Consider the following 57,671-nt stretch of genomic DNA (forward strand, 5'->3'; position numbering starts at 1 on the left):
GCCGGGAAGGCAAGCTGCAGGTGGAGATGGCCCAGTTGAAGTACATGCTGCCGCGCCTGTCGACCCGCGACGACGCCCTGTCGCGGCTGACCGGCGGCATCGGCGCGAGGGGGCCGGGCGAGACCCGACTGGAGATCGACCGCCGCCGCATCAGCGACCGCCTGGCCCGGCTCGGCGGGGAATTGAAGGCGATCGCCAGCGAGCGCTATCGCCGCCGCTCCAAACGGCGGAAGAAGGATCTGCCGGTGATTTCGCTCGTCGGCTACACCAACGCCGGCAAGTCGACCCTGCTCAACACCCTGACCCACAGCGATATCATCGCCGAGGACAAGCTGTTCGCCACCCTCGATCCCACCAGCCGCCGGCTGCGGTTTCCGACCGAGATGGAGGTCATCATCACCGATACGGTCGGTTTCATCCGCCACCTGCCGGACACCCTGCTGCAGGCCTTCAAGGCGACGCTCGAGGAACTGCAGGAGGCCGACCTGCTGGTCCATGTCATCGATCTGTCGAACCCCGTCTACCGGGAACAGATGGCGGTCGTCGACCGGCTGCTCGGCGAACTCGAGCTGGACGAAATCCCCTGCCTGCGGGTGTTCAACAAGATCGACAAGGCCCCGTATCCGGTGCAGGCGCGGGCCGAGGCGGAAAAGGAGGGGGTGGTGATCAGCGCCATCGATCCCGGGACCCTGCGGCCGTTTCTCGAGCGGGCGGAGCGGATGATGGGCAAGGCCCTTGAGCCGATGTGAGCGAAAATCAGGATGGAACCCGGGCCTTTTGCAGAGGCCCGGTCTGAGATGCAGGGGCGAGGGGAGTGGTCGTCAGTCGTAGATGATGGCGGTATACTTCTCCAGGATCTCCTCGGTCTCCCGGTCCAGTTCGCCGGCCACCTCATGGATCTGGTATTCCTGCCGGCAGCCGGTGCAGCGCATGCGGACCCGGCGGCACATCCGATGGACCTCCAGTTTGGCCGAACACTTCTTGCATTTCATTGTCATGGCGCCAACAGCTCCGTTCGGGTAAATATCGATTTCAGCCGGTAGCCGGCCCTGGCCAGCTCTTCCACGCCGCCTTCCTCGCGTTCGACCACGGTGGCGACCAGACCGACCTTGAAACCCTGGGCCTCGACCCGGTCGATGACCTTGAGCAGGGTGCCGCCGGTGGTGACCACGTCCTCGATCAGCGCGACGGTGCAGCCTGCCGCCATGTTCTTCAGCCCCTCGATATAGTTGCCGGTGCCATGCCCCTTCGCCTCCTTGCGGACGATGAAGGCGGGAATCGGCGCCTGCTCCAGATAACTGACGATCGACACGGCGGTAACCAGGGGATCGGCGCCCAGGGTCATCCCGCCGACGGCGGCGATCGGTGTTTGCTCCTCCCTGATCAGGCCGAACAGGAGCCTGCCGCAGAGATAGGCGCCCTCGGCCGACAGGGTGGTCTGCTTGCCGTCGATATAGAAGTCGGAGGTCTTGCCGGAGGTCAGGGTGAAGGTACCCTGACGGTAGGATTTTTCAAGCAGGATCGATTTCAGTCGCTGTCGTTCATTCATGGGAGTGTCAACCTGGAGAGAGGGATTGGTGTCGGTCGTGGGAAAAGCAACGGTTCCCGATTTTACTTAAATAGGACCGGGGAGAAAAGAAAAAACTCGCGTTGCCGGAAAATGGCGTGGTATTCTGTCTCCATTATCTGTCAGTCTGTGGTTGTTGACCGAGCGTCCCCTGTATGCATCGTTTCAAGCCTTTGGAGAGGAGAGTTGTATGTGCGGCATCGTAGGTTATACCGGTCCCCGTCGTGTGGTGCCGGTACTGCTGGAAGGGCTCAGGCGTCTTGAATACCGGGGGTATGATTCGGCCGGCGTGGTCTATCTCGAGAACGGGGCGCTGACCAAGTACCGCTGTCAGGGAAAACTCTCCAATCTCGAGAGGCTGATCGACGAGGCGGTCGTCACCCCCTCCCATATCGGTCTCGGCCACACCCGCTGGGCGACGCATGGGGCGCCAACGACCGCCAACGCCCATCCGCACAGCGATTGTACCGGTCGGCTGGTCGTGGTCCATAACGGCATCATCGAAAACTACCATTCTCTGCGCGAAGAACTGAAGGCCAAGGGCCATACGTTCTCCTCCGAAACCGATACCGAGGTCCTTGCCCACCTCATCGAGGACTGCCTGCGGGACGATCTGCCGACGGCGGTACGCGAGGCCCTGCGGCGGGTCGAGGGGTCGTTCGCCCTCGGGGTGCTGTGGGCCGACCAGCCGGAGCTGATCGTTGCCGCCCGCAACCAGAGTCCGCTGGTCCTCGGCGTCCATCCGGAGGAGGGGTCATTTCTGGCCTCGGATATCCCGGCGCTGCTGCCCTTCACCAACCAGGTCGTGTTCCTCGAGGACATGGAGATGGCCGTGCTCACCAGGGAGGGCCGGGAGATATCCTCGCTCGTCACGGGGCAGCCGATCACCCGCCAGCCCCAGACGATCCTGTGGAATGCGGCCATGGCCGAGAAGGCCGGCTTCAAGCATTTCATGCTCAAGGAGATCTTCGAACAGCCGCAGGCGATCACCAACACCGTCAGCGGCCGGGTCGACCCGAAGTCGGGGGAGATCAGCCTTGCCGAGATCAATCTGACGGCGGAGGAGTGCCGTAACATCGACCGCATCTTCCTTGTCGCCTGCGGTACCTCCTGGCACGCCGCCCTGGTCGCCAAGTACTGGATCGAGCGGTATGCCAGGATCCCGGTGGAGGTCGATATCGCCTCGGAATTCCGCTATCGCCACCTGCTCATCGACGAGCGGGTGCTGACGATCACCATCTCCCAGTCCGGCGAGACCGCCGACACGCTGGCCGGTCTGCGGATCGCCAGGAAGATGGGATCGAAGGCGATCACGATCTGCAATGTCGTCGGCTCGACAATGACCCGGGAGGCGGATGGGACCGTCTACACCCACGCCGGGCCTGAGATCGGGGTGGCCTCGACCAAGGCCTTCACCTCCCAGCTGGCGGCCCTGTTTCTGCTCACCATTTTTCTCGGCCGCCACTGCGGGACCATTGACCAGGCGAAACAGCAGGAACTGGCCCAGGCCCTGATCGGGATTCCGGCCATCATCGATCATCACCTGCCGAAGATCCAGCAGCAGGTCAGCGCCTTGATCGACGGCTTCTACGATTGCCGTGATTTTCTCTTTGTCGGCCGCGGTCTCTCGTACCCGATTGCCCTCGAAGGCGCCCTGAAACTGAAGGAAATCTCCTACATCCATGCCGAGGGGTATGCTTCCGGGGAGCTCAAGCACGGGCCGATCGCCCTGATCGACAAGGATATGCCGATCGTGGCGATGGTGCCGCAGGATGAGGTGTACCAGAAGACGATCTCCAACGTCGAGGAGATCAAGGCCCGCCAGGGGCGGCTGATCCTCATCGGCAGCGAAGGAAACAGCCACCTGCGGACAATTACCGACGATGTGATCTGGCTGCCGAAGATCCACGATGATATGAACCCGATCCTCTACACCATTCCGGCCCAGCTGCTGGCTTACGAGATCGCCACCCGCCGCGGCTGCGACGTCGATCAGCCCCGTAATCTGGCCAAGAGCGTGACGGTGGAGTAGGCTGACCGGGATTGCCGTGCCGGCCAAACGGGTAACGCCGGCGGCACGGCTTTTTCCCCGGCCATCTTCGGTCAACCTGCGGCAGCGGTCGTCCAGTTGCAGCGATCCCTTCGGCCACCCATTCACACCAGCCTTGTAATATCCTCAAAATGCTCTACCTTTTTCAGACCATCGTCCCGGTCAATCGTTGATCGATGACTGCCATCACCATAGCGCCGAGATCTTGCCATGAACAAGTCTGGATATTTGCAACATATTGTTTTCGTTATTTCTTTCATAGTCTCGACGGCTTTGTCGCCGTTGACCGGCTCTGCCGAGTCCGGCGCTGCCGCGAGCGATTGCATCTCAACGGACTGGCCGTCCTCGCGCAGCGATCTGCATCCCGATCCCAGCCTGGTTCGAGGGATCCTGCCCAACGGTCTGCGCTATGTGCTGAAGGAAAACAGGGAACCGCGTAACCGGGTCGCGGCCTATCTCAACATCCAGGCCGGATCGCTGCACGAAACGGATGAGCAGCGCGGCTATGCCCATTTCCTCGAGCACATGCTGTTCAATGGGTCGACCAATTTCAAGCCCGGTGAACTGGTGGAGTACTTTCAGTCGATCGGCATGAGTTTCGGCGGCGACATCAATGCCCGCACGTCCTTCGACGAAACGGTCTACCATGTCATCCTCCCCGACGCCGGTCGGTCGCAAGTGGAGAAGGGGTTCACCGTCCTTGCCGACTATGCCCGCGGGGCCTTGCTGCTGGAGAAGGAAATCGAGCGGGAGCGGGGAGTGATCCTGTCGGAGCGACGGGCCCGGGATTCGGCCGAATACCGCACCTATGTCGCCGGCAGCGAATTTGCCCTGCGCGGGACCAGGATGCCGCAGAGGATGCCGATCGGCGTCGAGGAGACGTTGAAGAAGGCCGATCGAACGCAGCTCAAGCGATTTTACGACCAGTGGTATCGGCCGGAAAACATGATCCTGGTGGTGGTCGGCGATTTCCGGAAGGCGGAGGTCGAACCGCTGGTGCACCGGATCTTCGGTCGTCTTGCCGCTGCCGAAGCCGTCGCCGAATGTCCTGATTTCGGTGATCTGCAGCATAAGGGGATCGAGGGCTTCTATCATTTCGAGGAAGAGCTGGGCAAGAGCGAGGTCTCGATCGAATCCCTGTGGGATACCGAAGAGAAAAACGATTCCCGTGCCCTTCAGGCAGCGGAACTGCGGAGGCATGCGGTATCGCTGATCCTCCGGCACCGGCTGCAGCGGCTGCAGGAGCGTTCGGAGACGCCGTTCTCCGGGGCCTTCTATGGTTCGGGCGAGATGTTTGACCGGATCGGCTATGCCGTCCTTTCAGCCGAGGTACGGCCGGGTAAATGGAAGGAGGCCCTGCGTCTGCTCGAGCAGACCCTGCGCCAGGCCCTGACCTATGGAGTGAGCCAGGCGGAGATCGATCGGGTGAAGAAGGAGATCAAGGCCAAGCTCGAAGAGGCGGTGTTGACTGCCGCCACCAAGGACTCCAAGGACATTGCCAATGACATCATCCGGCATCTCAATGAAAACAGAGTCTTCATGTCGCCGCAGCAGGAACTGGACCTCTATGGTCCGCTGCTGGCGGCACTGGATGTCGAGGCCGTCAATGCCGCCCTGCGGGCATCCTGGGCCAATGACAGCCGCTTGATCGCCTTGACCGGCGACACCAGACTGGACGACAAGACCGCCACCCAGGAGATCCTCGACGTCTTCCGGCAGGCGGCGCAGCAACCCGTCGATGCGGCCGGCAGTACTGCCGGCACTACCTTCCCCTACCTGGAGAAGCCGGCGGCGGGAGTCCTCAACGCGGTGGTCCCGTTCAAGGAGATCGAGGCCGAACGGCTGGTCTTCGCCAACGGGGTGACGGTCAACCTCAAGCCCACCGAATTCAAGAAGAACGAGGTGCTGGTCGAGATCCATACCGGCAGCGGTAAACTCGGCGAGCCGAAGCCGGGACTCGCCCTGTTGACCGCAGGCGTCGTCAACGGCTCCGGCAGCGGCACCCTGTCACGGACCGAGCTGGACGAGGTGCTGGCCGGCCGTACCGTCGGGGCGATGTTCAAGGTCGGCGAAGGGAGTTTCATCTGGTCCGGCAAGGCGATCAGGAGCGAAACCGAACTGCTGTTCCAACTGCTCCACACCATGACGGTTGATCCGGGGCTGCGGCCGGATATCTTTGAGCGCGTCAAGCGCGACCTGCGCCAGGCCTATCAGGGAATGGAACGCGACGTCGACGGGGCGATGCAGTTCCAGGTCCTGCCCTTTCTCGCCGGTGACAATCCAAAATTCGGCATGCCGCCCTGGGCCGTCGTCGACAAGGTCGGTCTCGAAGATATCAGACAATGGCTGCTGCCCGAGTTGACCGGAGGGCCGCTCGAGGTGTCGATCGTCGGCGACTTCGAGCGCGACGAGGTGGTGCGCCTGGCGTCGATCTATTTCGGCGGTCTGCCGCCGCGGCAGGGCAGGGGAGCGGTGGCCGAGCAAGTTCATTTCCCGGTCGGGAAGATGTTGACGGCCGAGGTGGATTCATCGATCGACAAGTCGATCCTGCTGATCGCCTGGCCGACTGACGATTTCTGGGATATCCACCGCAACCGCCGGCTGCACATGCTCGCCTCGGTCCTCGATGACCGGCTGCGCAAGGCGATCCGCGAGAAGCTCGGAGCGACGTATTCACCCGAAGTCGGCAGTTCCGCCAGCCGCGTCTACCCGCATTACGGCATGCTGATGGTTCAGATGGTCGTGCAACCCGGCCAGGAGAAGAAGGTCGGCGATGAGGTGTTGCGCATCGCCGATGATCTGCGCCGCGGCGGAGTGACGGAAGAGGAATTGGCACGGGCCAAGGCCCCGATGATGACCTCGCTCAGGGATGCGGTGCGCTCGAACACCTACTGGCTGTCATCGGTTCTTACCCAGTCGACCGCCCATCCGCAGCAGCTGGCCTGGCCGCTGTCGATCCTCAGCGATTTCGAGGCAGTAACAAAAGAGGAGATGGGGGCTCTGGCCGCTACCTACCTGATCAACGACAGGGCGGCCAAGGCCTGGGTCGTTCCGGTCGCCCGTCCCGACGGCCGTAAATAACGAGGCTGAATCAGGCGGAGAGGCCTGCGGCGGTACAATGGGCATCAGCCGATGATCCACAGTGCCATGTTCTGGGTCTGCATCACGGTCCGGCTCGAGATGCTGCCGAAAATGCCCTTCGCCATCCCTTCCCGCCTCCGGCCGATGACGATCGTGCCGCATTTATGTTTCCTGGCGTTGCCGATGATGCTGCTGCTTTCTTCCAGGGCCGTCGGTTCCGGCAGGGTGTGGATCATCTCCTTGTCGATGCCGGCATCGAGGAGCAGTTGGATCGGGCCGGTGAACAGGCAGTTTTTGCCCTGCAGGTGCGTGTCGCACCACTCCTTTCCCCAGCGGTCGTAAAAATCCTCGGGAACACACTGGACCCTCGATGAAAGGAGGCTGCGGGTGTGAAAGAACAGGAAGGCGATATCGTTTCTGCCGGCGAAGATGTGGGCCAGGTGATCGACGGCCATCAGGGAGTTGACCGATCCGTCGACGGGGACGAAAAACCGTTTGGTTGTGACCTCGCCATCGATGATCCATAACGGTATCTTGCGGCATTTCCGGAACAGCTCCGCCGATACCGAGCCGAGGAGCATCTCCCCGACCACCCCTATCCCCCGTCTGGCGACGACGATGCTGTCGACCAGATGTTTTTCCGCATACCCCTTCAGCGAAGCGGCGACGCCGGTGGCGTTGGGAATGGTCGAGGAGGTGATGCGGCTGGCAACGACCCCAAGGGCGGTCAGTTGGTTTTCGGCCTTTTTCAGATGAAGGAGGCCGATAGCCTGGTGGCGATCGAGCCTGTGGTCGGTCGGCAGCAGGCTGTTCTCCGGGTCCTCGGCCTCGGGGCGAACAGAGGAGCCGATGCTGGTGCAGTGCAGGACATGAAAGCTGACTTCAGGCTGGTCGGCAAAGAGCGCGGCGATATACTCGAGGGCCTGGGTGCTGCAGGGTGAGCCATCGACGGCGAGGAGGAGCTTTTTTTTCATGGAACCACCTTGTAATAACGCTATTTCATTAAAATAAATGAAGTATATCTTTGAACAGGCGGCGAAGTCAACGGCAAAACTGCGCACTCCGGGAGGATCGATGCGCGGAATTGCCGAAAATTCTGTTGAAGTTATGATATCATTTGCTTAACTACCGAAAAAGGGGCGGTCATTTAACAAAAACATCACGAAGGAAAGAGAGACGGCGCATGATCGGACAACAGCCTGACCAGTTCCACGAACGACGCAAGGGGATGCGAACGCGTTATGTCACCACTGTCTTTCTCTCTTTTCCGGATGGACAGGAACAATTGGAAGGCGGTCTTCAGGATATCAGTCTTTTCGGGATGTATGTCGGGACGGACCGGCAGGTGGCGATTGCAACCATCTGTTCCATTCGGATTGTCATCTCCGCCAGGCACAGTCGACTGATCCTGGACGACCTTCAAGGGAAGGTCGTCCGTCAGGATGCAAACGGATTGGGCATCCGCTTTGCCGCCAAACTCGAATGGTATGTCCTGTTCAATATCTATACCCATTTCAGCATAGAGCACAGGGATCAGGATGCCGTCCCCCCGAGCGAGCCACCTGATTCCGGGGGCCGCTGACTCATCGTAGCCGGGAACGCGGCCTCGTTTCCTACATGGCGGAAACGTCAGCAGGAATGGGGCCTGCCTGTTGCCTGTCCCGGGACCAAGGTGCCTGAAAACCGCCATTGCGGCGGATAATCATCGTGGAAAAATAGTGCGGGTTCTCGGGAATAGTGGAGAGATCGCGGATGATCCGTTCGCCTTCCATCCCCGCCCGCTCGATCAGCACCGCCTTGGCGAGGAGACCGGTTTCTTCGAGCAACCGGCAGATCCGGGGCAGAACCCGGTGCACCTTCATCAGGACGATGGTGTCGAACGCCTCGAGGGTCGAACGCAGGCGTTCGTCGCTGAAGGTCGCCGGCACCACCGCCAGCATCTCGTTGCCGAGGCAGATCGGCATCGCCGTTTCCGCCGAACAGCAGCTCATCGCCGGGATCCCGGCGTGGAATCTGACCCGGATATCCGGCCGCATCGACAGCAGGGTATCATAGAGATAGTAGCCGGTGGAGTAGATCGCCGGGTCGCCGAGCGTTGGGAAGGCGACATCGAGTCCCTGGTCGAGACAGGCGATGATCGTGGCCGCCGCCGCCCGCCAGGCCCGGCTGACCTCCTCTTCCGGCGCCTTCCCGGCCCTGATCTTCTTCATCGGAAAGTAGAGTTCGAAGACTGTCTTGCCGTCGAGGTCGACCGCCTGACTGATGATGGCGAGTGCAGTCGAACTGCCGCTCGGCGAGGCCTTGGGGGCGGCGATGACCGGGCAGGCGGTGAGGGTCTTCAGGGCCTTGAGGGTCAGGAGATCGGGATCCCCGGGGCCGGTACCGATGATATGGAGGGTCGCGTCACGCATGTTTTTGTCTCGGGTTGAAATGGGTGGGAGGATGCTCATTGGCGATGTCCGGTGGTTGGCGGCTGCGGGTAGAACAGCCGGTGCAGTTGTTCGATGCCGGTGAGGAGCCGCGGCGTCGGCCGGGACACCAGGGTCTCTTCGATCAGGTAGACCCTGTTGTCCTTGAAGGCCTTGATCAGCTCAAAGCCGGGCTCGGCCTTCAGGGTGTCGATATCGATGGCGTTCATCCGCCCGGTCTGGCTGAGAAAGATATCGATCTCGGCCGCCCGGGCGATGATGTGTTCCTTGCCGTATTCAGCGATATTGCTCCTGTTCCGTGGACGGGCATCGGTGGCGATGTTCCGGCCGCCGGCCGTTTCGACGGCGTAGATGGTGATCGAGGCGGGGGAAAAGGTCTTCATCTTGGCATGGATCGCCTCGACATAGACCCCGGGGCGCCGGCCGTGATCGGCGATGGGGATCTTCCGCTCGATCGCCGCAACCCCGGCGAGAAAACGGGTTCGCATCGATTGGGCGGCGGCGGCGCGGCCGGTCAGGTCGCCGAGGGTCTGCCAGTAGGCGAACATCCCCTTGACGTCGGTCGGCTGGAGCGAGACCACGGTGATGCCGCTGTCCCGCAGCCGGGCGAGCAGGGCCGGGTGGGAACGGGAGATCATCGGCCGGACGAGGACCAGATCCGGAGCCGCGGCGAGGAATTTCTCGGCGCTGTCGGCATCGCTGAAGATCTCCTTGCCACGGACGGCAGCGGGGTTGTCGCCGCGACTGACACCGATGATCTGCTCCGTCGCCCCGAGTTCCACCAGGTTCTCGGTGTGGGCGGGATAAAGGGAGATGATCCGGGAGAACGGCCGATCGAAAACGATCCGCGTCCCATCCTGGTCGATGAGTTCGGCCGCGGCCGGGACCTGCGGCAGGAGGAGGATAAAGAGCAGCAGACTCACTCCGCTTCGCAGGGTGAACCGGCAACAGCGGCGCGACGCCATGAGCGCGAGCAGGGGATGATGCGGAGGAATCAGTCTAGGCATAGCGGTATTGCACCCGTGGTTTGCCGAGCAGTTCGTCATTGAAGACCACCGCTTCGGCGGCGAAGACCTCGCGGATCAGCGGCGCGGTCATCACCGCGGCCACCGGCCCGTGGCAGTAGAGCGAGCCGGCGTGGAGGACGATCAACTCGTCGCAGAAGACCGAGGCCAGGTCGAGGTCGTGGATGGTGGCGATGACGGTGATGCCGGTCTCCGTCACCTTCCGCCGGAGGATTTTCATGATATCGAGGGTATGGCGGATATCGAGGCTTGCCGTCGGTTCGTCGAGCAGCAGGACGGGGGTGTTCTGGGCCAGGGCCCGGGCCACCAGGACCCGTTGGCGTTCGCCGCCGGACAGGTGCATGACCGAGCGGTGCTGCAGGGCGCTGATGTCCATCTCGGCCAGCGCCGCCTGCACCAGGTCGATGTCTGCCGTCGATGGCGGCGAGAATCGCGGGATGAAGGGGTGACGGCCCATCATCACCACATCGTAGACCGTGAAGTCGAAACTGATATGGAGGTCCTGGGGGACGACGGCCAGAAGCCGGGCGAGGGCGGCCTTGCCGTAGGTCCCGACCTCCCGCCCGTGGAAGGTGAGCCGTCCGGCCAGGGGGTGGGCGGCGCCGGTGAGCAGGTCGAGCAGGGTGGTCTTGCCGCTGCCGTTCGGCCCGAGGAGGCCGTAAAACCGGCCGGAATCGAGGTCCATGCTGATATCGACCAGGACCGGGGTCGCGGTGTAGCCGAAGCTGCAGCGGTCGAGGACGAATAGAGGGGCGGTGCCGGTCATCATCTTCCCCTCCCCAGTTGCCGCTTCCTGAAGATGTAACAGAAGAACGGGCCGCCGATCAGCGCGGTGAGGACCCCGATCGGGATCTCGTGCGGCAGCAGGGCCCGGGTGACGGTGTCGGCGGCGAGGAGCAGGATGGCGCCGGCAAGGAAACAGGCGGGCAGCAGCAGGCGGTTGTCGGCGCCGACCAGGAGGCGCAGCAGATGCGGCACGATCAGGCCGATGAAGCCGATGATCCCGGAGATGGCAACACAGCCGGCGGTCATCAGGGTGGCGACGGTCAGCAGCAGCTTTCTGACCTTGATGCTCTCGACCCCGAGGGAGTCGGCGGTCTTCTCCCCCAGCGCCATGATGTTGAGATCACGGGCAAAATAAAAAATAACGAGGAGGCAGGGCAGGGTGATGGTCAGCACCAGCAGCACCTCCTGCCAGGTCTTGCCGACCAGGCTGCCCATCAGCCAGAAGATGATGATGCTGACCTCCTCGTCGGCCATGTACTTGATGAAGCCGATGCCGGCGGAGAGGATGGCGGCGACGATGACCCCGGCCAGGATCAGGGTATTCGAGGAAAACCGGGAATCGGCCGACGCCAGGCTGAAGACGACGACCAGCGTGGCCAGCGCCCCGGCGAAGGCGAAGAAGGGCACGGTCCAACTCAGCGGCAGGGCGATGCCGAACAGCGACAGGATGATGGCCAGGGAGGCGCCGAAGGCGGCACCGGAGGAGACCCCGAGGGTGTAGGGGTCGGCCAGCGGGTTGAGGAGCAGGGCCTGGAAGACGCCGCCGGCCACGGCCAGGCCGCCGCCGACCAGGGTGGCGGCGATGATCCGCGGCAGGCGGATGTCGGTGACGATCACCGGGAACCGGCTGTCGATGTCCGCCGCCGGAGGAGTGCCGGTCAGGTGGGCCCAGCCGATCTCGAGCACCTGGCCGACCGGGATATGAAGGTATCCGAGGCCGGTGGCGACGGTGACGAGACCGGCGAGCAGCAGCAGGAGCAGGGACAGGATGGTGAGTTGCCGGGTCATGTCAGTGCAGCACGATACCGTTGTCGCTGGCGGTCTGCTGCAGATGGTGGAGGTAGACGTCGGCGAAGGCATCGTTCTCGCCCAGTCCCCGTGGGACGGTCATGACCTCGTACCCCTTGGCGGCGAGGATCGATTTCCATGATTCCGGCTCATCCCCGGCCATGTCGTTGAGGGTATGGTCGCCGGCGACGGTCATGAACGGTTTGAGCAGCACCTTCCCGACCCCGGCCTGTTCGAGCAGCGGCAGGGTGTCGTCGAGCGAGGGGTAGCCCTCGACCAGTGCGATGTAGATCTTGACCCGCGGATAGAGGCGGTTCATGATCGCGGCGAATTCGAGATAGGCGCTGCCGGAAGGCATGTAGGTGTTGCCATGGGCCATGTAGAGGAGGGTTGAACCGTGTTTTTCGGCGAGGGCGGCGTCGCCGGCGAGCGCCTGTGCGATCAGTGTAAGATCGTCGGCATAGGGATGTTGTTCTCCCGCCGTTCCCATGGCCGGACGGCTGAGCACCAACTGCTCGAAGGGGTTGAATCTGGCCTTGATCGTCCTGATCCCGCCCAGGGCGTCGATAGAGGCGGCGAGATCGAGATACTCCTCGCCGGCGCTGATATGGCCGGGCTGGACGATGATCGTCCGGTAGCCGGCATCCTGCAGGTTGGCGATGGTGGCCAGCGGTCCCTGGACAGTAAAGATATCCGCAGGTACCCCCGGATGCTCCTTGATGAAGGCGGTATCGCCGCGCCGCTTCTGCCACACCCTCCGGACAATGTTGGAGGTGAAGGCGATCTTCACCGGCGTCTGCGGGTATTGGCGCTGGAGCCGGTCACGGATGTTGAGGATCCCGGGCAGGGCCTTGGGAACGGTGGTGCCGAAAGCGGCAAGAACGACGGCCTGGCCGCCGGTTTCGGGGATATCGCCGGCCTGGGCCGGCTGGCAGAGGAGGAACAGCAGGAAGAGGGCGCCGACGGAGTGGATGAAACTGTGCATAATCAACCTCATCGCTGACGGTCCGGAAAAAACAAAATCCCGGACCAATTGATGCATTGATCCGGGATTCCCTGGTTATCCGTATCATTGCCATGCCATCTGTCCACGAGGCATGACCCTACAATTCAGGCAGGTCTTCTGACTTCCGGATCTCTCCTTCCCCGAGCCTTCCCATCATGAGCTGACAGTGGCGATCGTTCAGGGGCAGTCCCCGGTCACAGCGGCGGGCCCGTCTTCGAATTACACGAAGTTCCCTCTTTCACCTGCATCTGCCGACTGAAGCTGCAGGTACCCGAATCGTTTTCTCCCTATTCGATACCTTCCCCTCCTGCTGTTGTCAAGCAGGAAACGTTCCACAAACCGGCGACGGCCGCCGATCTCGTCCCGTCGAGCGTCCATCTCCCCGATGCGGTGGATGAAGATGACTGACGACCTGAATCATTGACCATCAGCCGTTTTCCACTCAGAAGGCGTAGATGGAGTAGGCCGCCGCCACCAGGATCAGACTGAACACCCGGAAGGCCTGGCTGCAGACGATCAGTTCGGTGGCGACCTTGGGCTTGAAGATCCCGGCGTAATAGGGAAACTGGTGCCGCACTGCCCTGAGCGGCGACGACAGGATGTTGCCGACCAGCAGGGCCAGGATGATCTCGCGGTATTCCATTTTTCCTTCCTGCAGCAGGGCCCCGGCGGCGGCGACACCGGCAGTCAGTTCGGAGGCCATCTGCAGGGTGATGATGCCCATGGCGTGGGGTGTCAGTCCGGGGATGAAGGAGAGATAGGCGGCGGTGGCCTGCTCGAGCTCGGTGAAAAAGCCGATGCGGTTCATGACGTAGACGATGATGTAGATCGGCACCGTCACCAGGAGGATCTTGCGGATGCGCTTTTTGAATCGCAGCCAGCTCTTGCGCATCGCCTCCCGCCAGTCGACGGCAGCCCTGCCGCCAGCGGGCGGCAGCCCGTCATGGCTGACCGGCTTCGGCAGCAGGAACCGGCTGACGATGACGATCGAGAACGTCCTGAGCAGGGCGGCCGCCAGGGTCAGGCCGACGTAGATCAGGGCGGCGCCCTTGATCAGCGGCACGGTGATGAAGAACATGGTCGGCAGGTGGACGAAGTAGGTGGGAAGGCTGTTGAAGAGATTGGCCAGCACCAGTTCCGCCTTGCGGATCTTTTCCTGATCGTAGGCCTCGGCCAGCAGGGTGTTGGCGGAGACGCCGGAGAAAACGGCCATTGAGAACGAGGCGCCGGTGATGTCGGAGAGATGGCCGAATCTGATCAGCGGCCGGGCGAGGAAGGCGATCCGGCGGGTCCAGTTCAGCGATTCGATGAAGTTGGCGATCATCAAGCCGATCGAGATCGAGGCGATCAGCCGGAGCAACGGCCACAGCAGCCGGTCCCAGAGAGTCAGAAGGGTGTCAGCGGAGACGGTCATATTGGGGGCCGGGCGTTGGTCGGGGTGCAGGGTGGATGAGTATCACAGGCTGCCGGTGAGAAAGCAGTATGCATAGAGGCTGTTGGGGTCGGCGAATAGCGGGAGTCGGCCGATGGTCGCACTGAACCGGCGATGGAGACCGCTGACCACCTCGGGGAGGAAGGGGGACAGGTTGGCCCAGGCCTGTTGTTCGGCGGCCAGCTTCTCCAGTATCCATTCGCCGAGGGACGGCGATCTGCGGATGGAGTACGGCTCGAAATCATCGGTGATGTCGGCCAGTCCGGCGGCGGCGGCGATCGCCTCGTCGAGACCGCCAAGTTCGTCGACAAGACCGATTTTTTGGGCCGTCCGGCCGTCGAAGACCCGGCCTTCGGCGACGCTCTCCAGCCGGGCTCTGTCGATCTTTCGGCCCTGTTCGACGATGGCGAGAAATTGCCGGTAGCCGTGATCGACCGACAACTGGATCGTCTGTTTCAACTGCGGGCTGAGCGGCCGGGCGAGATTGAGGCCGGAGGCCAGCGGGGTGGTGCCGATGCCGTCGCTGTGGACGCCGAGGTCGGCCAGGGTGTTCTCAAAGGTCGGAATGGCACCGAAGATGCCGATCGAACCGGTGAGGGTGGTCGGGGCCGCCCATATCTGATCGGCATCGGCGGCGATCCAGTACCCGCCCGAGGCGGCCATCGTGCCCATCGAGACGACCAGGGGCTTGCCGCTTTTCTTTAATTCGAGCAATTCCTGGCGGATGATCTCCGAGGCGAAGGCCGATCCGCCACCGGAGTTGATCCGGAGCACTACCGCCTTGACCGTTGCGTCCTCCCTGGCCACCTTGATCAGATCGGCCAGCGTATCGCTGCCGATGACCCCGGACGGCTGCTTGCCGGGCAGGATGTTGCCCTGGGCGATCAGGATTCCCACCTTGTTGACTGCCGTGCTGCCGCCTTGGGCCGCCGGGCCGATCAGGCCGAGATAGTCGGCGGATGCGATCGAGGTGTAATCGCGTTCGGAACTGGTGCCGGCGATCGAGGCGAGGTGGGACTGGACCTGCGGCCGCGTCCAGACCCGGTCGACCAGCCCGGTTTTCAGCGCCAGCTGCGCCGTATCGCCACCGGTGGCGGCAAGAAGGGTGTCGATTGAGTTGGTGTAGTTGTCGATGCTGGTCCGCGGAATCTTCCGTTGTTCCGTGACATCAGCGACGTAGCTGTCCCACAGCGATGAGAGCCAGACGGCGTTCTGCCGGCGGGCCTCGGGGGACATCGAGTCGCGGGTGATCGGTTCGATGGCCGACTTGTAGGTCCCGACCCGGAAGACATGGTAATTGATCTTCAGTTTGTCGAGGGCCTCGCGGAAATAGAGGGGATAGGCGCCGAAACCGTGGAGGTCGACGCCACCCATCGGGTTGACGGCGACCAGGTCGGCAAAGGCGGCAAGGTAGTACTGTTTCTGGGTGTAGAGGTCCTCGGCGGCGATGACCTGCCGGCCGGTGGCCCGAAAGCGCTTCAGGGCCGCACCGATGACCTGGAGCTGATCGATGCCGGCGTCGCCCAGATCCTTCTGGTCAAGCAGGATTGCCGCGATCCGGTGGTCTTCCGTCGCCCGGTCGATGATGTGGAGGATATCCTGGAGCAGGATTTCCTCGTCTTTCGCCGGTTCTCCCCGCATTTCCTGAAACAGCTTGCTGATGGACGAAATAGGCTGTTTTTCCTCGACGATATCCCCGGTCAGGGAGAGCACGAGGATGCTGTTGTCCTCGAGTCGGCGGTCGCCGCCGGTGAATATGGCAATGCAGGCGATAAGGAGAATCAGGAGGAAGAGAAGGTTGAACGTGGTATTGCGGACAAACGTCAGCAGACGTCCAGTGAAACGGAAGATGCCGAGAATGGAATGGATGAGGTCTCTCATGGTTGTGATCGCAAGCGGGTACAGGGTGAATGGAGTGGTTTGCCGTCAGACAGTAAGTCATCTGCCGGCGGATGCAAGACCGACGGTTGCCGATCCCGTTCCGGTCGCCGAAACGGGCGGTTGCCGGAGAAAGGGAAGCGGCAGCTGGCGTGGAGGTCTTTTGTCCTTTGGCGTCAGCTTTGACAGGGAGATGCCGAGAAGCCGGATCTTCCGCCTGCCGGCCTCGGTGCCATGGAGCAGGCGCGGGATATGATCGAAGATATCGTGCCGGTCATAAATCGGGGCGGGCAGGGTCAGCGAACGGGTAACGGTTACAAAATCATGGTAGCGGACCTTCAGGGTGATGGTCGCCCCGCCTTGCCGGTGTCGGGCCAGGGCGGTTTCAAGGCCTGCTGCCAGGGTGTGCAGGATGGCGAATATTTCCGTCAGATCGGCGGTGTCGCGATCGAGGGTGACCTCGCTGCCGATCGACTTGCGGAGCCGTGACGGCACAACCGGGCGAAAATCGCGGCAACGGACGATATCGTAGAAAAACGCCCCCGCCTTGCCGAAATGTCGGATCAGCTCCTCCCGGCTCAGCAGTCGCAGATCATGACCGCTATGGATGCCGAGCTGCCGCATCCGGCTCTCGGTGACCTGGCCGACCCCGTAGAACGTGCCGATCGGCAGGGCGTCAAGAAAGTCCTGGGCCTGATCCGGCAGAACGACCGTCAGCCCCCGCGGTTTCTCGTACCCGCTTGCCACTTTGGCGAGAAATTTGTTGCAGGAAACACCGGCCGAGGCGGTGAGGCCGGTCTCATGATAGATCCGGCGGCAGATCTCCCGGGCGATCAGGGTCGCCGATCCCTGGTGCCGTCGGCACGGCGAGACGTCGAGAAAGGCCTCGTCGAGGGAGAGCGGCTCCACCAGGTCGGTATACTCTCTGAAGATCGCTATCACCTGGCGGGAGATTTCCTTGTAGCGGGACATCCGCGGCCTGAGAAAAACCACCTCGGGACACAGCTGCACCGCCCTGGCGCTCGGCATCGCCGAGTGGATGCCATGGCGGCGGGCCTCATAGGAACAGGCGGCGACCACCCCGCGGCTGTCGGGAGAACCGCCGACGATGACCGGCTCGCCGCGCAGCTCGGGATTGTCGAGCTGTTCCACCGAGGCGTAGAAGGCATCCATGTCGATGTGGATAATCTTGCGATAGCGGGTTGCTGTCTGGTCGATCATTGTTCGATTCGGAGGTGCTGGTGCGTTATGACCTGAATGTTTGCCTCCAGTATACGACACCCCGCATTTTTTCTCATCACTTCAATATGGTGCGGTGAGACTCGATTATCTGGTATATATCGTTGAAGACGGACCGACGACGGTCTTTGGGTGGGATGGAGAAGGAGAAGGGATGAAAGTACATCAGGTTATCTGTGCCAGTGGTCTGTTTCAGGGGCTGCCTGAGCATCAAATCAGTGAAATTGTCGACATCGCCATCGAACGGACGTACGGCAAGGGCGAGTCGATCTTCTTCGAGGGCGATCCCGGCCACGGCTTCTATATGGTCGGGGAGGGCAAGGTCAAGATCTTCAAGATGTCGCTCGGCGGGAAGGAACAGATCCTTCACATCTTCGGCGAGGGCGAACCGTTCGGCGAGGTGCCGGTCTTTCACGGCCAGCCGTTCCCGGCATCGGCGGAGACCCTGGCGGCCACCAAACTGCTGTATTTTCCCCGCGACAAGTTTGTCGCCCTGGTCTCCAGGAACCCATCCATCGCCCTGAACATGCTGGCGGTCCTGTCGATGCGGTTGCGGCGGTTCACGATGCAGATCGAAAACCTGTCGCTCAAGGAGGTGCCGGCCCGCCTCGCCGGCTATATCCTCTACCTGCTCGAGGAACAGGGCCGGGAAGACAGCGTTGAACTGGAGATTTCGAAAGGTCAGTTGGCCAGTCTGCTCGGCACCATCCCCGAGACCCTGTCGCGGATCTTCGCCAGAATGACCGAGGAGGGGTTGATCGAGGTGGTGGGGCGGCGGATCAATATCCTCGATCGCCGGGGGCTCGAATCAAAATAGCGGCGGGGCTAGGCCGCCGAATCGGGGACCTGGTTGTTGAGGACGATATTCCGCAGGTGCAGGTAGCTGTCGAGCTCGAGTTCGGTGAAACGAACGGCGACGCCGGTATGATCCTGCCTGACCGTCCTGCCCTTGATCTGCAGCGACAGGATGCTGGAGGTCCCGGAGATGGTGATGGTGACCCGGCAGGGGACGTTGATCGGCACCGGTTCGCTGGTCCGGATGAAGATCCCGTCGAGGCTGATATCCCGCGACAGGGTGTTGCCGGCGAGGCTGCGGTCATTGAACTGCAGCTTGGCCGAGGTCTCCAGTTTGACCCGGGTCTTGGTGCGCTGTTCCGGTCGTTCCATGATATGATCGCTCTCTACGGCTGTCGGGCGAGTTCGATGGTGGTCGCTTTGAACAGATACCGATCCCGGTCGACGGCCACTTCCGGCGGGATCGCCGTGCGTTTGAAAAGGTCGTAGCCTTCCTTCAGGTTGCGCCAGTAGCGTTGCCATCTGCCGTCCTGGTGGTCCTGGTGGCGGCGCATGTTCTCCGCCGTCATCCGAAAGGGGAAGATATGAACCGCAAAGGATTCCTGGCCGTTGGCCAGAGCGGCGTCGGCGATGGTGTAGATCTCCTCCATCCGGTAGTCGGTCATCGCGAAACAGCCAACGGATGAGCAGCGGCCGTGCACCATCAACGCGTTCCCGGTCCGGCCGTTGAGGCGGTCATACTCGTTGGGATAACCGAGATTGAACGCCAGGTGAAACCTGCTCCAGGGATTGAGCTGAGCCGGTCCGACCCGGTAGAATCCCTCCGGGCTCTGTTTGTCTCCCTCCTTCTCCTTGGGACCGAGGTCCCCCGAATAATCGCAGATCCTGTAGGTCTTGAAGAGAACAAAACCGCTGCCCTGCAGGACCCAGATCTCGAGCTCATCGGATTCCTTGAAGATCCGCATGAAGATCGGCGCCCCGAGGCGAAGGGCTTTGTTCTCCATGGCCTGGGTGATTTCCGGGGACAGCCGCGTCACCACCTCCTGTGATATCTCGCTTGCCGGAGTCTGAACCATGGTGGCGGAGTGACAAATGCCGGTGTTGATGATTATCATCAAGATCAGGGCGCAGCTACATATCAATGGCTTCATCGGCTCGGCTTGTCACCTGGAGGACTCTAACCGGAAATTCGGTGTTGCGAGACGGAGAAAACAGCTAACAGCGTCTTAATAGAGCAAAAAAATGTGCGAAAGTCCAGCAGGAAGAGGATGAGGGACAGAATCCAGCGTTGGCGCGGCGGTGTTTGTCATCTTGGATCCGTAGCGGTCGGCAGCCTTCCCCCGCTTCTGAACGTGGAAGGAATCCGGCTCTGATTCAAAGTTATGGCGCCCCTGGTATCAACCGAAGATTCATCGGCATCATCGAAAGGATCGTGACCGGAACGGAAGGAGGAGGAAGCGGGCTGGGGCAACCGCTGTCACTATTCACTTGCCCCGGTACCAGACTGCAGGTAGTGTCGGAACTGAACGCTCGGTAAAATCATTTCATTCTGTCGAAGGAAGCTACCCCGCGATGGCCCTTGATCTCCATATCCACAGCACATTTTCAGACGGCACGATGTCACCGGCCGAGGTGGTCGGATTGGCATCGCGCAAGCGCCTGACAGCCATCGCCTTGACCGACCACGACACCATCGACGGATTTGTTCCGGCGCAGCAGGCCGCTGCCGGCCTGCCGCTCGAGGTCGTTGCCGGGCTGGAGTTCAGCGTCCTCCATCAGGGGACCTCGATGCATATTCTCGGATACCTGATGGATATCGGCCATTCCGATCTCAACCGGATGCTGGCCGATCTGCAGAAGGGGCGGCAGGAGCGCAACGCGAAGATCCTCGAGAGACTGCGGGCCCTAGGGGTAACGATAGAAGAGGACGAACTGCGGCAGGTATCGGTGACCGGCCAGACCGGCCGACCGCATATCGCCAGACTGCTCCTGGCGAAGGGGGCGGTCGGCACCATGCTCCAGGCCTTCGAGAAGTATCTTGGCCGAGGGGGACTGGCCTATGCCTCGCGTCCGGTTCCCACCGCCGAGGATGCCATCGCCGTTCTGCGGGCCGCTGGCGGTCTCTGCGTCATGGCTCATCCGCAGCAGATGGATCCGGACCTCAGCCGGTTGCCGGCATTGCTCGATATCCTGGTGCCGATGGGTCTCGATGGTCTCGAAGCCTACTATCCGACCCATTCGTCCAAGGCTCGCCGCAAGATAATCGCCGCAGCCGAACACTATGGCCTGGTGTTGACCGGCGGCAGCGATTTCCACGGTGACATCCGGCCGGGAACGACGATCGCCGGCGGCCGCAATGTCCACGTCCCCGAAGAATTGTTGCGGATCATGAAAGACCGCGCGGCAGCCAGATGACCACAGCAGGCAGTACCGGGAATGTCGAACTTCAATCAACCCGACAAGGTTGTTGCATGAGGGGATGGCATCACGATATGGTAGCGTATGGCAATTCCTCCTGGCTTCGGACAATCCGGTTCGGTATTGATACTCCGAACGGATCCAGATAATTTTTTGATGCAGGACTGTTTCCTGCGCATAGAGGTGCGAGTTTCCTATGTATTCGATCCTGATCGTTGATGATGAACCCAACTACCTGATAGTCATGTCGGAGCTTCTGCGGGACGAAGGCTTTGAGGTCTTCACCGCTTCGAACGGCCGGGAAGGGCTGCAGGTGGTCAAGGATGTCGATCTCGATCTCGTCATCACCGACATGCAGATGCCGGAGATGGACGGGATGCAGTTGCTCAATCATGTCAAGGCCCTCAACCGCGAATTGCCGGTACTGATGATCACCGCCTACGCCCAGGTGGAGAAGGCAGTGGCGGCGATGCAGGCCGGGGCCTTCAGCTATCTCGCCAAACCGTTTTCCAATGATGAACTGATTGTCACCATCCAGAAGGCGGCGCAGCACTACTCGCTGGTACGTGAAAATACCCGCCTGCGCAGTGAAATCCGCGGCAAATCAGGTTTCAGTGGGATGGTCGGCAAGAATCCGCGGATGCTCCAGGTCTACGAACTGATCGAAAAGGTGGCGCCGACCCCGGCCTCGGTGTTGATCTCCGGCGAGAGTGGCACCGGCAAGGAACTGGTGGCCAAGGCCATTCACGTGAACAGCCCGAGAGAGGACAAGGCCTTTATCACCGTCAACTGTGCCGCGCTGGCGGAGAACCTGCTCGAGAGCGAACTCTTCGGTCATGAGAAGGGGGCCTTTACCGGGGCGGTGGCGATGCGCAAGGGAAGGTTCGAGTTGGCCGACGGCGGCACGATCTTCCTCGATGAGGTCGGCGAGATCCCGCTGGCCCTGCAGGCCAAGCTCCTCAGAGCTCTGCAGGAACGGAGTTTCGAGCGGGTAGGAGGGACGAAGACCCTGACTGTCGATGTGCGGATCATCAGCGCCTCAAATCGCGACCTGAAGGAAGAGGTCATGCAGGGCCGGTTTCGTGAGGACCTCTTCTATCGACTGAATGTCATTCATGTCACTTTGCCGGCCCTGCGCGAGCGAATGGATGACATGCCTTTGCTGGTCGATTTTTTTATCGATAAATTTTCGCAAAAACTGGATAAAAAAGATCTCACCATCACCAAGGAGGCCTTGCGCCTGTTGATGACCCTGCCGTGGGAAGGAAATGTCCGCGAACTCGAAAACACCATCGAACGGGCGGCGATCCTCTGTAACGGCAACTGTATCGAGGCCGAGGATGTTCAGCCGGAATCGGTCAACATGGACACCCAGGCGGCCTGGAGCCGGGAACTGGATCTGCACCAGATCGTTCCGGAATCTGCCGGCCTCAACGACGTTCTGTATGCCGTCGAGGAAAAGATGCTGGTCGATGCACTTGAGGAGGCGAATTTTGTCCAGGCCAGGGCAGCCGACCGCCTCGGGATAACCAAGAGCCTGCTCCAGTATAAGATGAAAAAGTACGGGATTAAGAAAAAGAAATGAGCGTTGCCGGCATGGCATCGACGCTCGTATTGCGGTGATATGGAACCGCGTTGGTTGTGTCGGCCGTCAACGACAGCCAGCGTGGTCATGCTGCGACGGTTGGTGACTCAGAACCAGCGAGAGGGGGTGCAGGGTGGACAGCAGTTGCTATTTCTCTTCCCCACGTTATGCCTTCAGCCACCGATGGCGCTCGCAGTAAAGGATGGTTCATCTCCAACGTGTTTACCTTGGGTTGTGAAGATTGGCAACGATGAGTCTTTGCCGGCTGCCCCGCCATTCGAAATACACCTGCCGACACTCCAGACGAACGCTTGCAACGCATCCTTGAGCAGGGGCGGCAGAAAGCAGTAGTCCCTCCGTGCTATCAGGCCGGATATTTCCCTTCCATGTACTCCTTCAGATACTGGTTTTCCACGTCCCTTACCTTCAATTGCGCGTTGACTACGTCACCGATGGAGACAACGCCCTGCAGTTTGCCATTTTCGACAATCGGGATATGCCGGACCCGGTTTTCCGTCATTACGGCCTGGATATAGTCGATTTTATCTTCCAGCCTGGCGACTATCATATTGGTGCTCATGAAATCCTTGACGCTGGCGTGACGGATATTCTCGGGATCTTTGCTGACGGCCTTCAGGACATCGTTGGGAGCAAAAATTCCTTTGATGTCGTCATTCTGATCGACGACGATCAGCGATCCCACCCGATTGGAAAAGAACATGTTGATGGCATCCAGCACCTTGTTGTCCTGATGGATAGTGATCACCCTGCTACCTTTGACTGCCAGTATATCCTTCGCCTTCATTGTACTTTTCTCCTTAACTGGATTGACTCGTATGATGCATGCCCTTTCTTGTCGTTATATCGCTACCGGATAGAGGCTCAATGCCAATACGCAGATGGCGAGAATAAAGGCGCAGACTGGGGCCGATCGCGAGCCGCTGGTTTCAAACAGGTCATCCGCCTCATGAAAATACATGGCGATGATCAGACGAAGGTAATACCACATCGAGAGGATGCTGCTGATAATACCCAGAACCGCCAGGACGACTTGCCCGGACTGGTAGGCGGTGACGATGATGTAGAGCTTGCCCATGAACCCTGCAGTCGGTGGGATCCCGGCCATGGACAGGAGGAAAATGGTGATGGCCGCCGCGGAATATGGACGCACCTTGGCCAATCCTCTGAAATCGTTGAATTCTTTTCGCTTTTCGTCGGTGCCGGAGAGATAGGACAGCGAGGCGAAGATTCCGAGGGTGCTGGCTGCATACGCGGCAAGGTAGTAGAGGATCACCGAGCCGCTGAATTGGTCGCCGGACACGGCAATCAATGCGATCAGGAGATATCCGGTATGGACGATGCCGGATGCGGCGAGCATTCTTTTGAGGCTGTTCTGACCGATGGCGATAAGGTTGCCGGCAAAGAGGGTGAAGACGGTCAGATAAAACAGCATGTCGAGCCAGGACTCGCGGATATCGGCAGCGAGCAGCAGAACATTCGCGAGCACAGCGATAATGGCTGTCTTCAGGGCAGTTGCCATGAAACCGGTAACCGGTATCGGTGCACCGTCATATACATCGACAACCCAGGAATGGAAGGGAAATACGGTGACTTTGAAGAACAGAGCGAAGAGAATGAAGAGCAGACCTCCTGCCAGAGCGGGATTCTGCAATAAACCGTCTCTGCTGATCGTTGCGGCGATCGCGGCAAAACCGGTATCCCCCAGCGCCCCATAGACGAGGGCGATCCCCATCGTGAAAAACCCTCCGGCAAAGGCGCCGAGTATCAGATACTTGAGGACGGCCTCCGAACTTAAGATATTGCGGCGGTTGTAGCCGACCAGGGCGTAGATGGAAAGAGAGGCGGTTTCAAGGGCGATGAAGACGGTGATGAGTTCCTGGGCCATGGTGAGCAGCATCATGCCGCTGACGGCGAAGGTCATCAGGCTGAAGAACTCGAGGGACCCGAAATTGTTCTGGCGAAAGTAGCTGATGGCACTCATCGCTGTGAACAGGCCGCAGGCGATGATGATCATCGAGGCGATGCGGGTGAAATCGTTGACTGCCAGCATGCCGTTGAAAAGCGAGACGAAGGGTAGAACATCGTTCAATCCAATCGGTACCAGCTGAACGATGAATGCTACGGCGAAGATGCCGACCGACAGGGCCGATGCCACCTCGATGCGGATGGATTCAAAGGCCGACAGCAGCATCAACAGGATGGCGCCGATGGTAACGGTGAAGAGGGGGAGCAGGTATACGATATCACAGTTCATGGTCTGTCCATCCTCATTTCTGTTGCTGAATATGGTCAAGGGCGACATGGCCGGTTAATTGGCCGCTCCCCTGGACCGTGGCGATGTGAGATTGTGCGGCCGGTGTAATTCTGGCGATGAAGGGTTGAGGAAACACCCCCATGAACAGAATCAGCAGGATGGCCGGCAGCAAGGCCAGGGTCTCGCAGATGCTCAAATCTGTAAAACCATGTGTCTTGTCGTTGCTCTTTTCAAAGAAAACACGCTGGAACATCCACAGCATGTAGCAGACTCCGATGATCAGCGTGGTGGCGGCGAGCACACCAAGAGTGGTATCGAACTTGATCGCACCCATGATGATCAGAAACTCGCCGATAAAACCGCTGGTACCGGGCAGACCGACCGAGGCCAGCAGGGCGACAGCGAAAAAGCAGGCGAAGACCGGAGCCTGGCGGGCAATGCCGCCGAGATCGGAAATTTCTCTGGTCTGCAGTCGGTCTTCGATGATGCCGATGAGGAGAAAGAGCAGCCCGGTGCTCGTTGCATGGGCCATGATCTGATAAATGGAACCGGTGAGTGCCTGGATGTTCAGACAGAACAGCCCGAGGGCGAGGATGCCCATATGAGACGCGGAGGAAAAAGCGAGCAGGCGTTTCATGTCCTTCTGGCCGATGGCGGCGATGCCGCAGTATATCAGGCCGATAACGGCAGCCCAGGCAAGCGGCATGGCATAGCGGACCAACTCCGGACCGAAGACCGGCATGATGAAGCGAATGACGGCGTAGATACCGATTTTGGCCATGATCGCCGACAACAGAAAGGTGGCCGCGGCCGGAGCTTCAGTGTAAGCATCGGGAAGCCAGGTGTGGAGCGGAAAGATCGGGATCTTGATCGCGAAGGCGATCATGAAGGCGAAAAACGCAAGAGCCGCCGCTTTGTCGCTGAGTTCAAGCCCTGCCAGTCCGGCGGTTTCGAACGACCACACGCCGTACTGGCCGTGAAAGGCGACACCAAGGTAGATGATCGCGGCCAGCATCAGCAGCGAACCGGAAACGGTGTAGAGCATGATCTTGACAGTCGCCGCTCTGCGTTCCGGACCGCCGTAGATTCCGATCATGAAGAAGATCGGGATGAGCATGATCTCCCAGAAGGCATAAAACAGCACCAGATCGGCCGCACATATTGCTCCGGCCATGGCGCCCTGGGTGACCAGCAGGCTGCCGTAGAAGGCCCGCGGTCTGTCCTTCACGACGACAAAGACGATGGGAATAAGGGCTGCCCCGGTCAACAGGACAAATAGGCTGATGCCATCGACACCGATCCGGTAGGAGATCCCGACGGATTCAAGCAGCGCTCGCGTTTCGGCGAACTCGAGTTGGCCGCTGCCGGAGAATCCAAGGTAGACCCTGATCCCGAAGTACAGGACAACCAAGGATGCCAGTAGTCCGATCCTGCGGGCGGTCGTGGAACTGAATGGTATCAGCATTGCTGCCAGACCGACAACGATCGGCAGAAAAATCATGGTGGAGAGGACGTTTTCAAACATGCGGACCTCTTTCCTACTTGAATGATTGGGTGAGCAGATAGCTCATCACGCTCAGGCCGATGATCATGTAAATGGCGTAGACACGAACATAGCCAACCTGCAGCAACTTGAAGCTGGAGCCGAACTGGCGATAGAACCAGACGATCAACTGCACCGGTCCGTCGGTGATATGGGCATCGATGTAATTGCCGATTGCCGATCCTATGGCCTTGTACGGCCGCACAAACAGTACATCATAAAGTTCATTGATCCGGAACGTATGATAGGCGAAACTGGAGAAGCCGCTATAGACAGGTTCCACAGCCCCCTTGCCGAATTTGCGATAGGCGATGAAGATGCCGATCGCGAAGGCGGCGACACTGGCGGCTATGGCGATGATCTCCGTGCTGTGCGAGGCCTCGTGGGGATGCTCGGCAAGACTTGGCGCCAGCCAGTGGGTGACCTGCTGCGAACCGCCGAACAGCGCCGGCAGGTTGAGAAAGCCGGCGAACAGGGCACCGATGGCGAGGATAACCAGCGGCACAGTCATGACGGCGGGCGGTTCGTGAGCGTGCTCATAGGCATGGGCATCACGAGGACTGCCATGGAAGACGACGAAGATCATCCGGAAGGTGTAGTAGGCGGTCATGCCGGCGACCAGGACCCCGACCAGCCAGATCCCCGTCTGGCCTGAGGCCAGCGCCGAGTAGAGAATCTCATCCTTGCTGAAAAATCCTGAAAAGGGCGGACAGCCGGCGAGGGCCAGTGAACCGATCAGCATCGTCTTGTAGGTCAGTGGCAGTTTGCTCTTGAGGCCACCCATCTTCCAGATGTTCTGCTCGTGGTGCAGGGCATAAATCACCGACCCGGCGCCGAGGAACAGCAGGGCTTTGAAGAAGGCATGCGTGAAGACATGAAAGATTCCGGCCGAATAGGCGGCGAGACCGACACCGGCGAACATGTAGCCGAGTTGACTGACGGTCGAATAGGCCAGCACCTTCTTGATGTCGTTCTGGAACATGCCGTAGATCGCTGAGACCAGGGCAGTGAGGATGCCGATCCAGGCAACGACCAGACCGACGGTCGGAACATGAACGTAGAGAAAGCTGAAACGGGCGACCATGTAGACACCGGCGGTAACCATGGTCGCAGCGTGGATCAGGGCCGAGACAGGGGTCGGGCCGGCCATTGCGTCCGGCAACCAGACGTAAAGAGGGATCTGGGCCGACTTTCCCGTAGCGCCGACAAAGAGCAGCAGGCACACCAGGGTGACGGTGGCCGGTGCCAGCAGATGAGCGTTGGCTTTCAGCGAGATATAGTCGAATCCGGATCCGCCGATTGCCCAGAACAGGAAGGCCATGCCGAGGACGAAACCGAAGTCGCCGATGCGGTTGACGATGAATGCCTTGTTCCCGGCGAGGACATTGCTCCGGTCTTCGCTATAGTAGCTGATCAGCAGATAGGAACAGAGTCCGACACCCTCCCAGCCGACGAACATCACGACCGGTCCGTTGCCGAGGACGAGTATCAGCATGCTGCCGAGAAACAGGTTGAGGTAGGCGAAGAACTTGGCGAAGCTTTCATCGCCGGCCATGTACCCGATCGAGTAGATGTGGATCAACGAAGCGGTGAAGGTGACGAACAGCAGCATCAGCGAGCTGAGCGGGTCGGCGAAAAATCCCATGCTGACATGCATTTCCCCGACCTCGAACCAGGTGAAGACCTCGTGCGTGAGAGCGCGGGTATCGACAGGCAGGCCATTCAGGTCGAGAAAGACCTTCACTGCCAGAACGAAGGTCAAGATCGGTGTCGTACAGCCGAGAACGGCATAAAGTTTATCCGGTAGACGCTTTTTCTTGCAGGTTGCAAGGTGCAGGATACCGACCAATGCCGCGCCGATGAGCGGCAACAGCGGGATCATGCCGAGATATGAGACATTCTGGGCCATCTGGTCACCCCTTCAACAAGCTGAAGACATTGGTGTCGACCTTGCCGGTGTGCTTGTGCAGCAGGATGACAACGGCAAGGGCGAGGGCCGCCTCCGCGGCGGCAACCGCCATCACCAGCAGGGCGAGAACGTGTCCATCCATGTTCTCATGCAGGCGGGCGAGGGCGATGAACGCAAGGTTGGCGGCATTCAGCATCAGTTCGACCGACATAAAGACGGTAAAAACGTTGCGCCTCGAGATGACTCCGAGAATACCGAGGCAGAAGAGCAGGATGCTGAGGGACAGGTAATCATGGATCATTGGGTTATCTCCTTTTTCCCGGCAAGAACGACGGCACCGACCAGGGCGACGAGAAGCAGGATCGAGACGATCTCAAACGGCAGCAGCCAGTCACGGAACAGCACCATGCCGACCGACTTGACATTGCCGAAACCGTTGCCGACGATGTCGATTTCTCCCCCCGGCAGGGTACTGACGATCTTCAGCAGGAGGAGGCCGATCGGAGTGACCGCCAGACACCCGCCGAGGAGATAGGCCCATTTGCCTTTTTCATCCGGGATGTCGGCAGGCTGGATATTGAGGAACATAATTATAAATATGATCAGGGACATGATCGCCCCGGCATAGACAATCAACTGCAGGGCAAAGAGCAGTGACGCTGAGAGCAGTGAGTAGAGCCCCGCCAGCGACACCAGGGTTACCACGAACCACATCGCCCCGTTCATCGGATGCCGACTGAGGATCAAACCGAGGGCGCCGAGCACCGACACGGTGGCAAAAGCGTAGAACAGCCATTGACTGAGCATGGTATCACAGCCCCCTTTTTCTGTAGTCTTCTTCGCTGAAAGCGCCCGGCGTGGCCAGCAACTCATCCATTCCTTTGACCAGGGAACTACGTTCAGAGGAGATGACGGAGTAGATGCCGGTGTCCATGCGGATGGCGTCCATCGGACAAGCCTCGACACAATAACCGCAATAGATACATTCAAGTAGATCAATCTCAAACCGTACGGGCATCTTTTCCGATTTGCCGTCCACTCGTTCGGCCGCCTCGATGGAGATGCAGTGGGAAGGGCAGTTGGTCTGGCACATGAAGCAGGCGACACATTTGACCGTCCCGTCATCATGGGTGGTGAGTCGGTGCCGTCCCCGCCAGCGCGGGGTGATCTCCGGCTTGACCTCCGGGTAGTGGCGGACATAGGATTTCGAGTTGTCGAGCAGGATCCGCCAGAAATGGTCAAAGGTCGTGCGCATCCCTCTGAACACCTCGATCAGATAGAGCCTCTCGATGAAAGTGGAACCTTGACGTTCCAAGGTCTTGATTTTTACAGTCATGGAATTCCTCTTCAACTCAGAGCAACGACAACGGCGCTGGTGATAAAGATGTTCACGAGGGACATCGGCAGGAGAATCTGCCAACCGAGTTTCTGCAGTTGATCATAGCGGAACCGCGGCAGCGTCCAACGTACCCAGACATAAACAAAACACATTATTGTAGCCTTCAACAGGAAGGTGGCCATCTGCAGCAGCACTACAAAAATCCGAACTCCGTCTGCACTGGGGTTGATTACCACCAGGGTAAGAAGAATGAGTTCGACGGCAGCGGCGAGGATCCAACAGATCTTGATATAGACATTCGCTTCACGGACAAGGGGATCGTTCGGCCGATAGTAGTGGCTGACGTTGTTTTTCCGGATCCAGTTGGTAAAATAATAGGTTATGACCGGCAGCAGCAGCATCAGCACGATGGCAATGGGCTGGGCGTAGGCGACCATGGTCTCGGTGGCGAGCCAGGGGATCTGGTAGCCACCAAAAAAGAGGGTGACGATGATCGCACTCGAGGCGAACATCGCGACATACTCACCAAGGAAAAACATGCCGAATTTCATTGAACTGTACTCAATATGGAAACCGGCGACGATTTCGCTCTCGCCCTCGGCGAAGTCGAAGGGGGTGCGGTTGGTTTCGGCAAAGGCGGCGACGATGAATATGACGACGCCGAGCGGTTGGAGAATCACCCCCCACATCGGGATGAAACCGAACAGCAGCTGTCCCTGAAATCTTGCGATTTCACTGAGATTGACCGTGCCGTAGACCACCAGCAGGCTGACGACGGCGAGGCCCATCGGGATTTCATAGGCGATGACCTGTGCGGCTGATCGCAATCCACCGAGGATGCCGTATTTATTATGCGACGACCACCCGGCGAGGATGATGCCGTAGACTGCGAAACCTGTGCAGGCGAGGAACCACAGAATACCAATGTCGAACGGTATGGTCTGCATTATATAGCTCCTGCCGCCCAGCACCAGGGTGTCGGCGAAGGGAATCGCCGCGAAGGAAACCAGGGCGGTGAAGAAGACCAGTACCGGCGCCAGGACGAAGTAGAATCTATGCGGTATATGCCCGGCGATCATATCCTCTTTGAAGATCAGCTTCACTCCATCGGCGAGATTCTGCACCAGTCCGCCGAAGCGAAAGCCGAAAATATTGCAACGGTTTGGACCCAAGCGATCCTGAATAAATCCGGCACCACGACGCTCCATCCATACCCCGATCGCAATGAAGCAGATCGGGATGAAGGCGCCGAAGGCGACCCGGAGGACGACCAGCAGGATATCAAGCTGTGACATGATCGGTCTCCTTCTCCTTCAAATTCAATCCGGCAGTGGGAAAAGCGCTAGCCTCGATTCCGGCGAGGACCGGGATGGCCTCCTGCATCGCCTTGGAGATGGCGGCCTCATCGGTCATCGTTCCGCCCAGCAGGCGAACCACCTCTATCAGGTTCGGAGCCGGATCGTTTTTTACCACAGCAGCCGAGAATCGCTGCACTATCTGGTCTTGGTTGATAATCGTCCCGCCATACTCGCTGTAGGAGGAGACGGGAAAGGCGACTGTCGCCTTGCGGGTGAGACTGTTGTCATGACTGCTGACGGCGATGACGTTCAAGGCCGAAAGTCTCTCGGCGAAAGCGCCGTTCGCCTCGCTGCGCTGCAGATCGTTGTTGAAATTGACGAGCAGATCCGCCTCGTTCAAGGCCTGTGTGAAGGCTTCCAGCGAGGTATCGATCCCAAGGGCGGAGAGGCCGGTGCGATTGGCGGATTTGTCATCCCGGATGAGGAAGTCGTCACCGTCGCCTTTGATGATATAACTGTCGCTGTAGCCCGAAAGCCTGCCTTTACGGGTGGCGGCCAACGCCTTGATGGCGATCATCTGCTCGATGGTGCAATTGGGTGAGACGAGAAAGAGCGGCTTGCGGGCATTTTCCACCTTGCGGCGGGCGGTCTCCACTGCCTGATCGATGGTACAGTCTTTGCCGTCGAGACGGGTCACGGACAGGCGACCTTCATTCTCCTGATGGTAACTCAAACGACCCGCGTCGCAGATGAAATAGCCGTTGACCAGTTGATTGTGGCGTGGTCGAAAGCGGTAGATTCGATCGTCACCGCCTTTCTCGCGGTTATGATCGATGAAGATATTGCAGCCCTTGGCGCAGCCATGGCAGATTCCGGGCGATCTTGTCAGGAACCAGGCCCGTTGCTTGAAGCGGAAATCCTTGCTCGTCATCGCCCCGACCGGGCAGAGGTCGACGACATTGAGAGCGTAGCGGTTGTTGAGTTGTCTGCCGGGAAATGTCGTTACCCGGGCCTCGTCGGAACGGTTGACGATGCCGAGTTCGCCGGTCTTGGTGATCAGGCGGGTGAAGCGGACGCACCGGGCGCAGAGAACGCAGCGCTCCTGATCATGGATGACGCCGCAGCCGAATTCCATCTTCTTCCCTTTGAGCACCTGGGGCACCCGCATCCGGCTCGCCTGGTGGTCATAGGACATGTAGTAATCCTGCAGGGTACATTCGCCGGCCTGATCGCAGACTGGACAGTCGGTCGGGTGATTGATCAATTCCAGTTCCATGACATCATGCTGGATCTTCTTGATCTTCTCGGTGTCGAGCTGAACTTTGAGTCCTGCCGAGACCGGGGTCTTGCAGGCAGGGACGAGCGGCGGTCGGCCGTCTTCGATGCCGACCAGGCACATGCGGCAATTGCCGTCCGCACCCAGGGCCGGATGATAGCAGAAGTGGGGAATCTCGATGCCAATCACCTTGAAGGCATCGATAAGGTTCTTCCCTGATTCCACTTCGACCTCTTGTCCGTTGACAAAGAGTTTTACCGTCTCAGCCATGATGGTTCCTTCTCACGTGGTTCATGCTTGTTCGGGCTTGGGCCGGTCAGTGGCATAAGCCACAAATTCTGACCGGAATTTGTCGAGATAGCTGCGTACCGGCATGGTGCAGGCGGCCGAGAGGACACATACGGTCTTCATCTCGATATTATCACAGAGTTCCCTGAGCAGGTCGATATCGGCCATAGTCCCTTCACCGCGAAGCAGCTGTTTGACAATCTTCAGCATCCAGCCCAGTCCTTCACGGCAGGGAGTGCACTGGCCGCAGGATTCGTGGTGATAGAAATCGATGAGATTTTTAACGAGTTTGACGACATCGACCGTTTCATCGAGGACGACGATACCGCCGGAGCCGAACATCGTCTTATGGGCCGCCATCGATTCGTAGTCAAGGGTCGTTGTAGTCGCCTCTTCCGGGGTCAGCACCGGAGTCGAACTGCCGCCGGGGATGACGGCCTTCAGCTTTCTCCCTCGCCAGACACCGCCGGCGATTTTTTCAATGACCTCGAGGAGGGGAAGACCGAGGGGCAGTTCGTACATGCCTGGTTTCTCGACATGACCGGAGATGCCGAAGAGATGGGTCCCCGGGCTCTTCTCGGTGCCATAGGCCTTGTAGGCCTCGGCGCCATTGGCCATAATGAAAGGCAGTGAGGCAATGGTCTGGACGTTGTTGATGATCGTCGGACAGCCATAGAGTCCGGCTACGGCCGGAAACGGCGGCTTGCTGCGGGGTTGCCCTTTTCGGCCCTCGATCGACTCAAGGAGAGCGGTCTCCTCGCCGCAGACATAGGCGCCGGCGCCACGGTGGACGGTGACGTCGAGCTTGAAATCGTGACCGGCGACCTTCTCGCCGAGATAGCCGGCGGCATAGGCCTCATCAATCGCGTATTGCAGGGCCTTGCGCTGAGTCGTGTACTCGCCGCGGATGTAGATGTAGCAGTCATGACAGCCGATGGCGTAGCAGCAGATGATGATGCCCTCGATCAGGAGATGGGGGTCGCGGGTGAGGATATGGCGATCCTTGAATGTCGCCGGTTCCGATTCATCGGAGTTGACGGTGAGGTACACCGGTTTATCCACGCCCTTCGGGAGGAACGACCATTTCAGGCCCGCCGGAAAACCGGCGCCGCCGCGCCCTCGCAACCCACTGTTTTTGACCTCGTCGGTGACATCGGCTGGCGGCATTGCAAAGACCTTGTCGAGCGTGGCGTAGGCGCCATGCTGTTTGGCCACTTCCAGAAGATGGGCATCGGCGATGTCGAATTTTCGGCTGAGAATCCTTACTTCCATCGATGCTTCTCCTTTACCGCAGCCCTGTCAGGAGCTGTTTCAGTTTTTCGACATCCATGTTTTCATGGAATTCGCCGTTGATCTGAACAACCGGCGCAGTGCCGCAGTGGCCGAGACATTCAACCTCTTCGAGACTGAACCGGCCGTCTTCAGTGATCTCACCCGGCCGGATGCCGATCTCGTTGGCCAGATAATCGACGATTTCCTGTTTGCCCCGCAGCCAGCAGGACAGTGTCCGGCAGATGCAGATGTGATTTCTGCCGACCGGATGCAGGTTGTACATGGTGTAGAAGGTCGCCGCCTCGTAGACCTGGCTGGCGAAGGTGCCGATCCGGTCGGCGATATAAGCGATAGCCTCGGCCGGAACCCACCCTTCCTGCTCCTGCGTCAGCCACAGCGCCGGCAGGATCATCGATTCCCTGGTCGGATAACGTTTGACGAGGAATTCGAATTCGGCATCACGCTCGGCGTCGAATTGAAAGGGTTTTCCGGCAAAGATCAGGTGTGAACGATCACTCATCGGTCGAGTTCCCCTCCGATAATGTTGATGCTGCCGAGATTGATGACGACGTCGGCGATCATCGACCCCTCAACCATTTCTTGAAACCCGCTCATGATATAAAAACAGGGCGGGCGTACCTTGACCTTGTACGGTCGGCCGGAACCGTCGGAGACGATGTGGAAGCCGAGTTCGCCGTTGGCCGCTTCGAAGGAGTCGTACCATTCGCCGGCCGGGACCCTCACTCCATCGAAGATCAGCTTGAAGTGATTGGCCAGTCCTTCGATATTGTTGTAGACATCTTTCTTGGGGGGCAGGCAGACCAGGGGGTTGTCAACGAAGATCGGGCCTCCCGGGATCATCTTGACCGCCTGACGGATGATCTTGATGCTCTGGAAGATCTCCTCGAAGCGGATCATAAGCCGATCGTACAGATCACCGGTCGATCCGACGGGCACTTCGAAGTCGAAGAGATCGTAATGATAATATGGGGCATCCTTGCGTAGGTCGAACGGGATGCCGCTGGCCCGCAGGCATGGGCCGGTATAGCCGTAAGAAAGGGCTTTTTCCTTGGGCATCAAACAGACGCCCTGGGTCCGGTCGTGGACGATGCGATTCTTCAACACGAGTTTGAGGGAATCGGCGACCCCGCGTTCGATGGCCCTGATCTGGGTCTCCAGATCATTTTCCCATCCTTCGTAGAAATCGCGGTACATCCCGCCAATACGGGTGAAAGTGCTGGTCAGACGGGCTCCGGTGAGGCGGCTGATGAAGTCGTAGGAGGCCTCTTTCTCATCGTAGAGATAGAAGTAGTTGGTCAGACCTCCCATGTCGACCAGATTGGCGGCGAGGCAGACGAGATGGTCCAGGACACGGTAAAATTCGGTCAGGATGACCCGCATGAACTTGGTCCGCTCGGTGATCTCAATCTCGAGCCATTTTTCGACCGCCTTGACATAGGCTATATTGTTGATCAGAGACGAGCAGTAATTGAGGCGGTCGGTGAGCGGGATCACCTGGTTGTAGGTCAGGTTCTCGGCTGTCTTTTCGAACCCTCGATGCAGGTACCCGATCTCGTTGACGTTGGCGAGGACGGTTTCGCCGTCCAGTGCCGTCAGGATACGGATCGCCCCGTGGGTTACAGGATGAGCGGGACCGATGTTGAGAAACATGATCTCGGTGTTGATATCCTTGAGGACATCGGTATCGATGCCATTCACCTTCAACCTGGCCCTGATCTCGTTCTCCAGACTATCGTTCTCGTAGCAGACATGACCACGGCCGATAGGATAGTCCTTACGCAACGGATGCCCTTTGAACTGCCAATGGTTGAGAATCCGCCTCAGGTCGGGATGGCCGTTGAAGCAAACGCCATATTGATCGTAGGCCTCGCGTTCTCCCCAGTTGGCGGACGCCCAGATTCCGGTGGCACTGGGAATTCCCGCCTCGGGATCATTCACCGCAATCCGAACCTGGGCCACCATGTTGTGCGGCAGGCTTCGCAGCGTATATACGACAGCAAAGCGATTGGCATGGGCGACAGGGTAATCGAGATAGTCAATGACGGTGACATCGAGCAGAATATCGAATTGGAGGTCTGGATCGGTCCTCATCAACTCAAGGACACCGAGCATTTCTTCCTGGGGCACATCCAATACCAGGTTGCCGAGTATTTCGGAGCAAGTCGTCCCGGCAAAGGCGGTGCCAATTTTTTCGAGTGCGTGAGCCTTCATTTTAACCGAGTATCCCCTTGAAATCTTTATGGCGATCTTGCAGTATCGTCTCGCTCGCGATTTTCTCCTGAATCTTCATCAGGGCATCCAGTATTGCTTCGGGCCGTGGTGGGCAACCGGAAATATAGACATCGACCGGGATGATGGTGTCAATACCCTGGACAGTGCAGTAATTGTCGTAAATACCACCTGATGAGGCACACGCACCGACAGCGACCACCCATTTCGGTTCAGCCATCTGTTCGTAGATCCGTTTCAGCGTCGGGGCCTGTTTGTAACTGATCGTGCCGCAGACAAGGAGCAGGTCAGCCTGGCGTGGTGAATAACGGATAACCTCGGCGCCGAAACGTGAGATGTCATACTGGGCGGCGGCGGTGCTCATGAACTCGATCGCACAGCAGGCCGTCCCGAAGACATATGGCCAGAGTGAATATTGTCTCCCCCAGTTGATGATCGCATCAAGCTTGGTGGTTATGACAGATTCCCCGAGTTGGGATTCGATTCCTAGCGCCAATTGAGTACCCCCTTCTGGAGAATGTAGATGAGGCCGGTGAAGAGGAACAGCATGAAAACGACCATTTCGATGAAGCCGAACCATCCCAGTTCGCGGACACTGACAGCCCACGGATACATGAAGACGGCCTCGATGTCGAAGATCAGAAAAAGAATGGCGAGGAGGTAGAATTTGACACTGAACTTCTGGTCGACCATACCGATGGTCGCACCGATGCCGCTTTCATAGGCCTCGTCTTTGATTTTGCCCCTGGCTCTCGGCCCGAATATGGCAGTGACGAGCATCAGGGCTGGGATGATAACAGCAAGGCCGATGAGCGCCGCCGCTGAAAGAACAAGTTCTAAATCCATCCTCCCCTCCTCTTTGAAACCATATGTGGAGTGACCTTGACTTTGGATACTCACTTATCAATCAAGAAATGCTACAAGATTGGCAATCGATAGCAGGTGGGAGAGCTTTGTGTCAAGAAAAGTTTTTAATTGGATGCGACAGCTATTTTTTGCAATTCAAAGAGGATACCTGATAAATGAGGTTGTGCGAAGTGTGCTTGGGGAGGTGTTGATCGCAGGTGTTTGATAAGAAATAATGTGCCTGCAACAACGTTGGAAAATCATTAAACCTTCAGATCTACAAGCATATGATTGAATATGAGGAATGATTCAGTCCTCAGTCGACAGGAAAGTTGAATGAAATTATCGGAGAATGGTAATGCATGGTATGCACAATATGAACTCGATTATCATCAAAAATTAAAATCGAGGCAGAGGAATTTACGTAAGATGGAGATTTGAGAACAAATCCCATACACGGAAAAAAGAACGGAGTATCGATACAATATTATAAGTGAATGATTTTAATTCATTCGCCTGATCGAGAAGATCAGAGATAATTATGGAAGGTGTTTGAATGCAAAAACCGAACTGCGATCTGAGAGAAGAGTCCCTCGAATACATTTGCCTGGTTTTACGTAATAACCAGAATACGAGGCTAGTCCCGGCAGGGTACGCCCTGAAAACCCCAATGGAGCTTGGTCCGCAGGATGGAGAAATAATCGCGCCTGGCGGAGGTGACCAGCCGGAGAGGAAGGGAGGCGGATTTGATCTCGAGGATATCACCCTGGTGCATATCCCAGGTCTGCTGTCCATCGACGATAATCTTGGCCCTGGCGCTGTCGGAACGGCTGTCGAAGCTGGTGGTGATGACACGGTCGGCGGGCAGGATGATCGGCCGGCTGCCGAGCATGAAGGGACAGATCGGGGTAACGAGGATTGCGGCCAGGCCTGGATGAACAAGAGGGCCACCGGCCGAGAGGTTGTAGGCCGTGGAACCGGTCGGGGTGGAAAAGATCAGGCCGTCGGCCTTGTAGGTGGTGATGGTGTTGTTGTCGGCCCTGGAGGCCAGATTGAGGAGACGATCCTCCGCCTTCTTGTTGATGACGACTTCATTGAGGGCATACCGTTTGCCGCTGCTGACCCCACCCGACAACAGCTGGACCCGCAGCATCTGCCGGTTTTCGATGGTCACCGGTCCAGCCAGGAGGGACTGGAGGGCGTTTTCCGTCTCCGTGGCCGTAAATTCGGTGAGGAAACCGAGGTAGCCCAGGTTGATGCCGACCACCGGGATCGCATGGAGAGCGGCATTTTCAGCAATATGGAGCAGGGTTCCATCACCGCCGAGAACGATCAGGATGTCGAGATCGGGCGTGATGCAGTCGATCGTCGTATCGATGTTCAGGCTGCCGAGCCAGGCGCAGAGACGTCCTGCATATTCAGCCGATTCCTGGTCGTCCGGTTTGGTGATGATCCCGGCTCTGCGGATGGTGAGCGAAGGCAGGGTGCGAACGGAGGGATAATATCCGCTCATCGTTTGCCGCCCAATTCCAGCGATCGCCGGGTTGCGGCCTCGATCGCATCGATGATGATTCCTGAAAAACCGGCCCGCTCCAGGACATGCAGGCCGGCGATGGTCGTTCCGCCCGGTGAAGTCACCCTGGAACGCTGGACCGCCGGATGTTCACCGCTCTGCCGCAACAGATTGACGGAGCCGAGGATTGTTTGAAGAGTGAGGGGTTCGGCGACATTGCGGGGCAGGCCGCACTTGATGCCGGCATCGATCATCGCCTCGATGAAGGTAAAGACATAGGCCGGTCCCGAGCCGCTGAGGCCGGTCACGGCGTCAAGATATTCTTCGGCGACGACAATCGCCTTGCCGACGGAGTTGAAGATCTGCATGGCCTGTTGCAGGTCGGCCTCGGTGGTGTTTGCGTTGCCGCTGATCGCCGATGCCCCTTCGAGCACGAGGGCCGGGGTGTTCGGCATGACCCTGATGATCCGGAATTTCCGTGAGTTGAGACATTCGTTGTAGAAAGAGAGGGGCAGGCCGGCGGCGATGGTGATGATCAAATGGTTCTCGCCGACATTGTCCCTGTCTTTGAGGAGCATCGCGTCCATGACCTGGGGCTTGACGGCGAGGATCACCGTGCCGCAAGTCAACCACGCGTCAGCACTGTTACCGCTGGTCGTGACGGAGTAGGTCTGCTCCAGGAACTGCCGCCGACCGGCATCGGGGTCGGCGATGACAATCTGTTCACCGGTATAGAGACCTGATTGAAGGATCCCCTTGATCAGGGCCTCTCCCATCTGTCCTCCGCCGATACAGCCGAGCTTGTTGGTCATTGAATTTTTTCCGTGAAATTTGTGGGCTGCCTGCCCGATGGATATGAAGAATCCCCTTGATCGCCGTCACCATCAAGAGGATGATCAAATTCAATTGATTAATGCACTGTACCATGTATCTTGGACGCAGTCCATACACTCAACCGCAGCCAAATCGATGATATGAGAACAAGGTGCACGGCATGGATATGAAAGAACTCGCCGAGATTCTTGCCTGCCCCCAGTGCAAGGGGCCGGTGAAGCTGGTGAACGAAGACAAGGGGCTGCTCTGTGAAAAGTGCGGCCTGCTTTATGAGATCAAAGACGGTATTCCGGTGATGCTGGTCAGCGAGGCGCAGAAAGTGGCGCAGTAGCTGTCGGGCAGCGGGGACGGCCGTGCCGGCCGTCCCCGCCTGTTGTTCATGGGGTAATGCCGAGTTCCTGTTCCTTCTTCAAAATCCGGAGTCTGGTCTTGACCGCCGAATCTGGAATCAGGCTGATCGAATCGATGCCGCACTCGACGAGAAAGGTGGCGAATTCCGGGAAATCGGAGGGCGCCTGACCGCAGATGCCGATCTTGCGGCCCCGCCGTTTGGCGGTGTCGATGGCCATCTTGACCAGGGTCTTGATCGCCGGATTGCGCTCGTCGAAGATATGGGCGACCAGATCGGAGTCGCGGTCGAGGCCGAGGGTCAGCTGGGTCAGATCATTCGAGCCGATCGAGAAGCCGTCGAAGATGTCGCAGAAGGCGTCGGCGGAAATCACGTTCGACGGAATTTCGCACATGACGTAGACCTCGAGACCGTTCTCGCCCTGGACGAGACCGAATTCCTTCATCGTTTCGATGACTTTTTTCCCTTCCTCCGGGGTCCGGCAGAACGGGACCATCAGCTTGATGTTGGTCAGTCCCATGTCGTTGCGGGCCTTGAGCAGTCCCTTGCACTCCAGTTCGAAGGCCGCCTTGTACTTCGGGTCGTAGTAGCGCGAGGCCCCCCGCCAGCCGATCATCGGATTCGATTCCACCGGTTCGTAGAGCTTGCCGCCGACGAGGTTGGCATACTCGTTCGATTTGAAATCGGAGAGGCGGACGATGACGTCCTTGGGATAAAAGCCGGCGGCGATGCGGCCGACCCCCTCCGCCAGTTTGTCGATGAAAAACTGGCGCTTGTCGTGCGGGTAGGCGGCGGTTCGCTTATCGATCTCGGCGACGATCCCGCGGAGGTCGGCGTTGCCCTCGTCGGCCTTTTTCCGCAGGTCCTCATAGTTGTAAAGGGCGAGGGGGTGGATGCCGATGTGGGCGTTGATGATGAATTCCTCACGGGCCAGTCCGACGCCGTCATTGGGGACCTGGCATTCGAAGAAGGCCTTTTCCGGGATGCCGACGTTGAGCATGATCTTGGTCCTGGTCTCCGGGACCTCGTCGAGATTGAGCCGCTCTATCGAAAAATCAAGCCTGCCGGCGAAAACATAGCCGGTCTCACCCTCGGCGCAGGAAACGGTGACCTCCATCCCCGGGGCGATCTGCTCGGTCCCGTCCACGGTGCCGATCAGGCAGGGGATGCCGAGTTCGCGGGAGATGATCGCCGCATGGCAGGTCCGCCCGCCGCGGTTGGTGACGATCGCCCCGGCCCTCTTCATGATCGGTTCCCAGTCCGGATCGGTCATGTCGGTGACCAGGACCTCGCCGGGCTGGAAATCATGGATGCCGCTGACCGTCTTGATCACCCGGGCCGGCCCTTGGCCGATCTTGGCCCCGACGGCCTGACCTTTGACCAGGATCTCGCCATGATTCGCGAGCAGGTAGGTCTCGGTGATATTTTTCGACGTCTGGGAATGGACGGTCTCGGGCCGGGCCTGGACGATGTAGAGCTGGCCGTTGCCCTTCGTGACCCCGTCGCCGTCCTTGGCCCACTCGACGTCCATGTTGCAGCCGTAGTGCTCTTCGATGATCATCGCCCAGCGGGCGAGCTGGAGTAACTCGTCATCACTGAGGATATAGGAATTCCGTTCGCCCTCGGTCGTTGGGATATTGATCACCGGCTGCCTGGCGTCGGGGCGGTTGTCGTAGATCATCTTGATATCCTTGCTGCCAAGACGCTTGGAAACGATGGGGCGTTTGCCTTCCTTCAGGGTCGGTTTGAAGACGTAGTATTCGTCGGGGGTGACCGCCCCCTGGACGACATTTTCTCCGAGCCCCCACGAACCGGTGATATAGACCGCGTTCTGGAATCCCGATTCGGTATCGATGGTGAACAGGACCCCGGAGCAGGCGCTGTCGGAGCGGACCATTTTCTGGACCACAATCGACAGGTAGACGTCGAATTGGCCGAATCCCTTTTCGTGGCGATAGGAGATGGCCCGGTCGGTGAACAGGCTGGCGAAACACTGGCTGCAATAGTCGATGACCGCCTCCGCCCCCCGGACATTGAGGTAGGTGTCCTGCTGGCCGGCGAAGGAGGCGTCCGGCAGGTCTTCGGCGGTGGCCGAGGAACGGACGGCGACATCGACATTGGTGCCGTATTCGTTCTCCATCTTTTGGTAGGCGGCGACAATGGCCGCGCACAGGTCGGCAGGGAACGGGGCGTTGCGGATGATTTCCCGGACCTTCTTGCCCCGTTCCTGCAGATTTCTGAGGTTGTGGGTGTCGAGTCCCGCCAGCGCCTCGGTCACCGCGTTCTGTACGCCGCTGGTCTCGATGAGGTGACGGTAAGCGAAAGCGGTGATCGCAAAACCGTGCGGCACCTGAACGCCGCGGGAGGTCAGGTACTGGTACATCTCGCCAAGCGATGCGTTTTTGCCGCCGACGAGGGCAACATCTTCGATGCCGATGTCGTCGAACCAAAGGATCAGCTCCTTTTCGTGTTTATGGGCCATACTTCTTGCTCCTGGCTGTTGGATGAGGTGGGTTGGGGAAAATGTTGACGTGTCGATAGCGGGCCTGGAAGGTCATGCAGCCGAACGTGTCGCCGTGGCCCGTTGAGGTTGGCGTTACGAATCAGTATAACTGTTAAAGTATAGAAAAGAGATTGATATCTGTCAAGCTCCCGGGGGGTCGGAAAAGAATGGCAACGGAACGAAAATCAAGGAAAAAGTCTGTACAACTGGGTGTTTCTGCCGTTAAAATACAGGATTGAGAGCGGTTGGCAGGGTGGGCTCGGAGCCCGTTGCGCCACCTGCGGCGACGTCAATTCAACGGAGGATTGAGGATGGCGGAGATGGCAACGGCCGGGCAACTGTTCGCCCGATATCTGGTCGAGGGAAATCATGCTGCAAGCGACTACTTCGCCCTGCTCAAGGAACTGGTCGCTCGAAGGAACAGCGAAGACCCGTCCTGGCAGCAGGAGATCGACAACGTCTATGCCCTGCTGCACCGGGAGATCCTTGAAAACCAGGGAAATCCGACGGAACCGGTGACCTTCGGGACCTCAGGCTGGCGCGGCCGTCTCGGCAAGGATATCTTCGTCCGATCGGTCATGGTGGTGACCTCGGCAATCGTCGAACTGTATCGGGATCTCGAACGCGACAGCGCCAACGGCCGGTATCTTGGTGTCGGCAGCCTCGGCGAGGCGCAGCGGCGAGGCTGCGTTCTTGGCTTCGATAACCGTTTTGATGGCGAGGTCCTGGCGGCGGCAGCGGCCAATGTCCTGCTGGCTGCAGGATTTACGGTCCACTACGCCGGTGAATCGACCACCGGTGTCCTGTCGGCGGCGGTCCTTGAACTCCATGCCGCCTTCTCGATCAATCTGACCCCATCGCACAATCCGCTTCAATACGGCGGATACAAATACAACGCCGCCGATGCCGGACCGGCGGCGGCGGTCTTGACCGAACGGATCACCGCCAACGCCCGGCGGTTGATGATCACGGATACCTCCGCCACTGCCGGCGGTGAATTTTCCGGGCGTTTGCCGGAGTCCCCCGGGCTGCGACCGTTCGATTCGCTGGCCGCCTGGCAGAGCCTGGTCCGCCGGAACAAGGCGGTGCATGGCCTCGATCTCGACCTGATCATCGACGAGTTTCGCCGCCGCGACGATATCGTGGTCGCCGTCGATTCGGTCCATGGCGCCAGCCGCCTCCACATCCGCCGGCTGTTTGCCGACACGGCCAGCGATCGCCTCCTCTCGCTGCGGGATACCGCCGATGTCACCTTCGGCGGCATCGCCCCGGAGCCCTCCACCGCCAACATGAAAGGGGTGGTGGCGGCGATCAACGCCCGCCCGGAGCGGTTGAAGCTGGGGGCGATCATCGATCCGGATGGCGACCGGATACGTTTTACCGATGGCCGCAAGGAAATCGGCATGAATCGGTTTGGCGCCATGGCCTACCATTTTCTCCATGAATACCGGGGTAAGAAGGGGATGGTCGCGAAGACGGTGGCCACCTCGAACATGGCCAACCGGCTGGCCGAGGCCTTCGGCGAAGAACTGTTCGAGCCGAAGGTCGGTTTCAAGGAGTTCAAACCGGTCATCGGCCGGGCCCTGGTCTTCTTCGAGGAGTCGGACGGGATATCGATTATCGGTCATACCCCGGAAAAAGACGCCTATATCGGCCTCATCCTGGCCCTCGACATGGTGACCACGACCGGCAAAAATCTGGGCGAGTACCTGCAGGATATTGAAGATGTCTACGGCGCTTTCTACCCGGACCGTGACGGGGTGGCGGTGCGGATCAAGGGCAGGGAACTGCTCGACACCCTCGCCCGCCTCGAAAAATACGCTCCCGGTGCGACCATCAGCGTTGGCGGAGAGGACAGGCGGATCGTCGAGGTCATCACCCTTGATGGCCGCAAGATGATACTTGACGATGGATCATGGTTGATGATCCGACCCTCGGGAACCGAACCGAAGATCCGTTTCTATGTCGAATCGAGGACGGCTGACGGCACCGTGCACCTGGTCAACACCGCCCGGGAGATGCTCGCCGAGATAGGGTTGCTGTAGGCGCCGGGGCCTGTCTTGCGATTGCCGCCAGGGCCGTCGGCAACGGATAAAACCCGGTTGCTTTTTGCGCCCCAGGTATTATTGTCCCTCTTGGAATGGCCTTTCTGACAAACAATATTCAGGAGTTACTTTATTATGTGGGAATATACGGATCTGGTAAAAGAACATTTTCTCAATCCACGCAACGTCGGCGAGGTGGAGCAGGCCGACGGGACCGGAGATGTCGGTTCTCTGGCCTGCGGCGATGCCTTGAAACTGACGATCAAGGTCGATGACCAGGGGATCATTACCGACGCCAAGTTCAAGACCTTCGGTTGTGCCAGCGCCATTGCCTCATCATCGGCCCTGACGGAGATGGTGAAGGGGATGAGTCTCGACGAGGCGAGCAGGATCACCAACGAGGATATCGCCGATTATCTCGGCGGTCTGCCGAAGGAAAAAATGCACTGTTCGGTCATGGGGCGGGAGGCCCTCGAGGCGGCGATCGCCGATTATCGGGGCATGACGCTGCCGACGGCGGAAGGGGAGATCGTCTGTGAATGTTTCGGGGTCACCGATCTCGAGATCATCCGGGCGATCAACGAGTCCAACCTCCGCTCCGTCGAGGAGATCACCAACTTCACCAAGGCCGGCGGCGGTTGCGGCAAATGCGAGGACAAGCTCCGGGAGATCCTGCAGCGGACGGTGGAGGGTAAGCTGGAATGGATCAAGCCGATGGAAAAACCGAAAAGGATGACGACGCTGCAGAAGATCAAGAAGATCGAAGATGTTCTCGAGCGGGAGATCAGGCCGGGCCTGCGCAAGGATGGCGGCGATATCGAACTGATCGACGTCGACGGCGATTTCGTCAGTGTCTCGCTGCGGGGGGCGTGCAAGAGCTGCGCGAAGTCACAGACCACGATCAAGGAATACGTGGAGAAGAAACTGCGCGAACTCGTGCTCGACACCCTGATTGTGGAGGAGAACTGATGGAACTGCATCATGACGCGGTTATCTACATGGATAACAATGCGACAACCAGGATCGCCCCCGAAGTCCTCGAGGCGATGATGCCTTTCCTGGCTGATTATTATGGCAATCCGTCGAGCATGCATACCTTCGGCGGCCAGGTCGGCCAGGCGGTGGAAAGGGCCCGTACCCAGGTGGCCAACCTGCTCGGTGCCGAGCCGGGGGAGATCACCTTTACCAGCTGCGGCACCGAGAGCGATTCGACCGCGATCCTCTCCGCCCTCCAGACCTTCCCCGAAAAGCGTCACATCGTCACGACCCGGGTCGAGCACCCGGCGGTCAAGAACCTCTGCGAGAACCTCGATCGCCTGACCGGGCACAAGCACCGGGTGACCCGGCTGAAGGTGGATGCGGAAGGGATGCTCGACCTCGACGAGTACGAGGAGGCACTGACCGAAGACACGGCCATCGTCAGCGTGATGTGGGCCAACAACGAGACCGGGGTCATCTTCCCGATCGCCAGGATGGCGAAGATGGCCCGGGAGCGGGGGATCCTCTTTCATACCGATGCCGTCCAGGCGGTGGGCAAGGTGCCGATCAGTCTCAGGGATCTCGATGTCGATTTCCTCTCCTTGTCCGGCCACAAGCTCCATGCACCGAAAGGGGTCGGGGTGCTGTACGTCCGCCGGGGAACGATGTTCGTCCCCTTCCTGACCGGCGGCCATCAGGAGAAGGGCCGGCGCGGCGGTACCGAGAATGTCGCCTCGATCATCGCTCTGGGCAAGGCCTGTGATCTGGCGGCGGAGCGGATGGAGGATGAAAACACCCGGGTCAGGGCCCTCAGGGACAAACTCGAAGCGGGGTTGCTCGCCACCGTGCCGCGGTCCATGCGCAATGGCCACAAGACCGAACGACTGCCGAATACCAGCAATGTCAGTTTCGAATTCGTCGAGGGGGAGGCAATTCTGCTCCATATGAACCGCCATAACATCTGCGCCTCATCCGGCTCGGCCTGTACCTCGGGGTCGCTTGAGCCTTCGCATGTCCTTCGCGCGATGGGCGTGCCCTTTACCGCCGCTCATGGGTCAATCCGCTTTTCGCTGAGCTCGTACAACACCGAGGCCGAAGTCGATTTCGTTCTGGCTAAGATGCCGGGCATCATCGAGTCCCTCCGGCAGATGTCACCTTTCTGGAAAGGGAACTGAGCCTATGAAGATTGTCGACCCTTCGTTTGCAATCCAGGATGATCTCGATCGTTCCTCTCTGGCCGTACGACTCGAGGCCTGCGGCAGGATCTGCTACAAAAGCGAGGATAAGATCACGGAGGATTCGGCAATCCCCTTTGTCACGAAGGTCTCGGCCCATGGCCATAATTCGGTGCTCGAGATGGCGGTGGCGACGTTCGAGATCACCTGTCGTCCGGAACGGCTGGGCGAGCTCTTTGCCTGCCAGCCCAGGTTTCTGATCATCGACCCGTTACCGGCCGGCTGCATCGTCACCGGTTCAATCAGGGCCTATCGCGAAATGGCCCTGCAGCATGGCGACAATCCGATCGTCAACGGCATCCTGTCCGTTCTGCACCGCAAAACCCCCTATCTCTTCGAGAGTGTCTTCCCGGCGGACAAGGTCCGGCCGCGGGAGGCTGGGCTTGATTTCCGCAAAATGAGCCTCTCCGAGGTCGAAAATATGCCGGTCGATCTCCTGCGCCGGCATCGGCATGTCGGGGTCAGGTTCGTTGTCAACCGGGCGGTCACCCACGAGCTGGTGCGGCACCGCCCCTGTTCCTTCCTGCAGGAGAGTCAGCGCTACTGCCGCTACAGCCAGGACAAGTTCGGCAACCAGGTGACCTTTATCAAGCCGATGTTTTTTGAGAAGGGCACGGCGGAGTACAGTCTCTGGCAACAGGCGATGGAGGAAACCGAACGGCTGTATCTCCAGCTCCTCGAGACCTCCACCCCCCAGGCGGCACGTACCGTTCTCCCCAATTCCTGCAAGACCGAGATCATCATGTATTGTAATCTTGCGGAATGGAAACACATCTTCTCGTTGCGGACCACCCAGGCAGCAGAACCATCAATGCGGGAGATCATGATTCCGCTCGCTGCAGAGTTCAGAAAAAGATACCCGTTGTTATAGACCGTGCGGGACGCGAACAGTCCTTTCACCCGATGCCGGGGTGAAAGGACTGTTTTGCCTTGCGTGCCGCCCACAGGCAATGGGGGAAACGGACGCAATACATATAATAATCAATTTCATTCCCCATGGAAACAAGGTATTTTACAGGCTTAAGGCTTTCCGATGGAAAGATCGGAAGAGAAGATACCTATTCAGGATGAATGCGAATATGGCTGCGTTAGCGAGTACGGCAAGTCGTACCGGAACCTCGATGAAGAAAACCGTCAAGGACCAGTCCGGTGCGGGTAAACTGAAGATTGGCGAACTGTTAAGCAAGGCCGGGTATATAACGCCATCGCAGTTGGAAAACGCCAAGAAGGAGATGCAGAAAAACGGTGGGCGGTTGAGCACCATCCTGCGTCAGCTTGACTATATCGATGAGAACACGGTCATCAATTTTCTCAGTCGACAACACAATTATCCCCCTGTTGTCATCCAGAATGAACCGCCTTCCAAAGACGCGCTGAAACTCCTCTCCTACGAGACCGCCAAGCAGTATATGGCCTTTCCGTTGCGGATGGCCGGCAATACATTGCAGATCACCATGTCCGAACCGACCGATGCGATGGCCGTGGAGGAACTGCAGAACGCCCTGAACAAGGAACTGTCGGTCTGTGTCTCAACCGAAAAAGATATCGTTGATGCCTACAGGAAGTACTACGGCATCAACGATGAGGAGGCGAAGAGCTTCTTCCTGGCGAAGGAAGAGTCGCACGAGGATGAGAAGGTCACCGAGGTTGATGACTTCGGGTCGATCCTGGCCGAGGCGGCGGATGATTTCGAGATTGATTCCAGCAGCAATGAAGAAAATCTCGATCAGTTTGCCGCCTCCGATGCCCCGATCATCAAACTGGTGAACGGCATCCTGATCAAGGCGGTTCAGGATGGGGTCTCGGATGTCCATGTCGAGCCCTATGAAAAAAATATGCAGGTGCGGTATCGCAAGGACGGCTCCCTGTTCAAGGCGATGAACCTGCCGCTGACCATCAAGAATGCCCTGGTCGCCAGGCTCAAGATCCTCTCCGGCCTCGATATCACCGAACGGCGGGTGCCGCAGGATGGCCGTATCAAGATGCGGGTCGGACGAAACCGGTCCGTCGATTTTCGGGTCTCTTCCCTGCCGACTCTTTACGGTGAATCCGTCGTTCTTCGTATCCTCGACAAAAGCTCGCTCAATGTCGATCTGACCAGGCTGGGGTTCGAAGACAAGACATTCGATATGCTCAAGCGCTGTCTGGCGAGACCTCAGGGTCTGCTGCTGGTCACCGGGCCGACGGGTTCAGGCAAGACGGTGACCCTGTATTCGGCCCTCAATTCGTTGAACAGCGAGGATATCAAAATCCTCACGGCGGAAGACCCGGTTGAGTTCAACTTCAAGGGTATCAACCAGGTCAATGTCCACAACGAGGTTGGCATGACCTTCGCCGCAGCCCTCAAGGCCTTTCTTCGCCAGGATCCGGATATCATCATGGTCGGTGAGATCCGTGACATGGAAACCGCCGAGATCGCGATCAAGGCGGCCATGACCGGCCACCTGGTGTTCTCCACCCTGCATACCAACGACAGCGCGGCGACGATCGGTCGTCTGGTTGACATAGGTGTTCCGCCCTATATGCTCGCCTCATCGGTGACCATGGTGCTGTCGCAGCGGTTGGGCCGGAGACTGTGTGAGAAATGTAAAAAAGTCGTCAAACATTCCAGGGAGGAATTGCTGCGGGCCGGTTTTCGTGAGGATGAAGTGGATACGGTCGTCACCTACGGACCGTCCGGCTGTTCGGAATGCAACGGCCTCGGCTACAAGGGACGGGTCGGTTTCTTTGAGTTGATGGAAATGACCGACGAGGTCTGCAAGGCGGTCAGCGCCGAGGTACCCGAGGATCAACTGCGCAAGGTCGCCATCCAGGAAGGGATGACGCCGCTCCGGGAGGCCGCCCTGGAAAAGGTCCGGCAGGGAATCACCAGTATCGATGAGGCGATGCGCCGCACAGTGGCCCACAAGGAGAGCCTGCCGGCCTATCTGGTCAACCCGGATGTCGAAAACTACGAAGACGGGGACATCGTTATTCGGGAAGGAAACACCGATATCGATTTTTTCAAACTCATCCGCGGCGCCCTGATGGTCATCAAGGGCGGGAAAAAGATCGCCGAACTGACCGAACCGGGCGAATATTTCGGGGAAATGGCCGCCATCTCCGGCGAACAGCGGACGGCGACCATCATTTCCCAGGGGCGAAGCACCATCAAACGATACCCAGGAAATAAGATCGATGAAATTATCGAAAAATACCCGGATGTTTCCAGTCATCTTTTCAAGACCATGACGAGCAGGTTGCAGAAATCCAACCAGATCATCGTCAAGCTTGCCGGCGGAGGGGCACGGAAGCCGCCTCCCGGTCCTCCCCCTCAAGCGCGTTAATCCCGATATATTTCCCTGCAGTATCATAGCGAAACTTCAAAGTTCCGGTGCCACCGACAGCCGGAGAAATCGATCTTGCATGGAGATCGTGAGCGTGTATGCTGCATCCCATGACTGAAAATAAACAGCCAATGAAAGTCCTCGCCTTTTTTGACGGCCGGCCGGGTCATGAAAAACAGACCAGAGGAATCCTGTATGAGCTCGGCCGGCTGGTCGACCTGGAAATCATCGAGATCAGGGTCGAGCGGAAGGGGTTGACGGGAAATATCGCCGAACTCGTCGGGCTTCTTGCGGCGCGGGCGACGGACGAACTGAAAGGGGATGATGATATCGATCTGCTTATCGGTACCGGTTCTTCGACCCACGTGCCGATGCTCAGAACGAAGAGGGTTGCGGGGATTCCGGCCGTGACCTGCATGACTCCGGCCTCCTACCTGCGACCTTTTTTTAACCTCTGCTTTGTCCCGATGCATGATGGAGTGAAGGACGGCGGCAATATCATGACCACCATTGGTCCTCCCAACTGCTCGCGACCGTCCGGCGCCAAGGACCCGTCTCTCGGACTGATTCTCATCGGCGGCGTTGATAATAAAAGTCATCGCTGGCAATCGGCAGAGACGGTCGGTCAGGTTCGGCAGATTGCCCGGCGGTGGCCGGATATTCGTTGGACAGTCGCCTCGTCGCCGCGTACCCCCGCAGATACCGCCGAGGTGCTGACCGAGGCGGCGCGTGCGTCCGCCAATATCGAATTCATCAGATATGAAGAGACATCTCCCGGGTGGATTGAACAACAATACGCCCGGAGCCTGCATGTCTGGGTTACCGCCGATTCGATGTCGATGGTGTATGAGGCGCTGTCCGCCGGGTGCAGGGTTGGTCTGTTACCGGTGGAATGGTTGAACTCTACCAATAAATTCAAAAGAAGTGCGGACTACCTGACGGCACGAGGGATTGCCGTCGTCTATTCGGCCTGGCTCGCAGGACAGGAGTCGGCGTGGTCCGAAAATAACGAGCCCTTGCATGAAGCCAGGCGCTGTGCTGAAGAGATTGTGAAGAGATGGCCACCAAAAAATTGAATATCGTACAGATTGTACCAGAACTGGAGGAAGGCGGGGTCGAGGGGGAAACGGTGGAACTCGCCATCCATCTCGCCCGATGCGGTCATCGGTCGATTGTCATTTCCGGAGGGGGCCGACTGGTTCCGCTGCTGGAAGGCAACGGCTGCGAGCATCTGCACTGGCCCTGCATCGGCGAAAAAAATACGAGATGCCTGAAATATATCCATAAACTCAAGCGATTGTATATCGAGGAAAAAATTGATGTCGTCCATCTCCGATCGAGGTTGCCGGGCTGGATAGGATATCTGGCCTGGAATATGCTTCCGGATGACTCCCGTCCCGCCCTTGTCACCAGTTTCCATGGGTTTTACTCGGTCAACCAGTATTCAACGATCATGACCAAAGGCGAGAAGGTTATCGCCGTCTCGAAAACGATTCGTGACCACATCCTCCAGAATTATCATATCGATCCGAACAGAATTGAGCTTATTCACGGCGGCTTTGAGGTCCAATGCTTCGATCCGGACCGGGTCGAGTCGGATCGGATCGACGCCCTGCGACAACAATGGCAACTCGATGACAACCGTTTTCCAGTGATCGTCCTTCCAGGGCGGCTCACCCAATGGAAAGGACAGGAGGTCTTCATTGATAGCCTCAATCTGATCAGAGATCTGCCGTTTATTGCCCTGTGCGTTGGTGATATTGATGAAAATCAGTCATTTACCAATAGATTGCGAGAGAAGATCGTCAACTATGGCCTGGAAGACAAGGTACGGTTGGTAGGGCATTGCGCGGACATGCCGGCTGCCATGCTGCTGGCCGACATGGTCGTCTCCGCCTCATCCAGCCAACCGGAGGCCTTCGGGAAGGTGGCCATCGAGGCCATGGCGATGGGGCGGCCGGTCATTGCCACTGCCCATGGCGGCAGCCTGGAGACGGTGGTGGATGGGGTGACCGGATGGCTGGTACCGCCTTCCAACCCGCATGCCATGGCCGAGGCCATACGGCAGGCCCTTGCCGACCAGGTCCGGCTGCGCAGGATGGGCGCGGAGGGGAAGGATTGGGTGACCCGGCATTTTACCGCGTCACTGATGTGCAACAAGACGGTCGATCTGTATATGCGCCTGCTCGAGGAAAAAGAGGCGAAACGAACCGGACGTTGTCTCACTGTCGTGCAGATGCTGCCTGAACTTGAAGGTGGCGGAGTCGAACGGGGGACCCTCGAGGTTGGCCGCTATCTGGCTGGCAAAGGACATCGATCGATCGTTATTTCCGGGGGTGGACGACTCGTTTCCCAACTCGAGAAAGAGGGGAGCCGCCATATCACGTGGACTGTCGGCAGTAAATCTCCGTTGTCGCTGCGATATGTCCTGCCTCTTCGCCGGCTGTTGCAGAAAAACAAGGTGGATATCCTGCACCTGCGTTCCCGCATGCCGGCCTGGGTCGGTTATCTGGCCTGGAAATCCCTGCCGGAATGCCGGCGGCCGATCCTGGTGACCACCTTTCATGGTTTCTATTCGGTGAACGCCTACAGCGCGATCATGGCAAAAGGAACAGGGGTCATTGCCGTTTCGGACAGCATCAGGAGGCATATTCGGGAGCGTTATGGCCGGGAGGAGGGGGTGACCCTTATCTTCCGGGGAGTCGACATGCAGCAGTTTGCCACCGAACACGTTGATCCCATGCGCGTCGAGAATCTGCGGCAGCGATGGGGAATCAACGATCAAACGCCTCTTATCATGCTGCCGGGACGGCTGACCCGGCTGAAGGGACAGGACGTTTTCATCAAGTGTCTCGGTATGTTGCGCCATCAGGACTTCCAGGCCGTCCTGGTCGGGGATACCGAAGAAAATCCGGGATTTGTCGAGGAACTGAGGCAGTTGACGGCGCATTCCGGCCTGGCCGGCAAGGTCAGGATGGTGGGGCATTGCATGGATATGCCGGCAGCCTATGCCCTGGCGGATATCGTCATTTCCGCCTCATCCAGCGAGCCCGAGGCCTTCGGCCGAACGACTATCGAGGCGATGGCGATGGGCAAGCCGGTCATCGCCACCGCGCATGGCGGGAGTCTCGAGACCGTTGTCGATCTGGAGACCGGTTGGCTGGTGCAGCCATCCGATCCGATTGATATGGCCCGCGCCCTCGATGAGGCGCTGTCCATGGAATCATCCCGGCTCGCCGAATTTGGTGAAAAGGGGAAGATCCGGGTCCGGGAGAATTTCACCACCGATTCCATGTGTGAACAGACGGAGGCCCTGTATCGAAAGCTGCTTGGCGGGAGGAGAGCTCTCGCTCCGGCATGAACTCAAGGGGCAGGCGATTCCGGCGGCGGGAGTCTGACGTCGAGCGATTGACCGCGATGCTCGGTTGAGCCTGGGCTGCCGGCGGAGAAGCCTCCGGGCCGGCCGTTTGAACCTGCTCCATTGTGTTTACCGAAGAGGCAGGAGAGCTTCCTGAAGACGGTGACGATCGCCTGCCACAGTCGGGGAATGAGCCAGATTGCCAGCAGGATGAACAGGACAAAGAGGGCAAGGAAGAGCACGGGAGAATGGAGTGCCAGCCAGAGCCCCCCGATGACCGCCACATCTTCGGTGAACGAAGCCGCCCAGTTGGAGAATGGTTCGGGTGATGTGTTGATCAGGACCCGGGAGCCGGCCTTGATCATGTGGCTGGTGGCGGAGACCGACCCCCCGAGGATGCCGGCCGCAATCGCCAGGGCCGGATTCACATCGCCGACTGCGCCGGCGGCAAGCATTACCCCGGCGGGTATCCTGATGAATGAATGGATCGCATCCCAGCCGGTGTCCACTCCCGGAGTCTTGTCGGCGAAAAATTCGACGCAGTACATCAGGGAGGCGGCGCCGATGATGAGTGGATCCTGAAGGATGACGAGGGATGAGGGCAGAACGATATCGCCGGTGATTCCAAGGATGCCGAGCATGGCGATAGTGGCATAGAGATTGATGCCGCTTGCCCAGGCGGTGCCCATCATAAGCGCGATGGTGGCGATTATCTGGTGGTAGGCGTCCATCGTTCTGACTCCTTGTATTCAGCGCTTCGGCTTTCATGCCGAAGCGGCAAGTCGTTGGGATGGGTGATGCTCCGCTGGGGCTTATCCGGATCAGGTTGAGCGGAGCCGAAATATGCTCAGCATCGATATTTTTCGTCTTCCAGGATCTGACGGTTGAGAAACTCGCATTCAAGCGGAGTCAGGTCGAATCTGGTTTCAACCTGCTGCAGGAGACTGCGGTGGTCACGTTCCGGGTACTTTTCCTTCATCTCACAATAGGCCACGAGCGCCTTTTTTACTCTCTCGCCGGGAAGTTGTGTCGGGAGTGCGGTCATATTTCTTTCTCCGGGTAGTGGTGATGGAGGGGCAGTTGTCAACACGGTTTGAGGATGACGCCGGCAAGTGGCGGGATCTTCAAGGTGGTACGGTAATCAGCCTGGGCATATGGATCGGCCACAGGGGTATATACCGCATTTTCGTCAGCCCCGCTGCCGCCGAATACGGTGTCGTTCGAGCAGAAAATCTGTTGATACTGCCTGCCGGTCGGCAGACCGATGGTGTATTTGAAGAACGTCTGCGGGGTGAAGTTGAACACCCCGACCAGGTGATCTTCACGGTTGCGGGCATAGCGGACGAACGAGATGATCGAGTTGTTCCGGTCTTCGAGGTCAATCCAGCGAAAGCCGTGATACGAAGAGTCCTGCTGCCAGAGTGAGGGATTTTCCAGGTACATCGCGTTCAACGCCTCGACAAAGGTCATGGTCTGCCGATGCAGGTCGTTTTGTTCGAGGAGATGCCAGTCGAGACTTCGTTTGCAATACCATTCCGTCCATTGACCGAACTCGCCGCCCATGAAGAGGAGTTTCTTGCCCGGGTGCATCCACATGACCAGCAGGAGAAGCCGGAGGTTGGCAAATTTCTGCCACAGGTCGCCCGGCATCTTGTCGATGAGGGACCGTTTGCCATGCACGACCTCGTCATGCGACATCGGCAGAATGAAATTCTCCGAGAAGGCGTACATGATCGAGAAGGTCAGGGCGTTGTGATGGAATTTCCTGAACAGCGGATCCTTCGAGAAATAACTGAGGATATCGTTCATCCACCCCATGTTCCATTTGAAACCGAAGCCGAGACCGCCGACATCGGCGGGTTTGGACACGCCATAGAAACTGGTCGATTCCTCGGCGATCATCAGCGTGTTGGGATAGTGATTGAAGACCACGGAGTTGGTGTGGCGGAGGAATTCGATCGCCTCGAGATTCTCCTTGCCCCCGTAACAGTTCGGCAGCCATTCACCCTCCCGCCGGGCGTAGTCGCGGTAGAGCATCGAGGCGACGGCATCGACGCGAAGGCCGTCGATATGATATTTATCCAGCCAGAACAAGGCATTGGCAATTAAATAGTTGCTGACTTCCTTGCGTCCGTAATTGTAGATGAAGGTCCCCCATTCGGGATGGGAGCCAAGCCGGGGGTCCTCGTGCTCGTAGAGCGACGTGCCGTCAAAATGCCCCAGGCTGTGGTCGTCTTTGGGAAAATGGGCCGGAACCCAGTCGAGGATGACGCCGATCCCGCTCAGGTGAGCCTGGTCGACAAAGTACATGAAATCTTCCGGAATCCCGTATCTGCTGGTGATGCTGAACGGTCCGGTGACCTGGTAGCCCCAGGATTCATCGAGCGGATGTTCCATCACCGGCATCAATTCGATATGGGTAAAGCCGAGTTTCTTGACGTAGGGAATCAATTTGTCCGCCAGCTCCCTGAAGGTGAGAAAGCGGTCCGGATCAGCGGGGTCCCGCTGCCATGATCCCGGATGGACCTCATAGATCGACAGCGGCCGGTCATAGGGCGCCACGGTTCGTTTGTTCTCCTGCCACTCGTGATCCTGCCACTGGTAGCGGTTGAGATCGCGGACGATGGAGGCGGTTTTCGGCCGGAGTTCGCCGTAAAACTGGACGGGATCGGATTTCTCGACAAAATTTCCGCCCTTGGTCCTGATCCGGAATTTATAGAGTTCATTCTCCTGCAGTCCCGGAATGAACAGTTCCCAGATTCCCGAGCCGCCAAGGGAACGCATCGGGTGGATTCTGCCGTCCCAGCCATTGAAATTGCAGATCACGCTGACCGCCTCGGCATTCGGAGCCCAGACCCGGAAGATGACTCCGGCCACATGCTGCACCACCGCGCAATGACTGCCGAGGTGATCGTACAGTCGATAATTGGTCCCGAAGTTGAATAGATACTGGTCGTCTTGGTCAAGCTGAGGGAGAAAACGGTAGGGATCGTTGACCGTCTCCACGAATCCACTGTGGTAATGGATGGTAAACCGATACGTGAAGGGATCGAGATCGGCATCGGCAAGGGAGGACCGGTCAAGAACGGCCTCGAACATCCCCTCCTCCCGGATCCTCGCCATCTCGGTGGACGCGTTGCCGATCAGCAGTTCCACCTTTCGGGCATGGGGCTGAAAGGTCCGAATGGTAGCCGTCTCTTCATTCTCGCCGGAAAAATGAACACCGAGGATCTGAAAAGGATCGTAATGGGCGGAATGGATGATGCGGTCGATGTGTTGATTGAGATCCATGGTCGTTGCGGCCTGCGTTGAGAAGGGAGGTTTGCCGGAGACTTGCTCGTTTTTTAGAAGTGTATGGCATTGGCGCCCATTTGTCATGGTCATTTTCCCGTTTTCATCCAGGAAGCGCGACCAGGACGCCACGCCAGGCCCGATTGCAACCGAGCCTGGACCGGGTTGACTTGACGAGCGGGAAGCCGGTCTGATACTATGTAGTGGAGGATGCCGACGACAGCAGTTGCCTGCAGAGTACCGCGAACCCATTTTCACGAGGGGGAACACCATGCAATTGAACAGGACCCCGATTATCGATACGCTCACCGGTTCCTTCCTGGTTTCCACGCCAAGGATGCCCGATCCCCGTTTCGAAGAACAGGTGATTCTCATCTGTGCTCATAACAACGAGGGGGCGATGGGAGTCGCGGTCAATAAACCTAATCCCGCCTTCAGTCTGTCGGAAATCCTGAATGGGGCGCACCTGCCGATTCCTGAAAAGAAACTGCCGCCGGTCTATGTCGGGGGTCCGGTTGAGCTGGAATCCGCTTTTATCCTCTACCAGTCTGATTATCAGACTGAATATCGGCTGGAGATCAGCCCGACCATCTCGTTGTCTCGGGAAACCAAGGTCCTGGAAGACATAGCCCGGGGCAGGGGCCCCGAAAAATTTCTCTTTCTGCTTGGATATACCGGCTGGGGCCCCGGGCAACTCGAACAGGAACTGGTCAGCGACGGGTGGCTGACTGTTCCGGCCAGCGATCATATCATCTTCGATACCCCCGATGAATTCAAATGGAAGGCGGCGGCGATGCAGTTCGGTATCGACATTTCGACCTTTGGGGATTATATCGGCTACGCGTAGTGTCGGGGGCCGATCTTCTGCTCATTCACCTGCCTCATCACATGATCATAGCTCAATGATGCCGCGTCCATCGGCGGCGTGGCTGTTCACTGTTTTTTTGCGAGATATTCATGTTGGAAATCGAAAGAATTTTTACCTGTCGCCGCTGCGGCTTCTGTTGCCATGGGGAGACCACCGTGTCACTCGATGAAAACGACCAGCGGCAGATGGTTCAATGTCTCAACCTTCATCGCGAACAGGTCAAGTCGAAATACTGGCGGGTGACCGGCACGACCGTCCAGATGCAGACAGTCGACGGTCATTGCATTTTTTATGATCAGGGATGCCTCGTCCATGCCGGACGTCCCTGGCGATGCCGGCAATGGCCCCTCCATCCTTCAATCCTCGATGATGAATTGAATTTTCACATCATCGCCGAATCCTGTCCCGGGATACGGGCGGAGATCGGCTACGAGGAATTCTGTCGCATTCTCCGCCGGATTATGACCGACATGGAAAAAATCAGTTGCTGATTCCGATCCGACCGCTGACTGGGTAGTGGATAGAAGGGGGGGAGTAGAAAGCCATCGACAAAAGGGGACCACCCCAGGTTCGTCAGGAGTGCAGGTAAATGAGAAATTCCTTGTTCCCCTTGGGACCCAGAATAGGGGAGGGGACGGTACCGTCAGACATCAGGCCCAGGCCCAGGGCATAATCGGTGACGAGGTCGATGGCCTTCTGGTGAAGTGCCTCGAGAAGGACTACCCCGCCGCGCGGAATATCCTCCTTCGGCAGTTCGAACTGCGGTTTGATCAGCG

General features: G+C 58.7%; 51 protein-coding genes and 1 riboswitch (2 of these 52 cut by a window edge). Of the genes, 17 read left to right on the top strand and 34 right to left on the bottom strand.

Annotation, left to right across the window (positions count from 1 at the left end):
* Positions 1 to 749 carry the final stretch of a GTPase HflX gene (hflX, locus tag ACWGKN_RS05605; protein WP_452094851.1) on the top strand. The gene continues 862 nt to the left of window position 1, outside the view, so 749 of the gene's 1,611 nt are visible here — the last part of the coding sequence; the start codon falls outside the window, past its left edge; it ends in the stop codon at positions 747 to 749.
* A gap of 72 nt (positions 750 to 821) precedes the next feature.
* Here hflX and ACWGKN_RS05610 read toward each other — a convergent pair whose 3' ends face one another.
* Complete coding sequence (locus ACWGKN_RS05610; RefSeq protein ID WP_424256127.1) at positions 822 to 998, bottom strand: dual CXXC motif small (seleno)protein; 177 nt, start codon at positions 996 to 998, stop codon at positions 822 to 824.
* On the bottom strand, positions 995 to 1,549 hold the full coding sequence (gene pyrE, locus ACWGKN_RS05615) for an orotate phosphoribosyltransferase (RefSeq protein ID WP_035229253.1): 555 nt from the start codon (positions 1,547 to 1,549) through the stop codon (positions 995 to 997). The genes ACWGKN_RS05610 and pyrE overlap by 4 nt, the downstream gene beginning before the upstream one ends.
* A 208-nt stretch (positions 1,550 to 1,757) precedes the next feature.
* On the opposite strand from pyrE, the gene glmS reads away from it, so the two are divergent.
* Positions 1,758 to 3,599 carry a glutamine--fructose-6-phosphate transaminase (isomerizing) gene (gene glmS / locus ACWGKN_RS05620; protein WP_452094852.1) on the top strand — a complete coding sequence of 614 codons (1,842 nt, stop codon included), beginning with the start codon at positions 1,758 to 1,760 and terminating at the stop codon, positions 3,597 to 3,599.
* A gap of 300 nt (positions 3,600 to 3,899) precedes the next feature.
* Positions 3,900 to 6,698, top strand: coding sequence for a M16 family metallopeptidase (locus ACWGKN_RS05625; RefSeq protein ID WP_452094853.1), 2,799 nt, complete (start codon positions 3,900 to 3,902; stop codon positions 6,696 to 6,698).
* Between the two features lie 44 nt (positions 6,699 to 6,742).
* Here the strand turns inward: ACWGKN_RS05625 and ACWGKN_RS05630 are convergent, their stop codons facing one another.
* On the bottom strand, positions 6,743 to 7,672 hold the full coding sequence (locus ACWGKN_RS05630) for a universal stress protein (protein ID WP_452094854.1): 930 nt from the start codon (positions 7,670 to 7,672) through the stop codon (positions 6,743 to 6,745).
* 209 nt (positions 7,673 to 7,881) lie between these two features.
* Here ACWGKN_RS05630 and ACWGKN_RS05635 point away from each other — a divergent pair, with 209 nt between their 5' ends.
* Positions 7,882 to 8,280, top strand: a complete 399-nt coding sequence (locus ACWGKN_RS05635) for a PilZ domain-containing protein (protein ID WP_035229245.1) — start codon at positions 7,882 to 7,884, stop codon at positions 8,278 to 8,280.
* Positions 8,281 to 8,311: 31 nt separating this feature from the next.
* On the opposite strand, the gene cobI is transcribed toward ACWGKN_RS05635, so the two are convergent.
* The 8 genes from cobI to dinB form a co-directional block, all read right to left on the bottom strand.
* A complete protein-coding gene (cobI, locus tag ACWGKN_RS05640; RefSeq protein WP_452094855.1) occupies positions 8,312 to 9,109 on the bottom strand; it encodes a precorrin-2 C(20)-methyltransferase in 798 nt (265 codons plus the stop codon).
* 35 nt (positions 9,110 to 9,144) lie between these two features.
* Positions 9,145 to 10,134, bottom strand: coding sequence for an ABC transporter substrate-binding protein (locus ACWGKN_RS05645; protein WP_424256135.1), 990 nt, complete (start codon positions 10,132 to 10,134; stop codon positions 9,145 to 9,147).
* Positions 10,127 to 10,921 carry an ABC transporter ATP-binding protein gene (locus ACWGKN_RS05650; protein ID WP_424256137.1) on the bottom strand — a complete coding sequence of 265 codons (795 nt, stop codon included), beginning with the start codon at positions 10,919 to 10,921 and terminating at the stop codon, positions 10,127 to 10,129. The genes ACWGKN_RS05645 and ACWGKN_RS05650 overlap by 8 nt, the downstream gene beginning before the upstream one ends.
* The gene (locus tag ACWGKN_RS05655) at positions 10,918 to 11,946 is read right to left on the bottom strand and encodes a FecCD family ABC transporter permease (RefSeq protein WP_035229243.1); all 1,029 of its coding nucleotides are present in this window, start codon (positions 11,944 to 11,946) and stop codon (positions 10,918 to 10,920) included. Before ACWGKN_RS05655 ends, ACWGKN_RS05650 begins: the two co-directional genes overlap by 4 nt.
* Position 11,947: 1 nt before the next feature.
* Positions 11,948 to 12,931: a sirohydrochlorin cobaltochelatase gene (locus tag ACWGKN_RS05660; RefSeq protein WP_452094856.1), complete on the bottom strand. Its 984-nt coding sequence runs from the start codon at positions 12,929 to 12,931 to the stop codon at positions 11,948 to 11,950.
* A gap of 111 nt (positions 12,932 to 13,042) precedes the next feature.
* Positions 13,043 to 13,242: riboswitch (cobalamin riboswitch) on the bottom strand.
* A 152-nt stretch (positions 13,243 to 13,394) separates the two neighbouring features.
* A complete protein-coding gene (locus tag ACWGKN_RS05665) occupies positions 13,395 to 14,366 on the bottom strand; it encodes a membrane protein (RefSeq protein ID WP_035229240.1) in 972 nt (323 codons plus the stop codon).
* Positions 14,367 to 14,408: 42 nt separating this feature from the next.
* Positions 14,409 to 16,265, bottom strand: coding sequence for a signal peptide peptidase SppA (sppA, locus tag ACWGKN_RS05670; RefSeq protein ID WP_035229238.1), 1,857 nt, complete (start codon positions 16,263 to 16,265; stop codon positions 14,409 to 14,411).
* A gap of 57 nt (positions 16,266 to 16,322) precedes the next feature.
* Positions 16,323 to 17,483 (bottom strand): DNA polymerase IV, encoded by a 1,161-nt coding sequence (gene dinB / locus ACWGKN_RS05675; RefSeq protein ID WP_424256142.1) that lies wholly within the window; start codon positions 17,481 to 17,483, stop codon positions 16,323 to 16,325.
* Between the two features lie 172 nt (positions 17,484 to 17,655).
* Between dinB and ACWGKN_RS05680 the strand changes: the two genes are divergently transcribed.
* A complete protein-coding gene (locus tag ACWGKN_RS05680; protein WP_035229232.1) occupies positions 17,656 to 18,318 on the top strand; it encodes a Crp/Fnr family transcriptional regulator in 663 nt (220 codons plus the stop codon).
* Positions 18,319 to 18,326: 8 nt separating this feature from the next.
* Here the strand turns inward: ACWGKN_RS05680 and ACWGKN_RS05685 are convergent, their stop codons facing one another.
* A complete protein-coding gene (locus tag ACWGKN_RS05685; RefSeq protein WP_035229230.1) occupies positions 18,327 to 18,668 on the bottom strand; it encodes a PilZ domain-containing protein in 342 nt (113 codons plus the stop codon).
* A gap of 14 nt (positions 18,669 to 18,682) precedes the next feature.
* Positions 18,683 to 19,447, bottom strand: a complete 765-nt coding sequence (locus ACWGKN_RS05690) for a L,D-transpeptidase family protein (RefSeq protein WP_452094857.1) — start codon at positions 19,445 to 19,447, stop codon at positions 18,683 to 18,685.
* Between the two features lie 421 nt (positions 19,448 to 19,868).
* On the opposite strand from ACWGKN_RS05690, the gene ACWGKN_RS05695 reads away from it, so the two are divergent.
* Positions 19,869 to 20,711, top strand: coding sequence for a PHP domain-containing protein (locus ACWGKN_RS05695; RefSeq protein WP_035229227.1), 843 nt, complete (start codon positions 19,869 to 19,871; stop codon positions 20,709 to 20,711).
* 199 nt (positions 20,712 to 20,910) lie between these two features.
* Entirely contained in the window at positions 20,911 to 22,299 is a 1,389-nt protein-coding gene (locus ACWGKN_RS05700) for a sigma-54-dependent transcriptional regulator (RefSeq protein ID WP_035229225.1), read from the top strand.
* A gap of 364 nt (positions 22,300 to 22,663) precedes the next feature.
* Here ACWGKN_RS05700 and ACWGKN_RS05705 read toward each other — a convergent pair whose 3' ends face one another.
* The 16 genes from ACWGKN_RS05705 to proC all read right to left on the bottom strand — a co-directional run bounded on the left by ACWGKN_RS05705 (position 22,664) and on the right by proC (position 38,920).
* Complete coding sequence (locus ACWGKN_RS05705) at positions 22,664 to 23,104, bottom strand: CBS domain-containing protein (protein ID WP_035229222.1); 441 nt, start codon at positions 23,102 to 23,104, stop codon at positions 22,664 to 22,666.
* A 54-nt stretch (positions 23,105 to 23,158) separates the two neighbouring features.
* Positions 23,159 to 24,574, bottom strand: a complete 1,416-nt coding sequence (locus ACWGKN_RS05710; RefSeq protein WP_052159920.1) for an NADH-quinone oxidoreductase subunit NuoN — start codon at positions 24,572 to 24,574, stop codon at positions 23,159 to 23,161.
* Between the two features lie 13 nt (positions 24,575 to 24,587).
* The gene (locus tag ACWGKN_RS05715; RefSeq protein ID WP_052159919.1) at positions 24,588 to 26,099 is read right to left on the bottom strand and encodes an NADH-quinone oxidoreductase subunit M; all 1,512 of its coding nucleotides are present in this window, start codon (positions 26,097 to 26,099) and stop codon (positions 24,588 to 24,590) included.
* A gap of 13 nt (positions 26,100 to 26,112) precedes the next feature.
* Complete coding sequence (gene nuoL / locus ACWGKN_RS05720) at positions 26,113 to 28,026, bottom strand: NADH-quinone oxidoreductase subunit L (protein ID WP_452094858.1); 1,914 nt, start codon at positions 28,024 to 28,026, stop codon at positions 26,113 to 26,115.
* Positions 28,027 to 28,030: 4 nt separating this feature from the next.
* Positions 28,031 to 28,327 (bottom strand): NADH-quinone oxidoreductase subunit NuoK, encoded by a 297-nt coding sequence (gene nuoK / locus ACWGKN_RS05725; RefSeq protein ID WP_035229216.1) that lies wholly within the window; start codon positions 28,325 to 28,327, stop codon positions 28,031 to 28,033.
* Complete coding sequence (locus ACWGKN_RS05730) at positions 28,324 to 28,833, bottom strand: NADH-quinone oxidoreductase subunit J family protein (protein ID WP_035229213.1); 510 nt, start codon at positions 28,831 to 28,833, stop codon at positions 28,324 to 28,326. The genes nuoK and ACWGKN_RS05730 overlap by 4 nt, the downstream gene beginning before the upstream one ends.
* A 4-nt stretch (positions 28,834 to 28,837) precedes the next feature.
* The gene (locus ACWGKN_RS05735; RefSeq protein WP_035229209.1) at positions 28,838 to 29,362 is read right to left on the bottom strand and encodes a NuoI/complex I 23 kDa subunit family protein; all 525 of its coding nucleotides are present in this window, start codon (positions 29,360 to 29,362) and stop codon (positions 28,838 to 28,840) included.
* 11 nt (positions 29,363 to 29,373) lie between these two features.
* Entirely contained in the window at positions 29,374 to 30,660 is a 1,287-nt protein-coding gene (locus ACWGKN_RS05740) for a complex I subunit 1/NuoH family protein (RefSeq protein WP_035229207.1), read from the bottom strand.
* A complete protein-coding gene (locus ACWGKN_RS05745) occupies positions 30,647 to 32,209 on the bottom strand; it encodes a 2Fe-2S iron-sulfur cluster-binding protein (protein WP_052159918.1) in 1,563 nt (520 codons plus the stop codon). Before ACWGKN_RS05745 ends, ACWGKN_RS05740 begins: the two co-directional genes overlap by 14 nt.
* Before the next feature lie 21 nt (positions 32,210 to 32,230).
* Complete coding sequence (nuoF, locus tag ACWGKN_RS05750; RefSeq protein ID WP_052159917.1) at positions 32,231 to 33,499, bottom strand: NADH-quinone oxidoreductase subunit NuoF; 1,269 nt, start codon at positions 33,497 to 33,499, stop codon at positions 32,231 to 32,233.
* Between the two features lie 13 nt (positions 33,500 to 33,512).
* The gene (nuoE, locus tag ACWGKN_RS05755; RefSeq protein ID WP_052159916.1) at positions 33,513 to 34,019 is read right to left on the bottom strand and encodes an NADH-quinone oxidoreductase subunit NuoE; all 507 of its coding nucleotides are present in this window, start codon (positions 34,017 to 34,019) and stop codon (positions 33,513 to 33,515) included.
* Entirely contained in the window at positions 34,016 to 35,731 is a 1,716-nt protein-coding gene (locus tag ACWGKN_RS05760; protein ID WP_452094859.1) for an NADH-quinone oxidoreductase subunit D, read from the bottom strand. Before ACWGKN_RS05760 ends, nuoE begins: the two co-directional genes overlap by 4 nt.
* 1 nt (position 35,732) lies before the next feature.
* Entirely contained in the window at positions 35,733 to 36,245 is a 513-nt protein-coding gene (locus ACWGKN_RS05765) for an NADH-quinone oxidoreductase subunit B (protein WP_035229204.1), read from the bottom strand.
* A complete protein-coding gene (locus ACWGKN_RS05770; protein WP_035229201.1) occupies positions 36,236 to 36,595 on the bottom strand; it encodes an NADH-quinone oxidoreductase subunit A in 360 nt (119 codons plus the stop codon). Before ACWGKN_RS05770 ends, ACWGKN_RS05765 begins: the two co-directional genes overlap by 10 nt.
* A 637-nt stretch (positions 36,596 to 37,232) precedes the next feature.
* A complete protein-coding gene (locus ACWGKN_RS05775) occupies positions 37,233 to 38,108 on the bottom strand; it encodes an NAD(+)/NADH kinase (protein ID WP_035229198.1) in 876 nt (291 codons plus the stop codon).
* Positions 38,105 to 38,920 (bottom strand): pyrroline-5-carboxylate reductase, encoded by an 816-nt coding sequence (gene proC, locus ACWGKN_RS05780; protein ID WP_035229196.1) that lies wholly within the window; start codon positions 38,918 to 38,920, stop codon positions 38,105 to 38,107. Before proC ends, ACWGKN_RS05775 begins: the two co-directional genes overlap by 4 nt.
* 182 nt (positions 38,921 to 39,102) lie before the next feature.
* On the opposite strand from proC, the gene ACWGKN_RS05785 reads away from it, so the two are divergent.
* A complete protein-coding gene (locus tag ACWGKN_RS05785) occupies positions 39,103 to 39,273 on the top strand; it encodes a Trm112 family protein (RefSeq protein WP_424256152.1) in 171 nt (56 codons plus the stop codon).
* Between the two features lie 46 nt (positions 39,274 to 39,319).
* Here ACWGKN_RS05785 and ppsA read toward each other — a convergent pair whose 3' ends face one another.
* The gene (gene ppsA, locus ACWGKN_RS05790) at positions 39,320 to 41,773 is read right to left on the bottom strand and encodes a phosphoenolpyruvate synthase (protein ID WP_035229193.1); all 2,454 of its coding nucleotides are present in this window, start codon (positions 41,771 to 41,773) and stop codon (positions 39,320 to 39,322) included.
* A gap of 332 nt (positions 41,774 to 42,105) precedes the next feature.
* Here ppsA and ACWGKN_RS05795 point away from each other — a divergent pair, with 332 nt between their 5' ends.
* The 7 genes from ACWGKN_RS05795 (at position 42,106) to ACWGKN_RS05825 (ending at position 52,739) form a co-directional block, all read left to right on the top strand.
* Entirely contained in the window at positions 42,106 to 43,839 is a 1,734-nt protein-coding gene (locus tag ACWGKN_RS05795; RefSeq protein ID WP_035229190.1) for a phosphohexomutase domain-containing protein, read from the top strand.
* 135 nt (positions 43,840 to 43,974) lie between these two features.
* Positions 43,975 to 44,808, top strand: coding sequence for a Fe-S cluster assembly protein NifU (gene nifU / locus ACWGKN_RS05800; RefSeq protein ID WP_424256154.1), 834 nt, complete (start codon positions 43,975 to 43,977; stop codon positions 44,806 to 44,808).
* On the top strand, positions 44,808 to 45,992 hold the full coding sequence (gene nifS, locus ACWGKN_RS05805) for a cysteine desulfurase NifS (RefSeq protein ID WP_035229186.1): 1,185 nt from the start codon (positions 44,808 to 44,810) through the stop codon (positions 45,990 to 45,992). Before nifU ends, nifS begins: the two co-directional genes overlap by 1 nt.
* 4 nt (positions 45,993 to 45,996) lie before the next feature.
* Entirely contained in the window at positions 45,997 to 46,923 is a 927-nt protein-coding gene (locus tag ACWGKN_RS05810; protein WP_452094860.1) for an FAD-dependent thymidylate synthase, read from the top strand.
* Positions 46,924 to 47,173: 250 nt separating this feature from the next.
* Positions 47,174 to 49,378, top strand: coding sequence for a type IV-A pilus assembly ATPase PilB (gene pilB / locus ACWGKN_RS05815; RefSeq protein ID WP_452094861.1), 2,205 nt, complete (start codon positions 47,174 to 47,176; stop codon positions 49,376 to 49,378).
* Between the two features lie 110 nt (positions 49,379 to 49,488).
* Positions 49,489 to 50,454, top strand: a complete 966-nt coding sequence (locus ACWGKN_RS05820; protein WP_452094862.1) for a mitochondrial fission ELM1 family protein — start codon at positions 49,489 to 49,491, stop codon at positions 50,452 to 50,454.
* Positions 50,436 to 52,739 carry a glycosyltransferase family 4 protein gene (locus ACWGKN_RS05825; RefSeq protein WP_452094863.1) on the top strand — a complete coding sequence of 768 codons (2,304 nt, stop codon included), beginning with the start codon at positions 50,436 to 50,438 and terminating at the stop codon, positions 52,737 to 52,739. Before ACWGKN_RS05820 ends, ACWGKN_RS05825 begins: the two co-directional genes overlap by 19 nt.
* Before the next feature lie 2 nt (positions 52,740 to 52,741).
* Here ACWGKN_RS05825 and ACWGKN_RS05830 read toward each other — a convergent pair whose 3' ends face one another.
* From ACWGKN_RS05830 to glgB, 3 genes are all read right to left on the bottom strand, one after another.
* Entirely contained in the window at positions 52,742 to 53,467 is a 726-nt protein-coding gene (locus tag ACWGKN_RS05830) for a DUF4126 domain-containing protein (protein ID WP_424256158.1), read from the bottom strand.
* A 116-nt stretch (positions 53,468 to 53,583) separates the two neighbouring features.
* Positions 53,584 to 53,781 carry a hypothetical protein gene (locus ACWGKN_RS05835; protein WP_035229177.1) on the bottom strand — a complete coding sequence of 66 codons (198 nt, stop codon included), beginning with the start codon at positions 53,779 to 53,781 and terminating at the stop codon, positions 53,584 to 53,586.
* Between the two features lie 38 nt (positions 53,782 to 53,819).
* Entirely contained in the window at positions 53,820 to 56,027 is a 2,208-nt protein-coding gene (gene glgB / locus ACWGKN_RS05840; protein ID WP_035229174.1) for a 1,4-alpha-glucan branching protein GlgB, read from the bottom strand.
* Between the two features lie 271 nt (positions 56,028 to 56,298).
* On the opposite strand from glgB, the gene ACWGKN_RS05845 reads away from it, so the two are divergent.
* A complete protein-coding gene (locus ACWGKN_RS05845; RefSeq protein WP_035229172.1) occupies positions 56,299 to 56,874 on the top strand; it encodes a YqgE/AlgH family protein in 576 nt (191 codons plus the stop codon).
* Between the two features lie 110 nt (positions 56,875 to 56,984).
* Positions 56,985 to 57,386, top strand: coding sequence for a YkgJ family cysteine cluster protein (locus ACWGKN_RS05850; RefSeq protein WP_424256160.1), 402 nt, complete (start codon positions 56,985 to 56,987; stop codon positions 57,384 to 57,386).
* Between the two features lie 82 nt (positions 57,387 to 57,468).
* Here ACWGKN_RS05850 and ACWGKN_RS05855 read toward each other — a convergent pair whose 3' ends face one another.
* Positions 57,469 to 57,671: the 3' end of a TlyA family RNA methyltransferase gene (locus ACWGKN_RS05855; RefSeq protein ID WP_035229168.1), read on the bottom strand. It continues 523 nt past the right edge of the window; only the last 203 of its 726 coding nucleotides appear in the window; its start codon lies beyond the right edge, outside the window; the stop codon is at positions 57,469 to 57,471.

It is taken from the genome of Desulfoprunum sp. (assembly GCF_053613775.1).

Bases quoted from the DNA above. Each gene is read 5' to 3' on its own strand.
- ACWGKN_RS05695 (WP_035229227.1), top strand. From the start codon at position 19,869: ATGGCCCTTGATCTCCATATCCACAGCACATTTTCAGACGGCACGATG.
- nuoF (WP_052159917.1), bottom strand. From the start codon at position 33,499: ATGGAAGTAAGGATTCTCAGCCGAAAATTCGACATCGCCGATGCCCAT.
- ACWGKN_RS05770 (WP_035229201.1), bottom strand. From the start codon at position 36,595: ATGGATTTAGAACTTGTTCTTTCAGCGGCGGCGCTCATCGGCCTTGCT.
- ACWGKN_RS05650 (WP_424256137.1), bottom strand. From the start codon at position 10,921: ATGATGACCGGCACCGCCCCTCTATTCGTCCTCGACCGCTGCAGCTTC.
- ACWGKN_RS05655 (WP_035229243.1), bottom strand. From the start codon at position 11,946: ATGACCCGGCAACTCACCATCCTGTCCCTGCTCCTGCTGCTGCTCGCC.
- ACWGKN_RS05820 (WP_452094862.1), top strand. From the start codon at position 49,489: ATGACTGAAAATAAACAGCCAATGAAAGTCCTCGCCTTTTTTGACGGC.
- ACWGKN_RS05645 (WP_424256135.1), bottom strand. From the start codon at position 10,134: ATGCCTAGACTGATTCCTCCGCATCATCCCCTGCTCGCGCTCATGGCG.
- proC (WP_035229196.1), bottom strand. From the start codon at position 38,920: ATGACCAACAAGCTCGGCTGTATCGGCGGAGGACAGATGGGAGAGGCC.
- ACWGKN_RS05775 (WP_035229198.1), bottom strand. From the start codon at position 38,108: ATGAGCGGATATTATCCCTCCGTTCGCACCCTGCCTTCGCTCACCATC.
- cobI (WP_452094855.1), bottom strand. From the start codon at position 9,109: ATGCGTGACGCGACCCTCCATATCATCGGTACCGGCCCCGGGGATCCC.
- ACWGKN_RS05830 (WP_424256158.1), bottom strand. From the start codon at position 53,467: ATGGACGCCTACCACCAGATAATCGCCACCATCGCGCTTATGATGGGC.
- ACWGKN_RS05730 (WP_035229213.1), bottom strand. From the start codon at position 28,833: ATGCTCAGTCAATGGCTGTTCTACGCTTTTGCCACCGTGTCGGTGCTC.
- pyrE (WP_035229253.1), bottom strand. From the start codon at position 1,549: ATGAATGAACGACAGCGACTGAAATCGATCCTGCTTGAAAAATCCTAC.
- glgB (WP_035229174.1), bottom strand. From the start codon at position 56,027: ATGGATCTCAATCAACACATCGACCGCATCATCCATTCCGCCCATTAC.
- ACWGKN_RS05795 (WP_035229190.1), top strand. From the start codon at position 42,106: ATGGCGGAGATGGCAACGGCCGGGCAACTGTTCGCCCGATATCTGGTC.
- nuoK (WP_035229216.1), bottom strand. From the start codon at position 28,327: ATGATCCATGATTACCTGTCCCTCAGCATCCTGCTCTTCTGCCTCGGT.
- ACWGKN_RS05665 (WP_035229240.1), bottom strand. From the start codon at position 14,366: ATGACCGTCTCCGCTGACACCCTTCTGACTCTCTGGGACCGGCTGCTG.
- sppA (WP_035229238.1), bottom strand. From the start codon at position 16,265: ATGAGAGACCTCATCCATTCCATTCTCGGCATCTTCCGTTTCACTGGA.
- nuoE (WP_052159916.1), bottom strand. From the start codon at position 34,019: ATGAGTGATCGTTCACACCTGATCTTTGCCGGAAAACCCTTTCAATTC.
- pilB (WP_452094861.1), top strand. From the start codon at position 47,174: ATGAAGAAAACCGTCAAGGACCAGTCCGGTGCGGGTAAACTGAAGATT.
- ACWGKN_RS05660 (WP_452094856.1), bottom strand. From the start codon at position 12,931: ATGCACAGTTTCATCCACTCCGTCGGCGCCCTCTTCCTGCTGTTCCTC.
- ACWGKN_RS05715 (WP_052159919.1), bottom strand. From the start codon at position 26,099: ATGTTTGAAAACGTCCTCTCCACCATGATTTTTCTGCCGATCGTTGTC.
- ACWGKN_RS05740 (WP_035229207.1), bottom strand. From the start codon at position 30,660: ATGTCACAGCTTGATATCCTGCTGGTCGTCCTCCGGGTCGCCTTCGGC.
- dinB (WP_424256142.1), bottom strand. From the start codon at position 17,483: ATGATCGACCAGACAGCAACCCGCTATCGCAAGATTATCCACATCGAC.
- ACWGKN_RS05810 (WP_452094860.1), top strand. From the start codon at position 45,997: ATGAAGATTGTCGACCCTTCGTTTGCAATCCAGGATGATCTCGATCGT.
- ACWGKN_RS05735 (WP_035229209.1), bottom strand. From the start codon at position 29,362: ATGACTGTAAAAATCAAGACCTTGGAACGTCAAGGTTCCACTTTCATC.
- ACWGKN_RS05680 (WP_035229232.1), top strand. From the start codon at position 17,656: ATGAAAGTACATCAGGTTATCTGTGCCAGTGGTCTGTTTCAGGGGCTG.
- ACWGKN_RS05610 (WP_424256127.1), bottom strand. From the start codon at position 998: ATGACAATGAAATGCAAGAAGTGTTCGGCCAAACTGGAGGTCCATCGG.
- ppsA (WP_035229193.1), bottom strand. From the start codon at position 41,773: ATGGCCCATAAACACGAAAAGGAGCTGATCCTTTGGTTCGACGACATC.
- ACWGKN_RS05700 (WP_035229225.1), top strand. From the start codon at position 20,911: ATGTATTCGATCCTGATCGTTGATGATGAACCCAACTACCTGATAGTC.
- nifS (WP_035229186.1), top strand. From the start codon at position 44,808: ATGGAACTGCATCATGACGCGGTTATCTACATGGATAACAATGCGACA.
- ACWGKN_RS05635 (WP_035229245.1), top strand. From the start codon at position 7,882: ATGATCGGACAACAGCCTGACCAGTTCCACGAACGACGCAAGGGGATG.
- ACWGKN_RS05785 (WP_424256152.1), top strand. From the start codon at position 39,103: ATGGATATGAAAGAACTCGCCGAGATTCTTGCCTGCCCCCAGTGCAAG.
- nuoL (WP_452094858.1), bottom strand. From the start codon at position 28,026: ATGGCCCAGAATGTCTCATATCTCGGCATGATCCCGCTGTTGCCGCTC.
- ACWGKN_RS05825 (WP_452094863.1), top strand. From the start codon at position 50,436: ATGGCCACCAAAAAATTGAATATCGTACAGATTGTACCAGAACTGGAG.
- ACWGKN_RS05705 (WP_035229222.1), bottom strand. From the start codon at position 23,104: ATGAAGGCGAAGGATATACTGGCAGTCAAAGGTAGCAGGGTGATCACT.
- ACWGKN_RS05760 (WP_452094859.1), bottom strand. From the start codon at position 35,731: ATGAAGGCTCACGCACTCGAAAAAATTGGCACCGCCTTTGCCGGGACG.
- nifU (WP_424256154.1), top strand. From the start codon at position 43,975: ATGTGGGAATATACGGATCTGGTAAAAGAACATTTTCTCAATCCACGC.
- ACWGKN_RS05835 (WP_035229177.1), bottom strand. From the start codon at position 53,781: ATGACCGCACTCCCGACACAACTTCCCGGCGAGAGAGTAAAAAAGGCG.
- ACWGKN_RS05845 (WP_035229172.1), top strand. From the start codon at position 56,299: ATGCAATTGAACAGGACCCCGATTATCGATACGCTCACCGGTTCCTTC.
- ACWGKN_RS05685 (WP_035229230.1), bottom strand. From the start codon at position 18,668: ATGGAACGACCGGAACAGCGCACCAAGACCCGGGTCAAACTGGAGACC.
- ACWGKN_RS05850 (WP_424256160.1), top strand. From the start codon at position 56,985: ATGTTGGAAATCGAAAGAATTTTTACCTGTCGCCGCTGCGGCTTCTGT.
- glmS (WP_452094852.1), top strand. From the start codon at position 1,758: ATGTGCGGCATCGTAGGTTATACCGGTCCCCGTCGTGTGGTGCCGGTA.
- ACWGKN_RS05745 (WP_052159918.1), bottom strand. From the start codon at position 32,209: ATGGCTGAGACGGTAAAACTCTTTGTCAACGGACAAGAGGTCGAAGTG.
- ACWGKN_RS05630 (WP_452094854.1), bottom strand. From the start codon at position 7,672: ATGAAAAAAAAGCTCCTCCTCGCCGTCGATGGCTCACCCTGCAGCACC.
- ACWGKN_RS05690 (WP_452094857.1), bottom strand. From the start codon at position 19,447: ATGAAGCCATTGATATGTAGCTGCGCCCTGATCTTGATGATAATCATC.
- ACWGKN_RS05710 (WP_052159920.1), bottom strand. From the start codon at position 24,574: ATGAACTGTGATATCGTATACCTGCTCCCCCTCTTCACCGTTACCATC.